At 61.7% G+C, this 57671-nt stretch carries 54 protein-coding genes and 1 pseudogene (2 of these 55 running past the window's edge); 19 read left to right on the forward strand and 36 right to left on the reverse strand.

Going from position 1 to position 57671, the window contains the following annotated elements; translation table 11 throughout:
- On the reverse strand, positions 1-227 hold the beginning of the coding sequence (locus tag GTP46_RS11955; protein WP_371869638.1) for a YqgE/AlgH family protein. The gene continues 427 nt to the left of window position 1, outside the view; only the first 227 of its 654 coding nucleotides appear in the window; it begins with the start codon at positions 225-227; its stop codon lies beyond the left edge, outside the window.
- Between the two features lie 152 nt (positions 228-379).
- On the opposite strand from GTP46_RS11955, the gene GTP46_RS11960 reads away from it, so the two are divergent.
- Complete coding sequence (locus GTP46_RS11960) at positions 380-1819, forward strand: cryptochrome/photolyase family protein (protein WP_161006843.1); 1440 nt, start codon at positions 380-382, stop codon at positions 1817-1819.
- On the opposite strand, the gene GTP46_RS11965 is transcribed toward GTP46_RS11960, so the two are convergent.
- Genes GTP46_RS11965 through GTP46_RS11990 form a run of 6 tightly spaced genes read right to left on the reverse strand, consistent with a single transcriptional unit; the run spans position 1800 to position 11201 of the window.
- The gene (locus GTP46_RS11965) at positions 1800-7373 is read right to left on the reverse strand and encodes a hybrid sensor histidine kinase/response regulator (RefSeq protein ID WP_161006844.1); all 5574 of its coding nucleotides are present in this window, start codon (positions 7371-7373) and stop codon (positions 1800-1802) included. The two genes, GTP46_RS11960 and GTP46_RS11965, sit on opposite strands and share 20 nt — an antisense overlap.
- Before the next feature lie 9 nt (positions 7374-7382).
- Positions 7383-9698, reverse strand: a complete 2316-nt coding sequence (locus tag GTP46_RS11970) for a methyl-accepting chemotaxis protein (RefSeq protein ID WP_161006845.1) — start codon at positions 9696-9698, stop codon at positions 7383-7385.
- Positions 9699-9733: 35 nt separating this feature from the next.
- Positions 9734-10240: a chemotaxis protein CheW gene (locus tag GTP46_RS11975; protein ID WP_161006846.1), complete on the reverse strand. Its 507-nt coding sequence runs from the start codon at positions 10238-10240 to the stop codon at positions 9734-9736.
- Between the two features lie 2 nt (positions 10241-10242).
- Entirely contained in the window at positions 10243-10608 is a 366-nt protein-coding gene (locus GTP46_RS11980) for a response regulator transcription factor (RefSeq protein ID WP_092275802.1), read from the reverse strand.
- A gap of 18 nt (positions 10609-10626) precedes the next feature.
- Positions 10627-11022, reverse strand: a complete 396-nt coding sequence (locus GTP46_RS11985; protein ID WP_161006847.1) for a response regulator — start codon at positions 11020-11022, stop codon at positions 10627-10629.
- Between the two features lie 26 nt (positions 11023-11048).
- Positions 11049-11201: a rubredoxin gene (locus GTP46_RS11990; protein ID WP_092275808.1), complete on the reverse strand. Its 153-nt coding sequence runs from the start codon at positions 11199-11201 to the stop codon at positions 11049-11051.
- A 95-nt stretch (positions 11202-11296) separates the two neighbouring features.
- Between GTP46_RS11990 and thiD the strand changes: the two genes are divergently transcribed.
- Together thiD and hemL are read left to right on the forward strand one after the other, a co-directional pair.
- A complete protein-coding gene (gene thiD / locus GTP46_RS11995; RefSeq protein WP_161006848.1) occupies positions 11297-12163 on the forward strand; it encodes a bifunctional hydroxymethylpyrimidine kinase/phosphomethylpyrimidine kinase in 867 nt (288 codons plus the stop codon).
- Positions 12160-13446, forward strand: coding sequence for a glutamate-1-semialdehyde 2,1-aminomutase (gene hemL, locus GTP46_RS12000; RefSeq protein WP_161006849.1), 1287 nt, complete (start codon positions 12160-12162; stop codon positions 13444-13446). The genes thiD and hemL overlap by 4 nt, the downstream gene beginning before the upstream one ends.
- Here the strand turns inward: hemL and GTP46_RS12005 are convergent.
- Positions 13443-14765 (reverse strand): ABC transporter ATP-binding protein, encoded by a 1323-nt coding sequence (locus GTP46_RS12005; protein ID WP_161006850.1) that lies wholly within the window; start codon positions 14763-14765, stop codon positions 13443-13445. The two genes, hemL and GTP46_RS12005, sit on opposite strands and share 4 nt — an antisense overlap.
- A gap of 10 nt (positions 14766-14775) precedes the next feature.
- Positions 14776-16506, reverse strand: coding sequence for an ABC transporter permease (locus GTP46_RS12010; RefSeq protein ID WP_161006851.1), 1731 nt, complete (start codon positions 16504-16506; stop codon positions 14776-14778).
- 139 nt (positions 16507-16645) lie between these two features.
- Here GTP46_RS12010 and GTP46_RS12015 point away from each other — a divergent pair, with 139 nt between their 5' ends.
- Positions 16646-17149, forward strand: coding sequence for a hypothetical protein (locus tag GTP46_RS12015; RefSeq protein ID WP_161006852.1), 504 nt, complete (start codon positions 16646-16648; stop codon positions 17147-17149).
- On the opposite strand, the gene GTP46_RS12020 is transcribed toward GTP46_RS12015, so the two are convergent.
- The 11 genes from GTP46_RS12020 to mpl form a co-directional block, all read right to left on the reverse strand.
- Positions 17104-17994, reverse strand: a complete 891-nt coding sequence (locus GTP46_RS12020; protein ID WP_161006853.1) for a hypothetical protein — start codon at positions 17992-17994, stop codon at positions 17104-17106. The genes GTP46_RS12015 and GTP46_RS12020 overlap by 46 nt on opposite strands.
- Positions 17995-17999: 5 nt before the next feature.
- Positions 18000-18689, reverse strand: coding sequence for a YajG family lipoprotein (locus GTP46_RS12025; protein ID WP_202414239.1), 690 nt, complete (start codon positions 18687-18689; stop codon positions 18000-18002).
- A 64-nt stretch (positions 18690-18753) separates the two neighbouring features.
- Positions 18754-19722: a magnesium/cobalt transporter CorA gene (gene corA, locus GTP46_RS12030; RefSeq protein WP_161006854.1), complete on the reverse strand. Its 969-nt coding sequence runs from the start codon at positions 19720-19722 to the stop codon at positions 18754-18756.
- A gap of 50 nt (positions 19723-19772) precedes the next feature.
- Positions 19773-20477: a monofunctional biosynthetic peptidoglycan transglycosylase gene (gene mtgA / locus GTP46_RS12035; RefSeq protein ID WP_161006855.1), complete on the reverse strand. Its 705-nt coding sequence runs from the start codon at positions 20475-20477 to the stop codon at positions 19773-19775.
- On the reverse strand, positions 20474-21292 hold the full coding sequence (gene aroE, locus GTP46_RS12040) for a shikimate dehydrogenase (protein ID WP_161006856.1): 819 nt from the start codon (positions 21290-21292) through the stop codon (positions 20474-20476). Before aroE ends, mtgA begins: the two co-directional genes overlap by 4 nt.
- A gap of 4 nt (positions 21293-21296) precedes the next feature.
- Positions 21297-22184, reverse strand: a complete 888-nt coding sequence (locus GTP46_RS12045) for a TonB family protein (RefSeq protein ID WP_371869640.1) — start codon at positions 22182-22184, stop codon at positions 21297-21299.
- Between the two features lie 90 nt (positions 22185-22274).
- Positions 22275-22982, reverse strand: coding sequence for a DUF6445 family protein (locus GTP46_RS12050; RefSeq protein WP_161006857.1), 708 nt, complete (start codon positions 22980-22982; stop codon positions 22275-22277).
- Positions 22982-25015, reverse strand: a complete 2034-nt coding sequence (locus tag GTP46_RS12055) for an RNB domain-containing ribonuclease (protein WP_161006858.1) — start codon at positions 25013-25015, stop codon at positions 22982-22984. Before GTP46_RS12055 ends, GTP46_RS12050 begins: the two co-directional genes overlap by 1 nt.
- Positions 25012-25605, reverse strand: coding sequence for a chorismate--pyruvate lyase family protein (locus GTP46_RS12060; RefSeq protein ID WP_161006859.1), 594 nt, complete (start codon positions 25603-25605; stop codon positions 25012-25014). The genes GTP46_RS12055 and GTP46_RS12060 overlap by 4 nt, the downstream gene beginning before the upstream one ends.
- The gene (locus GTP46_RS12065) at positions 25602-26180 is read right to left on the reverse strand and encodes a YqiA/YcfP family alpha/beta fold hydrolase (RefSeq protein WP_161006860.1); all 579 of its coding nucleotides are present in this window, start codon (positions 26178-26180) and stop codon (positions 25602-25604) included. The genes GTP46_RS12060 and GTP46_RS12065 overlap by 4 nt, the downstream gene beginning before the upstream one ends.
- Positions 26180-27544 carry a UDP-N-acetylmuramate:L-alanyl-gamma-D-glutamyl-meso-diaminopimelate ligase gene (gene mpl, locus GTP46_RS12070; RefSeq protein ID WP_161006861.1) on the reverse strand — a complete coding sequence of 455 codons (1365 nt, stop codon included), beginning with the start codon at positions 27542-27544 and terminating at the stop codon, positions 26180-26182. The genes GTP46_RS12065 and mpl overlap by 1 nt, the downstream gene beginning before the upstream one ends.
- Before the next feature lie 175 nt (positions 27545-27719).
- Between mpl and GTP46_RS12075 the strand changes: the two genes are divergently transcribed.
- From GTP46_RS12075 to GTP46_RS12110, 9 genes and pseudogenes are all read left to right on the forward strand, one after another.
- Positions 27720-28355, forward strand: coding sequence for a hypothetical protein (locus tag GTP46_RS12075; protein ID WP_161006862.1), 636 nt, complete (start codon positions 27720-27722; stop codon positions 28353-28355).
- Positions 28352-28906: a TlpA family protein disulfide reductase gene (locus GTP46_RS12080; protein WP_161006863.1), complete on the forward strand. Its 555-nt coding sequence runs from the start codon at positions 28352-28354 to the stop codon at positions 28904-28906. Before GTP46_RS12075 ends, GTP46_RS12080 begins: the two co-directional genes overlap by 4 nt.
- Positions 28907-28990: 84 nt before the next feature.
- Positions 28991-29428: a type II 3-dehydroquinate dehydratase gene (gene aroQ / locus GTP46_RS12085; protein WP_161006864.1), complete on the forward strand. Its 438-nt coding sequence runs from the start codon at positions 28991-28993 to the stop codon at positions 29426-29428.
- A gap of 52 nt (positions 29429-29480) precedes the next feature.
- Positions 29481-29948, forward strand: a complete 468-nt coding sequence (gene accB, locus GTP46_RS12090) for an acetyl-CoA carboxylase biotin carboxyl carrier protein (RefSeq protein ID WP_161006865.1) — start codon at positions 29481-29483, stop codon at positions 29946-29948.
- A gap of 123 nt (positions 29949-30071) precedes the next feature.
- Complete coding sequence (gene accC, locus GTP46_RS12095; protein WP_161006866.1) at positions 30072-31451, forward strand: acetyl-CoA carboxylase biotin carboxylase subunit; 1380 nt, start codon at positions 30072-30074, stop codon at positions 31449-31451.
- Between the two features lie 3 nt (positions 31452-31454).
- Positions 31455-32387, forward strand: coding sequence for a 50S ribosomal protein L11 methyltransferase (gene prmA, locus GTP46_RS12100; RefSeq protein WP_161006867.1), 933 nt, complete (start codon positions 31455-31457; stop codon positions 32385-32387).
- A gap of 8 nt (positions 32388-32395) precedes the next feature.
- A pseudogene (locus tag GTP46_RS30355) lies at positions 32396-32464 on the forward strand (MJ0042-type zinc finger domain-containing protein); the annotation flags it as partial.
- Between the two features lie 108 nt (positions 32465-32572).
- A complete protein-coding gene (locus GTP46_RS12105) occupies positions 32573-33949 on the forward strand; it encodes a DUF3426 domain-containing protein (RefSeq protein WP_371869650.1) in 1377 nt (458 codons plus the stop codon).
- 9 nt (positions 33950-33958) lie between these two features.
- Positions 33959-34897 (forward strand): carbohydrate kinase family protein, encoded by a 939-nt coding sequence (locus tag GTP46_RS12110; RefSeq protein ID WP_161006869.1) that lies wholly within the window; start codon positions 33959-33961, stop codon positions 34895-34897.
- Between the two features lie 36 nt (positions 34898-34933).
- Here GTP46_RS12110 and GTP46_RS12115 read toward each other — a convergent pair whose 3' ends face one another.
- Complete coding sequence (locus GTP46_RS12115; RefSeq protein ID WP_443093204.1) at positions 34934-35464, reverse strand: YggT family protein; 531 nt, start codon at positions 35462-35464, stop codon at positions 34934-34936.
- A 203-nt stretch (positions 35465-35667) separates the two neighbouring features.
- Between GTP46_RS12115 and GTP46_RS12120 the strand changes: the two genes are divergently transcribed.
- Positions 35668-36765: a hypothetical protein gene (locus GTP46_RS12120; protein ID WP_161006870.1), complete on the forward strand. Its 1098-nt coding sequence runs from the start codon at positions 35668-35670 to the stop codon at positions 36763-36765.
- A gap of 821 nt (positions 36766-37586) precedes the next feature.
- Here GTP46_RS12120 and GTP46_RS12125 read toward each other — a convergent pair.
- On the reverse strand, positions 37587-38057 hold the full coding sequence (locus tag GTP46_RS12125) for a MarR family winged helix-turn-helix transcriptional regulator (protein ID WP_229258911.1): 471 nt from the start codon (positions 38055-38057) through the stop codon (positions 37587-37589).
- A gap of 81 nt (positions 38058-38138) precedes the next feature.
- Between GTP46_RS12125 and GTP46_RS12130 the strand changes: the two genes are divergently transcribed.
- The gene (locus GTP46_RS12130; RefSeq protein ID WP_161006871.1) at positions 38139-39617 is read left to right on the forward strand and encodes an FAD-dependent monooxygenase; all 1479 of its coding nucleotides are present in this window, start codon (positions 38139-38141) and stop codon (positions 39615-39617) included.
- A 49-nt stretch (positions 39618-39666) separates the two neighbouring features.
- Here GTP46_RS12130 and GTP46_RS12135 read toward each other — a convergent pair whose 3' ends face one another.
- From GTP46_RS12135 to GTP46_RS12190, 12 genes are all read right to left on the reverse strand, one after another.
- On the reverse strand, positions 39667-40779 hold the full coding sequence (locus GTP46_RS12135; RefSeq protein ID WP_161006872.1) for a ribonucleotide-diphosphate reductase subunit beta: 1113 nt from the start codon (positions 40777-40779) through the stop codon (positions 39667-39669).
- A 58-nt stretch (positions 40780-40837) separates the two neighbouring features.
- Positions 40838-43762: a ribonucleoside-diphosphate reductase subunit alpha gene (locus tag GTP46_RS12140; RefSeq protein WP_161006873.1), complete on the reverse strand. Its 2925-nt coding sequence runs from the start codon at positions 43760-43762 to the stop codon at positions 40838-40840.
- Positions 43763-43933: 171 nt separating this feature from the next.
- Positions 43934-44524, reverse strand: a complete 591-nt coding sequence (gene ampD / locus GTP46_RS12145) for a 1,6-anhydro-N-acetylmuramyl-L-alanine amidase AmpD (RefSeq protein ID WP_161006924.1) — start codon at positions 44522-44524, stop codon at positions 43934-43936.
- 26 nt (positions 44525-44550) lie between these two features.
- Positions 44551-45984, reverse strand: coding sequence for a sigma-54-dependent transcriptional regulator (locus tag GTP46_RS12150; RefSeq protein WP_161006874.1), 1434 nt, complete (start codon positions 45982-45984; stop codon positions 44551-44553).
- Positions 45984-47681, reverse strand: a complete 1698-nt coding sequence (locus GTP46_RS12155; RefSeq protein WP_161006875.1) for a sensor histidine kinase — start codon at positions 47679-47681, stop codon at positions 45984-45986. The genes GTP46_RS12150 and GTP46_RS12155 overlap by 1 nt, the downstream gene beginning before the upstream one ends.
- 12 nt (positions 47682-47693) lie before the next feature.
- The gene (locus tag GTP46_RS12160; protein WP_161006876.1) at positions 47694-47984 is read right to left on the reverse strand and encodes a PP0621 family protein; all 291 of its coding nucleotides are present in this window, start codon (positions 47982-47984) and stop codon (positions 47694-47696) included.
- Positions 47981-48784, reverse strand: a complete 804-nt coding sequence (locus GTP46_RS12165) for a cytochrome C assembly family protein (protein WP_161006877.1) — start codon at positions 48782-48784, stop codon at positions 47981-47983. Before GTP46_RS12165 ends, GTP46_RS12160 begins: the two co-directional genes overlap by 4 nt.
- A 21-nt stretch (positions 48785-48805) precedes the next feature.
- Positions 48806-49597, reverse strand: coding sequence for an ABC transporter ATP-binding protein (locus GTP46_RS12170; RefSeq protein ID WP_161006878.1), 792 nt, complete (start codon positions 49595-49597; stop codon positions 48806-48808).
- Positions 49597-50430, reverse strand: coding sequence for an ABC transporter permease (locus GTP46_RS12175; protein ID WP_161006879.1), 834 nt, complete (start codon positions 50428-50430; stop codon positions 49597-49599). The genes GTP46_RS12170 and GTP46_RS12175 overlap by 1 nt, the downstream gene beginning before the upstream one ends.
- Positions 50430-51398: an ABC transporter substrate-binding protein gene (locus tag GTP46_RS12180; protein WP_161006880.1), complete on the reverse strand. Its 969-nt coding sequence runs from the start codon at positions 51396-51398 to the stop codon at positions 50430-50432. The genes GTP46_RS12175 and GTP46_RS12180 overlap by 1 nt, the downstream gene beginning before the upstream one ends.
- Positions 51399-51478: 80 nt before the next feature.
- A complete protein-coding gene (locus GTP46_RS12185; RefSeq protein WP_161006881.1) occupies positions 51479-52489 on the reverse strand; it encodes a M48 family metallopeptidase in 1011 nt (336 codons plus the stop codon).
- On the reverse strand, positions 52489-53538 hold the full coding sequence (locus GTP46_RS12190; protein WP_202414240.1) for a YjgN family protein: 1050 nt from the start codon (positions 53536-53538) through the stop codon (positions 52489-52491). Before GTP46_RS12190 ends, GTP46_RS12185 begins: the two co-directional genes overlap by 1 nt.
- Positions 53539-53698: 160 nt before the next feature.
- Between GTP46_RS12190 and ffh the strand changes: the two genes are divergently transcribed.
- The 4 genes from ffh to GTP46_RS12210 all read left to right on the forward strand — a co-directional run bounded on the left by ffh (position 53699) and on the right by GTP46_RS12210 (position 56470).
- A complete protein-coding gene (ffh, locus tag GTP46_RS12195; RefSeq protein WP_161006882.1) occupies positions 53699-55066 on the forward strand; it encodes a signal recognition particle protein in 1368 nt (455 codons plus the stop codon).
- Between the two features lie 180 nt (positions 55067-55246).
- A complete protein-coding gene (locus GTP46_RS12200) occupies positions 55247-55624 on the forward strand; it encodes an SWIB/MDM2 domain-containing protein (protein ID WP_161006883.1) in 378 nt (125 codons plus the stop codon).
- Between the two features lie 124 nt (positions 55625-55748).
- Positions 55749-56039, forward strand: coding sequence for a hypothetical protein (locus GTP46_RS12205; RefSeq protein WP_161006884.1), 291 nt, complete (start codon positions 55749-55751; stop codon positions 56037-56039).
- Positions 56030-56470, forward strand: coding sequence for a PIN domain-containing protein (locus GTP46_RS12210; protein ID WP_161006885.1), 441 nt, complete (start codon positions 56030-56032; stop codon positions 56468-56470). Before GTP46_RS12205 ends, GTP46_RS12210 begins: the two co-directional genes overlap by 10 nt.
- Positions 56471-56477: 7 nt before the next feature.
- On the opposite strand, the gene GTP46_RS12215 is transcribed toward GTP46_RS12210, so the two are convergent.
- Positions 56478-57074: a lytic transglycosylase domain-containing protein gene (locus GTP46_RS12215; protein ID WP_161006886.1), complete on the reverse strand. Its 597-nt coding sequence runs from the start codon at positions 57072-57074 to the stop codon at positions 56478-56480.
- Positions 57074-57671 carry the 3' portion of a proline--tRNA ligase gene (locus GTP46_RS12220; RefSeq protein WP_161006887.1) on the reverse strand. 1139 nt of this gene lie beyond the right edge of the window, so the window shows 598 of its 1737 coding nt (coding positions 1140-1737); its start codon lies off the right edge, out of view; the stop codon is at positions 57074-57076. Before GTP46_RS12220 ends, GTP46_RS12215 begins: the two co-directional genes overlap by 1 nt.

Genomic DNA, 57671 nt, shown 5'->3' on the forward strand with positions numbered 1-57671 from the left:
TCGGTCGGTTTGTTAATGACCACGCCGAGCACGCCGTTTTCGTTGTGTTCACAAACATACACCACCGTGCCGCCGAAGACCGGATCTTGCATGGATGGCATTGCAATAAGGAAATGATTTGCCAGATTGAGCGTGCTGGAGGCAGCGCCAAATGGTTCGAGGGGATCTCCGGCATCTTGCATCATGCCGGGAACAGCTAGAGTTTTGCTTATTTTGCTCTTCTTCATACAAGTTGCTCTCTCTGCTGGGTGCGTGTTCTCTCTGTGCTGCTGACAATTACTGTAGTATCGCGCGGCTAGCAACTCTGTTTTACCCGTAGTTTACACTGAAACGGGGGCACAGCCACGATTGCGTCCCCCACAAGCTTGATACAAACCGAATGAAACTGACTTCTTCCCTCGTCTGGCTGCGCCGCGACCTGCGCGTTTTCGATCATGTGGCCTTGCAGCAGGCCTTACTGGCCAGTGAAAAGGTGTATTGTGTTTTTATCTACGACACAACCATCCTTGACACGCTACCGCGACGCGACCGCCGCGTTGACTTCATCCACGCCAGCATCGCCGAGGTAGCGGCGGAGCTGGAACAACTGGGCGGCCACCTGATCGTGCGGCATGGCGATCCGGTCGAACAGATCCCCGCGCTGGCGGCGGAACTGGGCGTGCAGGCCGTGTTCTGCAATCACGATTATGAACCGCAAGCGATGGCGCGCGACGCCACGGTGGACAGCGCCCTGCAAGCAGCCGGGCGCAAGTTCTACAGCTACAAGGACCAGGTGATTTTCGAGCGCAGCGAAGTGCTGTCGCAGACCGGCGGCGTGTTCTCGGTGTTCACGCCGTATAAAAACGCGTGGTTGAAAAAGCTGGCGGCCGACCTGTCGGTGCTGGCGCCGTACAACATCGAGCCCCATGCGGCGCGTCTGGCGCCACCGCCCTCGCCCGCTCCGGCGCTGCCGACGCTGGCCGATCTGGGCTTCGAGCCTAGCAACCTGGCCGAGCTGAAAATCCCGACCGGCATGTCCGGCGCGGCACAATTGTTCGAAGACTTTTTAACGCGCATCTCCGATTACAACGTGGCACGCGATTTCCCTTCGGTGAAGGGACCGTCGTATTTGTCGATCCACTTCCGCTTTGGCACGCTGTCGGTGCGCCACATGGTGCGCACAGTGCTGGATTTGCAGGAGCGCGGCGTTGGTGGCGAAGGCGCTGCCGTGTGGCTGTCGGAACTGATCTGGCGCGAGTTCTACGCCATGATCCTCTACCACCATCCGCACGTGGTGGGCGCTTCCTTCAAGCCGGCCTACGATGCCATCGAATGGGAAACCGGGCCGGAGGCCGACGAAGCCTTTGCCGCATGGTGCGAAGGCCGCACCGGCTATCCACTGGTGGATGCGGCCATGCTGCAATTGAACCAGACCGGCTATATGCATAACCGCCTGCGCATGGTGACAGCGTGCTTCCTGATCAAAGACCTCGGCATCGACTGGCGTCGCGGCGAGGCATATTTCGCGCTGCATTTGAATGACTTTGACCTCGCCTCCAACAACGGCGGCTGGCAGTGGGCTTCGTCCTCCGGTTGCGATGCGCAGCCCTACTTCCGTATCTTCAACCCGGTGACACAATCGGAGAAGTTTGACGGCGAAGGGAAATTCATCCGTCGCTACCTGCCGCAGTTGAAGGAGCTAAGCAAGAAGGAGATCCACGCGCCGTGGCTGGCGCCACGCATGCTGGCGCCAGACTATTGGCCGCCTGTCGTGATGCACGACGAAGCGCGCAAGCTCACGCTTGAGCGCTACGAGGTGGTCAAGAAACCTGCTGCTTAAGGAAGCCAATGATCGCCTCCAGCAGCACGTCTTCCTGGAACGGTTTGCCGAAGTAGGCGTTCACGCCCAGCTCCAGTGCGACGTTGCGGTGTTTATCCGCGCTGCGTGAGGTGATCATGATGATCGGGATCTCGCGCGTACGCTCGTCACCGCGTACGTTTCGGGTGAGGTCGAAGCCGTCCATGCGCGGCATCTCGATATCGACCAGCATCAAGGCTGGCCGCATTTCCTGCAACTGTTCCAGCGCGTCCACGCCATCCTTGGCCAGCAGCACGCGGTAGCCTTCACGTTCCAGCAGGCGCTGGGTCACGCGGCGCACGGTCAGCGAATCGTCCACCACCATGATGGTGCGGCCTTGCTGCGCCGGCGCGGCAGGACTGTCGGCAGCCGCCTGCGCGTACTGCGCCTTCACTTCCGGGTGATGTGCCAAGTGCTGCGACAGCGCCACCGGATTCAAAATCAGCACGATATCGCCAGTGCCCAGCACCGTGGCGCCGGCAATGCCCACCATCCGCGACAGCTGTGGGCCGATGTTCTTGATCACCACCTCGCGGTTGCCCAGCACTTCGTCCACCTGCAAAGCCAGTTTGTCATTGCCGTTCTTGAGCATCATCACCGGCGATGAGCGCTGCACCGGCGGCTGCGCCGGATCGCCCAGCAAGGTAGGCAGGTACTGCATGCCATTGCTGCGCGCTTCGGCCAGCGCATGCTCTTTCATTTGCAGCACTTGCTCGACCAGGATGGCCGGCAGCGCGTAGGTCTTGCCACCAGCAGCCAGCACCACTACCTGCGTGACGGCCAGCGTCAATGGCAGTCGGATGGTGAAGCGCGTGCCTTGACCGGGCACCGAATGCAGGTCCACGCGACCGCCCAGTGCTTGCGCTTCCGACTGCACCACGTCCATGCCGACGCCGCGTCCAGACAGCTCGGTCAGCGCTTCGGCGGTGGAGAAGCCGGGTTCGAAAATCAGGTCGGCGATTTGGGCGTCGGTGGCTGGTTCGTCCTGGTCCAGCAGGCCGACGCTGATGGCTTTGGCCTTGATGCGCTCCAGATCGAGGCCGCCGCCGTCGTCGCTGAAGGCAATGACGACTTCATTGCCTTCTTGCGCCACCTGCACCAGAAGTTCGCCGGTTTCGTTTTTACCGGCGGCGCTGCGAACGTCGCGTGCTTCCACGCCGTGGGCGATGGCGTTGCGCAGCAGGTGCTCGAATGGCGCGGCCATGCGTTCCAACACGCTGCGGTCCACTTCCACGTTGCTGCCACGGATATCGAGGTTGACGCGCTTGTCGACGTCCTTGGCGCTTTGGCGGGCGACGCGGAAGAGGCGTTCGGAGATGCTGGCAAACGGCACCATGCGCACGCGCATCAGGTCACGCTGCAGGTCGCGCGTCAGGCGCGCTTGCTGCGTCAGGTCGCCGTGGGCGTTGTCAACGCTGCGGGTCAGGCTTTCATGGAAGCTGGCGACGTCGTTGACGCTTTCGGCCATCATGCGGGTGAGTTCTTGCAGGCGCGTGAAGCGGTCAAATTCCAGCGGATCGAATTCGCGCTCGCTGGAGACGGCCATGCGCGAGGCGATTTGCGATTCGGCTTGCATCTCGACTTCGCGCAGCTGGCGGCGCAGGCGGGCGAGATTGTCGGAGAAGTCGGCCAGCGAGTTGCGCAGGGTGCCGACTTCATTTTCAAGCTTGGAGCGCGAAATCGAGACTTCACCGGCTTGCGTGACCAGGCGATCAAGGATGTCGGCGCGCACGCGGACCAGCGGGGCTTTGACGCCGGCTTGCGCGTCGTCGCCGGTGGTCGGATGCGCGGCCACCGGCGCGGCTGCGGCAGGCATCGCGTCAGCCGTTGCGCCAGCGCCGCTGCCTTGCGTCAGTGGCGCGGCTTCGTTGCTGCCATCAGTCGGCGTGGTGATGCTACCGGCCGGGCCGGTAACGGCTGCGGCTTGCAGTGCGTTCGGGTTCTGCAGCTGTTCGAACAGGAGCAGCGCATGGTCGTAGTGTGCCAGTAGTTCATCGAAAGCGTGCGGCGTGGCGGAGCCGGCGTGCACCATATTTTCGATGTGGGTTTCGATTTCGTGGCAGTGCTGGCCGAGGCGCATTGCGCCGGCCATGCGCGCGCTGCCCTTCACGGTGTGCAGGAGGCGCAGCAGGCTTTGGGCGTGCGTGGTGTCGGTTGGCGTGTGCTGCCAGGCGCGCAATGCCTCGCCCACTTGCGGCAACAGATCGGCGCCTTCTTCGAGGAAGACCGGCAGCAGGTCGGCGTCCAGTTCATCGTGGAAGATGGCGGGAGCGGCGGCCAGGATTTCCGGTTCGGCCGGCGCCAACGCGATAATTTCGGCGTCCGGTTCCAACAGCGGTTCAGCAGCGATAGGCGGCAGCTCTTCGGTGACAGGCGCGGGCTCCGGTGCGGGCGCGGGGGCGAGCGGTTCGGCGATTTTTAGTGGCGGCTCGGCGAAGGCGTCGTCGAAGGCGGCGTTGAATAGATCGTCGATGCCGTCGTCGACATGCACTTCCGGCTTTTTCTTCAACGCCGGCGCGCTCGGCGCGTCGGACTCCGGCACGGTGCCGCTGATGGCGTTGTAGGTTTCGCGGAACAGCTGGTCCAGTGGCGATTCCTGCGATTCTTGCACCGGCTGCGGCGTATGCAGTTCGTCCATCGTTTCGGCGACCAGGTCATCGAGACGCGACTCGATCTCGTTGCTGGCTGCCGGTGGCGTCACCATCAGCTCATCGCGCAGGCCATGCAGTGCGCCGATCAACTCCGGCTGCGCTGGCGACAGTTCGCCAGCAGCAAAGCCCTGCAGCATCTGGCGGATGCGCTGGACGGTGAAGTCCAGCAGGTCATGCTGCGCCTGATCCAGATGCGGTGCGGGCGGCAGCAGCACTTCCAGCGTGCTTTCCAGCGCCAGCGCCAGTTCGCGCAGGGATTTGAAGCCGACCGTGCCCGAGGTGCCGGCCAGCGTGTGCGACGCCGCCAGCGCTTCCGGATTCACAGGACGGCGCGGCTCGTGGCGCCATTCGCCAAAGTCGGTTTCCAGCTTGCGTACCAGATCGTCGGATTCGTGCAGGTAGATGTTGTACAGCGGCAGGGGGATTTCCATGCCGCCGATCAGTTTCACGTTGTCGTCGCGCGGGACGGATGGCGCGATGGTCGGGAATTCGATCACATTTCCCTGGGCGACGAGCGGCGGTGAGGCCGGTGCGTCCGCAGGCGGCTCATCTGCGGCGAGCGAAGCGGGCTCGATGTCGACGACGTCGAGCGGTGGCTCGTCAGCTGCGGGCGGCGCAGGCTCGGTGGCGGTGGGAGCGGTGGCGGATGGGGCGAGGTCTGGTTCGCTGCCGTCTTGCACGCGCGCGGCGGCGGCGATCAGGGCGTCGGCATTGCGGGCCGAGACACCGTTGGCGACCAGCTCCGCTACCCAGGCGCTCATTTCTTGCGAAGCGCCGTTCAGCAGCTCATACAGCGCATCCGTGGCCGGGCGCGCATCGGCCAACCACACGTTCATCACCTTCTCGATCGCATAAGCAGCGTCGGCAAACTGGTTCAGGCCCACCATGCGCCCACTGCCCTTCAGCGTGTGGAAGGAACGGCGCAGTATGGTCAGATGCTCCTCCGTGCGCGCCAGCGGCAAGGTCTCGCCAACGAACACCAGCACTTCCTGCGCCTCGGAGATGAAGATCTCCAGCAGTTCCGCCTCCACCGCTGCATCGCTGGATGCAGGCGGCGGCGCTTCCACCGGCATCGCCACCGGCGCGGGCGCAGGCACCTGCTCTTCCAGCACCGGTATCGAATCCGACGCCGCCATCTTCTTGAACGGCACCGAACGGAAGGTGCCATGCGCTGCATCGAACGCAAAGCGCTCACGCGCACCGGCTGCATTCTGCGCCAGCATATCGACAAAGAATCCCAGCGCGCCGACGTTCTGCGCGATGTCATCCAACACCTTCGGCTCGTGCGATGGATCGCCGTCGCCATGCGCCAAGGCCTGCACCGACGACTTTACATGCTGCGCGGCGCGCATCGCGTCGTCCTGGTCCAGCACCGCCAGCGCGCCTTGCAGCTGGTGCAGCACCGGATCCAGCTCCAGCAAGGCCGGACGCTTGGACGGATCGGCGTAGTAATCGTCCAGCACCTTCTCCACCTGGCGCAGGCCGGTTTTCATTTCCATCGCCAGCGCAACGACGGTGTCGTCCTGCTGCATCTGGCGCGCCAGGCCTTTTTGCCATTGCGCCGGTTCGGGCGGCGTTGCGCCGGACACCAGCGCCAGCAAGCGTGCGCCGATGGTGTCGGCATGGGCAGCGAAATCGCCGGGCAGGTGGCGGATATGCTGCAGGCCGTGTTCTGCGAACAGCAAGGCGGTGGCCATTTCCAGCGCCAGTTCTTCGCTGCGGCCCGCCGATACGGCTTTGCGCGCGACATCTGCCAGCTGACGCAGCAAGGTGCCCAGTGCTGGCAAATTCAGTTTGTCAGTGTCGCCAGCCACGTCGTGCAACGCGGAGTCGAAAGCGGCGTCCAAATCGGGATCGATTTCGGCGTTGGCGAGGCGGTCCCAATTGGCTTTAGCCTGCACGATGCCGGTTTTGGCGCGTTCCAGCGCTTCGGCGTCAATTTGGCCATAACGGCGCGTTGCGTAATCGCTTGGCGCCAGGCCGTCCAGCGCGTAGGCCTTGCGCACTTGCTGCACTGTTGGCGATGCGGATTCCGCGCCGGCGGTGGCGATGAAGAACAGCGCGTCGCGCAGCATGGCTTCCGGCTGCGCGGCCTCGCCCTGGCTCAGGCGGCGGATTTGCAGGTTGATGAGGCCAAACAGCTGCTTGACATACAGGCCGCCGGGCTGCTGGCCATCGGCCACCAGTTCGGCGAAGGACTGCATGGCGAGCCAGAAGGCGCGAGCCTGGCCATCCTGCTGCGCGTCGGCCACCAGCTTGATGGCCTCCAGCAGTGCGTCCGCATCGCCAGCGCCTTTCAGGTACGGCAGCAGCGCGCGCTCGAAGCGTTGGCGGAAGGCCGCGTAGTCCGGCGCGGCGGGCGTGGCATCGGCGGCATCGTCAGCATCAGCGACAGCAGCCAGCGGCAAGGCGACTGGCTGCGACAAATCGGGATAGAACAAATCCGCCGGGTGGATGCGCTCCACGCCCATCATCTCCTGCACCGCGCGGTAGTACGGGAACAGCTTTGCCGGCTGCGACGACGCACCTTCCAGCAGCTCTTCCAGATACTCCACCAGCGCCTGATACAGCTGCGCCACCGTCTCCGCATGATCAGTGCTGCACTTCAGCGTGCCCGCCTTGAAGCGGTCCAGCGCCGCCTCGGCCACCTCGGTCATCAGGCTCACGCCCTCCACGTCCACCATCTGCAGCGCGCCGTGCGCCTGGTGCAAATGCGACTTCGCATGCTGCAGCTGCGTGGCCTGATCTTCCGGCGCCCGTCCGCCCGCCTCGAACAGCGCAGTGCGCGAACGTGCCAGCGACTCGCGAATTTCCACCATCACCCACGACAAGGGGCCGGTGTCCAATGGCGGTTGCTGAGGAGTCGAAAAATCAGTTGTGGTCATGCTCGGCCTTTAAGCGATGCGGAATCGCGCCACGGAGTTCTTCAACTCCTGCGCCAGCACCGATAACTTGTGAATCGATTGTGCGGTTTGCTGGGTGCCGTCCTGCGCCTGCTCGGTCACCGCAAGAATATGCTGGATGTTGTGCGCCACGCCGGACGCCGACGTCGCCTGCTGCCCGGTCGCCAGCGAGATCCCGGAAATCAGCTCGGCCAAACGGTTGGACACCTGCGAAATATCATGCAGCGCCGCCCCCGCCGCGTCGGACAGGCGCGCACCTTCCACCACGCCCTGCGTCGATTTTTCCATCGCCGCCACCGCGTCGTGCGTATCGGTCTGAATCGTGCGCACCAGCGCGCCAATCTGCTTGGCCGCTTCGGCCGAACGCTCTGCCAGCCGTTGCACCTCTTCCGCCACCACCGAGAAGCCGCGCCCCGCCTCGCCGGCCGATGCAGCCTGGATCGCCGCGTTCAGCGCCAGCACGTTGGTCTGTTCCGTAATGTCCGAAATCAGCTCGGTGATCTCGCCAATCTCCTGCGACGATTCGCCCAACCGCTTGATGCGCTTGGAGGTATCCTGAATCTGCTCGCGAATCTCGTGCATGCCCTTGATGGCGTTTTCCACCGCCGTCGAACCTTGGCGCGCCGCCGCCACCGACTGCCGCGCCACATCGGCCGACTCGCTGGCCGAACGCGATACGTCGGTAATCTCGTTGGCCATCTTGACGACGGTGGACGACGCATCCTGGATCTCGCGCGACTGCTGCTGCGACGCCGCCAGCAAATCGCTGGAAATGCTTTGCGCATGGGTGGACGCCTTGGTCACCTGCTCTGCGGTTGCCGTCACCCGTCCCACCAGACCGCGCAACTCTTCTACCGTGTAGTTGACCGAATCCGCAATCGCGCCGGTGATGTCTTCGGACACCGTGGCCTGCACCGTCAAGTCGCCGTCCGCCACTTCCTGCAACTCGTTCATCAGGCGCAGAATCGCCGCCTGATTCTGATCGTTCATCGACTTGGCTTCTTCTTCCTTGGTCTGCGCCTGCTGGCGCATGGCGTCCGCCTCTTGACGGCGGCGTTCCGCGCCGCGCGTGCGGTTGTTCGAATCCATCAGCAGTACACGGCCGATGGCGGCCGCCGACACCAGCGTCAGCATGCCGCCCGCCACCATCAACCAGAAGGTGATATCGAGCGAATCCTGATTCTCGCGATAGACCTGCTGCAGCAGGCCCAAACGCTGGCGCAGCGCCTCGTTGTCATTGAAGATCAGCTGTTCGGCCGCTTTGGCCGCGTTGAATTTGTCGAGCTTCTCCAGCACCACCGCTACCAGCTTCTGATACACCTCGAAAGAGCTTTGCAGTTCAGTGAACTTCACCCGCAGGTCCGGCTCGCGCACTGCGCCCAGGCCTTGCTGCGGGCTGCCATTAAGGAAGCCGTCGATGGTGTTGCGGAATACCGTGGTGTCGCGCCCCAGCTGGAACGCCGTCTCCGCGCTGATGCCGCCGGCGGTGAGGAATTCACCGGCGCTGCGGTTCATGCGCTGCGTCAGCATGGTCAGTTTGCCCAGTGCCGCGATCTCGCGTGCCGAGGCGCCGCGCTGCACTTTGAGGTTGATGATGTCCTCGGTGCGCAGCAGCAGGTCAGGCGACATCTCGTTCAGTTTTTGCAGCGTCTTGTCCATGCCGCTCAGGTCCGACTTGAGCGTGAGAATGGTACCGGCTGCGAGATCGGTTGCGGTCCACTGCTTGCGCGCGGCCGCCACCACAATGGCTATGTTCGAGCGCGGCTCGCCGATCGAGCGGCCCTGATACTGGCCGCCGCTGGTCATCAGCTTGATGTCGTTAGTGAGTTCTTTACGGCTTTCCTCCAGTTGGCGAAAGCCCTCGGCGCTGCCTTGCACCGCATTCGGTGCGGCCTTGCCGATGCGCTGCGAGTGCATCAGCGCATCGCTGGCAACCTGGGTTTGCGCCGAACGGTTGGCGCCCTGCATGGTGTTCAGCGCAACGAACACCGCGCTCAGACCCAGGGAGACCGCCAACGCGGTGGACAGCACGCTCAATTGGCGCTGCGCCGGCAGGTGGCCGATCAATGGCAGTTTGAAACCGGGGCCGGTATCGACTGGCTCGGAAGTGCTGCGGCGGCGGCCCAGCGCATCGCGCAGGCGCAGCGGGGCGTCGCTTTCATCCGCTTCTGCCGGCGGCGCAGGCGGCATAGCACCGGTGGCGGCTGTGGCAGTATGCAGGAACTGCGAGTCGCCAAACTCTGAATTTGCTGCTGCATCTGGTGCGGCACTCCGGCTGCCGCGCGAGAAAATACTCTTAAAAGCCATACACCCTCTCCGGATTAGTGTTTGCCTGCTATGCGCTATACGAGTCCTACCTGCACGAAACGCGGTTCCTGCACCAGCTGCGCCAGATCGATGCGCAGCCATTGTTGTCCTTCGCTGTCGCGGAATTCATCGTCCGCCACCGCTTCCATCTCGGCCAGCTTGCGCAGGCCAAGTACACGCTCGACCAGCAGCGCGCAGTTGAATCCCAGTCCCGGCGCAAACGTAATCAGGCGGCGCTCGGCGGGCGCCGCATCGCCTGCGCTGCGCTGCTGGTAACGCGCCAAATCAATCACGCCGGTCAAATGGCCGCGGATATTGGCCAACCCCAGATACCAGTCCTGCGTCAGCGGCACCGGCGTGGTCGCCTGCAGCGGCACGATCTCGCTGATCTGGGTCAGGTCCAGCAGGCATAAACGCCCACCGATCATCACGCCCAGTTCACGCCCGCCCTCTGCCGCGCCAGTCTTGGCGGCCTGCATGCGCTCCAAAAGCTGCACCTGGTATTGGCGCAGGCGGCTGCGGCGTTCCGGGACGGTCGCCATGGTTAGCCGAGGGCCGCGATCTTGGCCAGCAGTTCGGCCGGATCGACCGGCTTGACCAGGTAATCCTTGGCGCCCTGGCGCAGCGCCCAGATGCGGTCCGTTTCCTGGCTCTTGCTGGAGCAGATGATGATCGGCACATCCTTCAGTTCTGGATCGCGGGCGATCGAGCGTGTAACCTGGAAGCCGTTCGCACCGGGCATCACCACGTCCATCAGGATCAGTTCCGGCTTTTCGGCCTTAAGCTTTTCCAGCGCTTCCTCGCCGCTGACCGCGACCGACACAGTGTAGCCGCTGCGGGTCAGGATGTCGCTCAGGTAGTAGCGCTCCGTGGCCGAATCATCGACGATGAGAATTCTTTGTATGGCCATATATCCCCCTGCGGCTTTCTATTCTGGTGTAGCGACAGCGCCGCCGGTGTGCTCGCGCACCGCCGTCAGCAGGCTGTCCTTGGTAAATGGTTTGGTCAGGTAGGCGACTGCGCCCACCATGCTGCCACGCGCACGGTCGAACAAGCCATCCTTGGAGGACAGCATCAACACTGGCGTGGCATGGAATTTTGCACTCTTTTTAATCAGGGCGCAGGTTTGGTAGCCATCGAGACGCGGCATCAGAATGTCGCAGAAGATCAGCGCCGGATGATGGTCGTTGATCTTGGCGAGGGCGTCGAAGCCGTCTTCAGCCAGCACCACCTGGTAGCCGGCCTGGGTCAAAAAGATCTCGGCCGAGCGACGAATGGTGCTGCTGTCGTCGATCACCATGATTTTCAGAGCAGTTGTCGTCATAGTCGCAAGGCCGGTGGGCGCCTCAATTAGATGGCTACCATCTCAAAATCGTCCTTGCGGGCGCCGCATTCAGGGCAGCTCCAGTTCATCGGGACGTCGGCCCAGCGGGTGCCCGGAGCGATGCCTTCGTCCGGCAGGCCGGCTTCTTCATCGTAAATCCAGCCGCAGATCAGGCACATCCAGGTCTGGAACTCCTGCGTTGTTTCGTTGCTACTCACGTTTTGCCACCCTCAATCTAGTAAAATGCCGAATTAGGTATCTTAATCTACCCGCCGTGCAAAACCAAACTTCTCCTCTTATATTGAGCTTCGGCGCTGCCGATCCGGCTGGCGCCACCGGCGTCCAGGCTGACCTGGCGGCTTTTTCGGCCCTGTCCTGTACCGGCCTGGCCGTCACCACCGCGTTGCTGATCGGCGACAGTGCCCACGTCGAGGATATGCAGGACATCGATCCTGACTGGGTCGCCGACCAGGCCCGCCTGGTGCTGGAAGATATGACCATGGCCGCGTTCAAGGTCGGCGCCATCACCAATCTGGAGCAGGTGGCGGCGATTGCCGAGATCCTGTCCGATTATCCCGATGCGCCGCTGATCCTCGATCCATTCAGTTCGCGCCTGCCTGCGCTGCCCGACGACGACGCCGAAGACCTGATGACTGCCATCCGCCAGCTGCTGGTGCCGCAGGCCACACTGGTGATGTTATCGCAGGTAGAGCTGGGCCGCATGGCCGAGACGTGGCGTGAGACCGAAAACGAGAGTGACAGCAACGAAGCCGAAGCGGAAGGCGAAGGCGAAGACATGCTGCAATCGGACGTCGAGCACCTGCTGGCCTTGGGCTGCGAATTCGTACTGGTGACCGGCACCACGTCCGGCAGCCAGGGCGACGGCACGCTGGCCAACACCCTGTTCGGCGCCGATGGCGTCATCAGCCACGACGCCTGGCAGCATCTGCCCGGACCATTCATCGGCGCCGGCAACACCCTGTCGGCAGCACTGACGGCCTTCATGGCGCGCGGCGCCGAGGTGCCGGAAGCAGTAGCGGCGGCGCAGGAGTACACTGTCGGCGCGCTGGCGCATGCGCAGCGCTACGGCATGGGTAAGTTCGTGCCGAACCGATTTTTCCATTTTGAGATGCCATCATGACCACGATTTCCAAAAACGATCAGCTGTTTGAACGCGCCCAGAAAACCACACCGGGCGGCGTCAACTCGCCGGTGCGCGCCTTCCGTTCGGTGGGCGGCACGCCACGTTTCATCACCCGCGCCGAAGGCCCGTACTTCTGGGACGCGGATGGCAAGCGTTATATCGATTACATCGGTTCCTGGGGCCCGGCGATTGTCGGCCACGCGCACCCGGATGTGTTGAAAGCGGTGCAGGAAGCGGCCACGCGCGGCCTGTCGTTTGGCGCGCCGACCGAAGGCGAGATCGAAATGGCGGAAGAACTGGTGCGCCTGGTGCCGTCGCTGGAGCAAGTTCGTCTGGTATCGTCGGGCACCGAAGCCACCATGAGCGCCCTGCGTCTGGCGCGCGGCGCCACGGGCCGCGACAAGATCGTCAAGTTTGAAGGCTGCTACCACGGCCACGCCGATTCGCTGCTGGTGAAAGCGGGCAGCGGCCTGCTCACCTTCGGCAATCCAACGTCGGCCGGCGTACCAGAGGACTTCGTCAAGCACACGCTGGTGCTGGACTATAACAACGTAGCGCAGATCGAAGAGGCGTTTGCCAACTTCGGCGACGAAATCGCCTGCGTGATCGTGGAGCCGGTAGCCGGCAATATGAACCTGATCAAAGGCACCCGCGAGTTCCTGCAAGCGCTGCGCGACCTGTGCACCAAGCACGGCGCACTGCTCATCTTCGATGAGGTAATGTGCGGCTTCCGCGTGGCGCTGGGCGGCGCGCAGGAACTGTACGGCATCAAGCCAGACCTGACGGCGCTGGGTAAAGTCATTGGCGGCGGTTTGCCGGTGGCGGCCTTCGGCGGCAGCACGGCTTTGATGAGCAAGATGTCGCCAGTGGGCGCGGTGTACCAGGCCGGTACGCTGTCGGGCAACCCGGTGGCAGTGGCTGCGGGCATGACCACCTTGAAGCTGATCCAGCAGCCAGGCTTCTACGATCAGTTGAGCGCTTCGGCCAAACGCCTGGCCGATGGCCTGACGGCAGCGGCCAAGGATGCAGGCATTCCGTTCTGCGCCGATGCAGTAGGTGGCATGTTTGGCCTGTACTTCAGCGAGACGCCGCCAAACAACTACGCTGAAATGATGGCGGGGAACCGCGAGCGCTTCAACGTCTTCTTCCACCACATGCTGGATGAAGGCGTGTACTTTGCGCCGGCGGCGTTCGAGGCAGGCTTCGTCTCGGCGCAGCACACGGACGCGGTGATCGATGAAACCATCGCCGCCGCGCGCCGCGTGTTCGTCCAGCTTTAACCTTCTTCTTCCTCGTCCTCTTCGGAGCGCTGAATCACGCCGGTGTTGAAGTTGTATTCGAACAGGTCGCCGTAGCGGCCCCACTCGATGGCCACGCGCAGCGCGCGCTCGGCCTCTTCTTCGCTGAGCGTGAAGCGCAGCAGCTTGAGGAACAAGTCTTCCGGCAGATCGCCTGATTTGTCCTGTTCCAGGCCATGGCAGATGTAGGCGATCAGCGGCACGTGTTCCAGCAGCTGTTTGCCGAAGATGTCCTGGCGCTCGGCGTTATCGGCTTTCACATAACGGCCGCCCAGTTCCGTCAGCAGGATGTCGCCGTTGGTCAGGTAGGCAAAGCCCAGCAGCAGCAAGGCGTTCAGCACTTCCAGCAGCTCGGCGTCGGTCAGCTCCGTCTCTTCGGCGATCTTCGGCAAGTCGGCACGGCCGTGGAACGGTTCGTCGGCCAGCAATTCCAGAATACCTTCCATGTGCGCGATGTCCGCTTGCGGCAGGCGGTCGCCCAGTTGCAGCTTGACTTCGCGCTCGCTGATCAAGCCTCCACCGCCGCCACGACGGCCGGAGCTGGCGGTCATCAGTTCATAGACTTTGTCGATCAGCTGGCGTACTTCGGCGCTTTCCGCCTTGCGCGGCTGGTGCAGCGAAATCGGCAGCTCGGCGCGCACGCGGCCAGGGTCGCTGGCGAAAATCAGCACGCGATCAGCCATCATCACCGCTTCTTCGATATTGTGCGAGACCACCAGAATCGCTTTGGTCGGGATCTGGCCCGACTGCCACAATTCCAGGATCTCTTCGCGCAGGCGTTCGCCGGTCAGCACGTCCAGCGCGGAGAAGGCTTCGTCCATCAGCAGCACTTCCGGCTCCATCACCAGCGCGCGGGCGATGCCGACACGCTGGCGCATACCGCCGGACAGCTCGCGCGGCAGCGCGCCTTCAAAGCCGGACAGGCCGATCAAGTCGATCACTTTTTCAGCGCGACGCTCGCGTTCTTCCGGCGGCATGCCTTGCGCTTCCAGTCCCAGCTCAACGTTCTTTTGCACCGTCAGCCACGGGAATAGCGCAAACGACTGGAACACCATGCGGATCCCGCGCGCGGTGCCGTACAGCGGCATGCCGCGATACAGCACCTGGCCTTCATCGGCCTGGATCAGGCCCGCCATGATGCGCAACATGGTCGATTTGCCGGAGCCGGATTGGCCAAGCAGCGCGACGATCTCGCCTTCGCGCAGCGTGAAGTCGACGCCTTCCAGCACCGAGCGCGCGGAGCCGTCCGCGCTGCGGAAGTGTTTGCCGACGGCTTTCAGTTCAACGATAGGAGTGCTCATGATTCTGTTCCTAGAAATGCAGCCGGCTTTCGGCCATGGTGTACAAACGGCGCCAGACGAAGTGGTTAAAGCCCATCACGAAAATACACATGATGCCGATACCCAGCGCGATACGCGGGAAGTCGCCGGCGGCAGTCATCTCGCCGATGTAGCTGCCGATGCCGTGCGCCTTCAATGTGGTCGGTCCCCAGCTGACGATTTCCGCCACGATGGCGGCATTCCATGAGCCGCCCGACGCGGTGATCGCTCCCGTTACGAAGCTCGGGAAAATAGCCGGCAACAGGTAGCGGCGCCATTTCAGCCAACCGGTCAAACCGAAGTTCTTGGCCGCGTGACGCAGCTCGGTCGGGATGGTCGAGGCGCCGGCGATCACGTTAAACAACAGGTACCACTGGGTACCGAGAATCATCAACGGCGACAGCCAGATGTCCGGATTCAGGTGGTAGCGCACGATGATGATCACCGCCACCGGGAAGACGAGATTTGCCGGGAAGGCGGCCAGGAACTGCGCCACCGCCTGCGTGCGCGAAGCCCAGCGCGGGTTCATGCCGATCCAGATCCCGACCGGCACCCAGATCACAGCGGCCAGCGCCAGCAGCACCACCACACGGATCATGGTGTACACGCCCAGCACCACCACGTGCCCTACTTCGCCCCAACCGACTTCGGTGCGGATGAAGTGGACCAGGCTCCAAAGCGCGTAGAACACCACGGCGGCAATCACCGCATCCCACACGCGCTGCGGCACCAGCGATGGCTGGTCGCGACGGGCGCGGATCGAGGTGCCGTCGTGCGACAAACGGAACACGGCGATGGAGCGCGACAACTGGTGGCCGAACCACTCAACGATTTGTTGCGTGCGATCGGTGCGGCGCAGCCATGTCAGCAGCCACGAAGTCTGGGCGGTATCACTGCCGGTTTCTTCGAAGCGGAATTTATCGGCCCATGCCAGCAGTGGGCGGAAGAACAGCTGGTCGTAAGCCAGCACCGCGATCAGCATGGCGAAGATGGCCCAGCCGATGGCTTGCAGGTTACTCTGTTCAATCGCCAGCGCGATGTAGGAACCCATGCCGGGCAATTTAATCGTTTGGTTCGACACCACGATGGCTTCCGACGCCACCACGAAGAACCAGCCGCCGGACATGGACATCATCATATTCCACAGCAGGCCAGGCATCGCGAACGGCATCTCCAGGCGCCAGAAGCGCTGCCAGCCTGACAGCTGGAACACCTGCGCCGCTTCCGACAATTCAGGCGGCACCGAACGGAAACCCTGATACGCGGAAAAGGCCATATTCCATGCCTGCGAAGTGAAGATCGCAAAGATGGCGGCGCACTCCACGCCCAGCAGGTTGCCGGGGAAGAGCGCGATGAACGCGGTCACCGTAATCGACAGGAAGCCAAGGATGGGGATCGATTGCAGGATGTCGAGCATCGGCACCATCACCTTTTCGGCGACGCGGTACTTGGTGGTCAGCGCCGCGAACACACAGCTGAAAATCACCGACGCACCAAGCGCGATGAACATGCGCAGCGTGGTGCGCAGCACGTAGTACGGCAGATACCAGGGATCCAGCGTCATCGGTAGCGTCTGGCCGAGTTCATACGGGCGCGCCATTTGCTGGCTGCCATAGGCCATCAGCACGAAGATCGCGAGCACGATAGGCAGCAGCGCCCAGTCCCAGCGATTGCCGCCGGCCTCCACCACCTGGCGGGGGAAAAATTGCCGTTTCTTATTCATAGCTATTACTTTCTCTGGCGGCGCAGGAAGCGCCGCGATGAGCGAAGGGAGGGAGCGTTTCCGCTGGCCGCCATTCTAAATGATTAAGGCTACAAAATTATTACATTCATGAAAGTTAGTTATTATATAATTGCCATATATGAAACTGATCGCTGAAAAACGCTCGAAGACCGACAAGTATGACGTGCTGCGCTTTGTACGCAACAATGGCAGCTGCACGGATGCACTGATGCCGCGCCAGGGTATTTTGCCGCATGATCTCGTGCATTATGTAGTGGAGTCGGCGCTGCCGCTACGGCATGGTTTTTTGAGCCTGCTGGCGCGCGGGGCAGATGCCCGGTTCGTAATGGAGTCGGTACACGACAAGGCGAATCCGAATGTGGAGACGGAGGCGGTGCAAGCGGAAGCGATAGTGGAAGGTCTGCAGGCGCAATTGTGGTCCGGCGCCTTCGACGAAGAAGCGTTTTTAGCCGGCGCAGCAGCGGCCTGTACTGCCCGCAACAAGCCGCCCTTCGACTTCAGCCTGCTGGCCATGAATCTCAAGGAGGCGCTGTATGACCGCGCCCTCGCCTTGCACGAGCAATGGCATGCGGCGCCTTACTTCAGCACACTCTCACTGGAATTCGCCCCGCAACCAGTCTGACGGGTCGGGATGGACATGAGCCAGCCGCGCAAATTCTTGATCAGCGAGCGGCCACATTGCTCGTTGAGGACCTGAGCGCGCTCCACTACTTCCTGCTTGCCCTCGCGGTAGCGCACGGTACGGAAGCTGCTGGCCGGCGCGGCAGCGGCAGGCGCTGCTGCCGTCGCCGCCGTCAGTGCGATCTCCAGCGACTGTGCCAGCAAGGCCGCCGTTTCCTCACGCAAGCGGCGCCCCGCATGCCAGTAAGCCGACAGATTGTCGTGCTCAACACTGGCCGACACCACCCGGATTTTGCTTTGATAACCCGATTGCGGAGCGGTGCCGCGGCGATACACCGCCACCGTGTTATCCAGCACCAGCGCGCTCTGATCCTGCGTCATGGAAAACATCGGCACGCTTTCGACCAGCCAATCGCCGCTGGCGGGATCCGCAACACTCAACAGGCGCTTTTCGTGACCGGGTGCGGTCAGTTCCAGCGCCGCCTGCATGAGCTCTTTGTGGGTATAACCTGTCAGCAGATCCTGATAAGGATCGAGCACCTTGTCGGCGGCAATTTCAATCTCGCTGCGCTTTTGCTCCAGGCTGGAGCTGACCAGCACACCATGCGTGGCGACCGCCGCCAGCAACCCCACCAGGCCCGGCGCCGGATACAGCATGGTGCCAGGTCCCTGCCCTGCCTTGTCGTAATTCACCACGCCACGGAATTGCACTGCCTCCTGCGGAGGCAAGCGCAAGGCCCAGTCCAGCGGCACGGCCGCCGTACTGGCGGGCTGGTCTGCGGCCTGCACGTGCGGCAACCACCACAGCAGGCTGCCGACCAGGGCGATGCGAGCAATCAGTGCCATCTGGTTTAATTGAACGGTTGCAGCACGGCGTCATGCGCGCCTTCGATGGCCTGGAAATACGCGTTGGTCAGACCTGGAAACGATGGCGCCTCGTCCCAGTTGCCGCTGGCGCTGCGGGCGTGGTTCAGCGGCAGGTACCATTCGTAGGTATTGCTCTTCACGTTGATCAGGTAGGCAGTGCCTTGCACCAGGCCTTGCGGCGCGCTAGTCGGCACGTAGGCGGAATAGTTGCGCGACACGCCAATCTGGGCAATATCGATCACCAGCAGCTTGTCGACCTTGTATTTACTGGCCAGCGCGGAGAAGTCTTTGCGCGGCTGATTCGGCGCACTGCCACTCGCCTGCGGTATCGCGTCCATCTTGATGGCTTCTTCGATCACCGTGACGTCGTAGCCTTTCTTGCGCAGCGCATCAGCCATGTCCGCTTTCACGCGGGCCATATCGCTCGATGGCAGCGTCTGCACGTGCGTGGTCAGCGAGGAGTTGGCCATCGACGCAGCGGCCAGGCACAGCAGGCAACCGGCGCCCGGGAAGGACGTGTCCACCTTGGGCATGACGCTCATCGCCACGCCAACACGGCCGGATGGCGCCGACAGCGCCGCTGGCGACAGGGAAATCGCTTGCTGCGGAGGTGTTGCGCAACCCGACAGTAAAGCAACGCAGGACAACAGCAACACGGCAACACGATTTCTCATAATAGAACTCCGATGAAATTGGTAAAAAACCAATTGTAACATTCGCAATTCTTTGTGGAAATTTTTATTTCAACCAGCCACGGTGGCGGAAGTAGAGGAAGGGGGCGATGGCGCTAGCGACCATCAGGCCCAGTGCGAACGGGTAGCCCAGCTCCCAGTCCAGCTCAGGGAACCAGCCCTTGAAGTTCATGCCGTAGATCGAGGCAATCAGCGTCGGCGGCAGGAAGGCGACGCTGGCCACCGAGAAGATCTTGATGATCTTATTCTGGTTAATGTTGATGAAACCGACCGTGGCGTCCATCAGGAAGTTGATTTTGTCGAACAGGAAGGAGGTGTGGCCATCCAGCGATTCGATATCGCGCAGAATCTGGCGCGCTTCTTCAAACTGCTCCGAATTCAGCAGACGGCCGCGCATCAGGAAACTGACGGCGCGGCGGGTGTCCATCATGTTGCGGCGGATGCGGCCGTTCAAGTCTTCCTCATGCGCGATGGCGTTCAGCACGGCGGCAGCGTCTTGGTCGGTAACGTTTTCTTGCAGCACCCGGCTACTGACTTCTTCCAGCTGCTTGTAGATACCCTCCAGCGCATCGGCCGAATACTCGGCATCGGTGGCGTACAGGTCAAGCAGCACGTCCATGTAGTCGGCGATCGAACCGGGACGCGAGCGCGCGCGCATGCGCACCAGGCGGAATACCGGCAGGTCGTCGGTGTGGACCGAGAACAGGATTTTGCGGGCCAGGATAAACGCCACCGTCACAATGCGCGACGGGCCGTCTTCTTCTTCCAGCAGGAAGTCGGTGCGCAGGTGCAGGTCGCCGTTTTCCGCTTCGTAGTAGCGGGCCGAGGCTTCGATGTCCTTGACTTCGTCCTCACCCGGCAGGATCACGCCGAAGATGGTGCGTACCCAGGCCCGTTCTTCGTCCGTCGGATCGGTCAGGTCGACCCAGACCGGTTCAGCTTTTTCCAGGTCTTCGCGCGTGTCGATAGGAACCTGGTTGAGCCGGCCATTCTGGAGAACGAAAACATTAATCATGTGTACACGCGCCTTCTGGAAACAGCGCAAGTGTACCCGCAAAGCCCGGATTACGGTAGGTCGGCCGAGCCCATCCGGCGCAAAATCACGCCGGTGCGGCGGGCCAGATAGTTGGAATCGCGGTGTTTGTCGAAATAACGCGGATTGGGCAGCATCACCGCCAGTTTCGCCGCCTGCATGGCGCTCAAATTGGCCGCGCTGACGCCGTAGTAATGGCGCGATGCCGCTTCAGCGCCAAAGGTGCCGGTACCGAACTCCACCACGTTCAGGTAGATCTCGAAGATACGCTCCTTGTCCATCAACGACTCCAGCATAAAGGTGATGATCAGCTCCTCACCCTTGCGCACATAGCTGCGCGAACCGGACAGGAACAAATTCTTGGCCAGCTGCTGCGTGATGGTCGAGCCGCCCGACACCACCTTGTGCTTCTTGGTGTTCTTCTCGTAGGCCTTTTGCATGGCTTCCCAGTCGACGCCGTCGTGGTCGGAGAAGTTGGCATCCTCGGAAGCGATGATGGCGCGCTTCAGGTTATTCGAGATGCGGTTGTACGGCACCCACTGCTGCTGGATATTGGCCTTGGGATTCTTCTCCTGCAACGCCGACTGCTGCTCGCGCATGAAGCTGGTCATGGACGGGTTATGGTCCACCCACCACCAGATCTGCAAGAAGAAATACAGCTGCACCACCAGGAATAGCAGTACAGGAATGATGAAGATCCACTTCACCCAGCGCCATTTGCCCGCAGACTTGCTCATAGCTTGGCGCGCAGGCTAGTCAACACATCGGCTGTAGCCGGCTGCACGCCGCGCCACAGGCTGAAGGCTTCGGCAGCCTGCTCGACCAGCATGCCCAAACCGTCACGCAACTGTGCGCCATGCTCGGCGGCGAACTGCAAAAATACGGTGGGGATGGCGCCATACATCATGTCCAAAGCCAAAGCGCCCGGTGCAAATACCGACGGCGAGATCGGCGGCAGCTCCGCGTTCAGGCTGGCCGCCGTGCCGTTGATGATGATGTCGTACTCGCCCTCGATATCGGCAAAGCCGCAAGCCGAGACCACGCCCTCACCGCCCAGCGCGGCAAACTGCTCGACCAGCTCCTCGGCCTTGGCCACGGTGCGGTTGGCAATCACCAGCTTCGCCGGGCGATGTTCCAGGATCGGCAGCACCGCGCCGCGCACCGCGCCGCCTGCGCCCAGCAGCAGCACGCGCTTGCTGGTAATCGCCACGCCAGCGTTATTGACGATGTCCGCCACCAAGCCCGCGCCGTCAGTGTTGTCGCCGATGATGCCGTCTTCGCTGAACACCAGCGTGTTGACCGCGCCGGCTGCGCGCGCGCGGATGGTCAGCGCTTGCGCCAGCTTCACTGCTTCCAGCTTGAACGGCACCGTCACGTTGGCGCCCTTGCCGCCCTCGGCCATGAAGGCGCGCACGGCGTCGGCAAAGCCGTCCAGCGGCGCCAGGCGGCGTTCGTATTGCAGGTCTTGCCCGGTGTGCGCCGCAAAGGCAGCATGAATCTCGGGCGATTTGCTATGGGCAATCGGGTTGCCGAACACGCAGTAGCGGTCCATATGATTAACGTCCTCCGCCGCTCAGGTCGGCTTGTAATTTGTCGTCGCGGGTGAATTTGAAGGTGGTGATGATGACCCACAAATCATCCTTGTCGCTCGACAGCATATTCGGCGGGAACCGGCCGAACGGCGCCGAGCGGCGCACGATGCGCATCGCCGCCTCGTCTAGCGCCGGGTTGCCGGAGCTGCGCTCGACTTTGATGCCACCTTCTTTTTCGTAGATGGTGCCGTCCTGGAATACCGGAATCGACAGCATCAGCTGACCATACAGCTTGCGCCCGTTCACATTCGGGAAGTTCAGCGTACCAATGTCCTCGATGCGCTTTTGCATGGTTTTGTAATAGGTCGCGTAGCCGACGCCGCGCGTGCTTGGCGTGATCTGCGTGCGGTTGGGACGCTTGTTCTGCTCTTCGATGGTCTCGCTGATTTCCGCAACACGGCGCGCGATGGCCTTGCTCGATTCGACCAGGTCGGTGCCGGTTGGCGTTGGATCAGGCTTGGCCTTTTCCGTGATCGGCGGCGCGGTCACTTGCGAGGACGAGTTCACTTGCGTCAGGAGATTCTTCTGGCGCTCTTCCAGTTCGCGAATGCGGCGCTTGCTGGCTTTGACGCTGTCGCCCATTTCGGTCTTGTGCATGTCCGGCATGGGCGACTTGGAGCGGCCCTGGTCGGCATTGCCGCCGCCGTCGAGATTGGCTTGCGCCACCGCGTCGGCCTTGAGCGGCGCCTTGTTGTGCTTGGCGTTGACGAGGATGACTTCCAGCCCTGGATCGGTGGCCTGCACCGGTGCCGGCGTCGGCGCAATGAAGCGCATCGCCAGCAAAGCGCCATGCGCCATCAGCGAGATGGCGAGGGCGATGTATAACAGGCGATTTTCCTTAAAAGACTTCACGCTGGCAGGTTTCTGGTTACGTCGGAACAGGTCGGTGCGCTGATTTTACTCGATTTGCTACGGTAGTCCGAACGGCTGCGGCTTCCATCGTCAGGCGGCGTTGCGGCGCAGGTTGAAGAAAGCATTGACCGTCAGCCGGCCCGTGTCCACGTCGTCGCGCAGCAGTGCCGGGCTGTGGATATCGGCGCTGTGCAGTACCGTGCCATGGTAGAAGATAGCCCGGTTCCACGCCGGCTCGGCCGTGTAGATCTTCTCGAAATAATGGTCCGATGCCACTGCGTAGCCATCGCCGGCGCCGGTCAGCGCCGAAAATCCGGTGCGATCCAGCGTGCCCGAGCGTACTACCATGTCGTGGAATTCGGCCTCGGAGCATTTTTGCCGGAAGAAGCCGGTACCGCCCAGGCGTGGATCGTTAAATAGATACAGCACCATGGCGCCGGTACCCGTCCGATTCGGCTGAGGCACGGTGTCGCGGTGACAGACCCGTTGCAGGTTCTGCAGTTGCGATGGCTGCAGCGTCGCCAGCGCCAGGCGCGTGGCCAGCATGTCGGTGCGCCGCGTGTCCAAAGGCTTGCGCACGTGCTCGACGATGAATTGGCCGAGCGCCCGCTCCATGTCGGGCGGCAGATTCAATTCGGGACCGGGAAAATAGTTGTGGTCCGCATCGGAAAACTCGGCGCGCGATTGCCTGGCCAGCTCGACCCACTGTTGCGGCTCGCGCAGCAAGTCGTCGACGATGACCAGATTCTCGCCGTCGTACAGGGGCACGACACGAATTTTGGGACGCGGATTGAACATCACGCTGCGGGCGTATCAGCAGCCGGCACAGCGCTGCTCTCGGCCGTGTTTTCCTCGGCGGTTTCGGCATCGGCGACCGGGCCGCTTTCCTCTTCCTCGTCGTCATCCAGTTCGGCATCGGTAGGCACCGCGTCGGTCGGGATTTCGAGGATGCGGGCTTCCACCGTCAGGTCCACTTCGTCCCAGCGCAGGATGTCCAGCTTGACGGTCGCGCCGCGCGCCACCGACGGCATGCCCGGCAGGCGAATGACCAGCGGGATATCGGTCAGGCGCAGCACTTCGTCCTTGAGCACCACGGCTTCCACCTGGCGTGCATTCTCCTGGCCCAGCCAGCGCAGGCACCAGTAGCGTTCCATGTTCGACTGGTGATCGGCGTAGGCGCCATACGCCGCATCAAACTGCGACACAATCGCGAACAGGCCCGCATCCTTGTGCTTGAAGTGCGCGACCAGCGGCGCCATCACGCCCTTCTCGGCGCAGGCCAGGATCTGCCATTGGTTGACGAGGTCGGTGTAGCGGCGCAGCGGCGAGGTGCTCCATGCGTACTGGTCCACGCCCAGGCCTTCGTGCGGCGCGGCGTGGGTCAGCATGCGCACTTGCATCTTGGCGTTCCAGCCGCCGACGCCACGGCCCTGGCTGCGGTAGATGCCCGGCACACCGTTATCGTGCATCATCTTGCCCCAGGTGCTGTTGGCGAAGATCATCAGTTCGGCGACGATCTTGTCCAGCGGCGCGCCGCGCTTGCGGCGGGTGACGCTGACCACGTCGTCTTCGACGTAGAAGTTGTAGTCCACGCGGTTATTTTGTTCCGGCTTGAGGCCGAACGCTTCGCGCTTGACCATGCGCGCCGCTTCCAGCACTTGTGCCCATTTCCAGATCAGGCACAGGTCGTCCTTGTGCGGATAGTCGCCCTCGCCGCTGGCCAGGGTTGCTTCGTTGACCAGATCGTCCAGATCGTTGTGGCGCAGGTTGTGCGCGATCGGCACCATCTCGGCGCGGGTTTCGCTGGAGATCACCGACCAGTCGGCCGGATTCAGCGTGGCGTACAGCGACAGTGCCGGGCAAGTCTTGCCTTCGGCCAGCGTGAAGGCATTCACCACCGCGTCCGGCAGCATGGTGATTTTATCGCCCGGCATGTAGACGGTGGACATGCGCGCACGCGCCATCTTGTCGACCGCGTCGTCCGGCTTGATGCCCAGGCCCGGCGCAGCAATGTGGATGCCGACCTTGACGTTGCCATCGGCCAGATGGGTGACCGAGAACGCGTCGTCGATCTCGGTGGTGGTCACATCATCGATAGAGAAGGCTTTGACATCAGCCAGCGGCAAGCCCGATGGCGTGGCCGGCACTGGTACGTCAGGGAAGCCTGCGCCTTTCGGGAAATTCTCAAACAGGAACTTGGCCATGTGCAGCTGCTTCGGCGACGGCACGCCGCCCACCGCCAGCATCAGGCGTTGCGGGTTGGTGTGCAGCTCGTTGCAGGCCGCTTCCAGCGCCTTGTATTCGATGCCGTTTTTGTCCGGCTTGAACAGCAGCTGCATGACGATGTTCTGCATCGCTTCCGGCAGCTTGTTGGCTTTCAGCTCTTCCACGTAACCGGCTTGAATCAGCGCCTGCTGTTTCTTTTTCTCGATGCCCGCCAGCGCCGCGCGCAGCGACTGCTCGGGCGCAGCCTTGTAGCGGCCACGGCCCTTCTTGTAGAAGTAGACCGGCGATGAATGCAGGCTCAGGATCAGACCAGCCGCTTCGGCCGGTTGCGGCGCATGACCAAAATATTCTGCGCCCAGCTCGGCAAAGCCGAACTCTTCCTCGCCCGCGACTTCCCACAGGAATTCCAGGTCGATGTCGGCGGAGATGGCCTTGGCCTGCTCCATCAGCTCGGCTGGCGACGGCTTGTCGAACTGCAGCAGCACGTCCTTGGTCTTGACCTTGGTGCGCTTGCCGCTGGCCATCTCGACTTGATAGGCCTCGCCGGCTTGCGTCATCACACTGCCGACCTTGAAATCGCCGGACTCTTCAAAAAATACGTTCATCGTTTGTTTTTACTCGTTGTTATCAGTTCCAGGACAGAAGGGAGGAACACTTCCGTCACCAGCAGGGTACCTTGCCGGCGCTGATATAAACAGCGCCGTGCATATAATATGTGTGCGTCAGGAGCATTTTCGCCAAGCGCCGCGCGTGCACGCAACGCCAAAGGATGCCCTTCCCGCAATCTTGCAAATTCCAAAACACCGCGCCGCACCAGCGGATCGCCAAACAGCGTGGTGCCCAGCGAACGCTCGCCCAGCGCGCTGAACAGCGGCCAATCGTTGGCGTTGGCCGACATCGGCACCACCGTGTGTGCAAACACCACGGGCGTATTATCACATCTCAGCAGCACTTCCCTTTCCCAGACGCGGCCGCGATGATGCATGCCGATCGCCACCGCCTCATCGCTGAGGCAGATCGCGGTGCGCTGATGCAGGCACTGCACGCGAAAGCTGTCGCTGTGCGCTTTCAGGCGCGCGGTCAGCGAACCACCTTCCACCAGCCATGGCACGTAGGCCGGCGGCGGGTTCAGCGCCAGCACATGCGGCTGCCACTGCGCCTGTCGCAGCGAGGCACTGCGCGGCGGCGCGCTCAAGCCTGCGCCCCGACGCCGCAGAAGGCCAGCACCGAATCCACGTATTGCGGGAATTCGGAGATGGCGTGGTCACTGCCTTCGATCACGTGCTGCTGTGCGCCTTGATAGTGAGCCAGCATGTCGCGGTAGTCCAGCACTTCGTCGCCGGTGGCGGCGATCAGGAAGTAGCGCTCCGGCTTGCTGATCTTGGGCACTGCCAGCGCGTGCAGCTCGTCTATATATTCGCGCTTGAATTCAAACGGCTGGTCGGAGTGGTACTGCGTGCTTACGCCGACGTGTTTGTCGAGGTTGATGCTCGGCACCACGGCTGGATTCAGCAGCACCGCCTTGCAGCCGATGCGCTCGGCCAGCCAGGTCGCGTAGTAGCCGCCCAGCGAGGAGCCGATGATGCTCAGCTCGTCCGCCGGAATGCCCTCTATTAAAGACAGCGCCAGTTCCATCGCCAGCTTGGGCGAGGCCGGCAGCTGCGGCGAGATCACTTGATCGGCCAGGCCCAGCGCCGCCATGCGCTCGCCAACCACGCGGGCTTTCATGGAGCTCGGCGAGGAGCGGAAGCCGTGCAGGTACAGGATCATTACGCCAGCGCTTTCAGGATCTTGTCGTGGATGCCGCCGAAGCCGCCGTTGCTCATCACAATAATCTGGTCGCCCGGCTGTGCGGCCTTGGCGATGGCAGCCACCAGCGTGTCGATGTCTTCATAAGCGCTGGCGATATCGCCCAATGGCGACAGGGCGGCGCCCACGCTCCAGCCCAGCGTTTTTTCAATGCCGTAGCCGAATACGAGGTCAGCATCTTTCAGGCTGCCCGGCAGCGCATCTTTCATCGCGCCCAGCTTCATGGTGTTGGAGCGCGGCTCCAGCACGGCCAGGATGCGGGTGTCCTTGCCGATTTTCTGGCGCAGGCCGCCGACCGTGGTTTCAATCGCGGTTGGATGGTGGGCAAAATCGTCGTACACGGTGATGTTGTTGACCACGCCGCGCACTTCCATGCGGCGCTTGACGCTTTCAAAGGCCGCCAGCGACTTGGCCGCTTGCGCGACCGGCACGCCGACGTGGCGGGCGGCGGCAATCGCGGCCAGCGCGTTGGCGCGGTTATGCTTGCCGGTCAGCTGCCACTCCACGCGGCCGGCCACTTCGCCTTTGAAGATAACATCGAACGTGCCGTCATCGTGCTCGTTCATCGTCCAATCCGTGCCCTCGCTGCGGCCGAAGCTTTCCTTCTCGCTCCAGCAGCCGCGCTTGAGCACGCGTTGCAGCGAATCTTCATCGCCATTGAAAACGACGCGGCCTATGCCCGGCACCGTGCGCACCAGATGGTGGAATTGGGTTTCGATCGCGCCCAGATCGGGGAAGATGTCGGCGTGATCGTATTCCAGGTTATTCAGGATGGCGGTCTTGGCATGGTAGTGCACGAACTTGCTGCGCTTGTCGAAGAAAGCGGTGTCGTACTCGTCCGCTTCGATCACGAAGAAGATCGAATCCTTATCACCCTGCATGCGGGCCGATACGCCAAAGTTCATCGGCACGCCGCCGATCAGGAAGCCCGGCGCGTAGCCCGCGTCTTCCAGGATCCAGGTCAACATGGCCGAGGTGGTGGTCTTGCCGTGCGTGCCGGCCACGGCCAGCACCCATTTGTCTCTTAATATATGGTCGCCGATCCACTGCGGTCCCGACACGAACGGCAGGCCGCGATTCATGATTTCCTCGATCAGCGGATTGCCACGTGTGACCACGTTACCGATGACATACAGGTCAGGATTGAGCGCGGTCTGTTCCGGGCCAAAGCCCTGGATCAATTCGATGCCCTGCGCTTCCAGCTGTGTGCTCATCGGTGGATAGACGTTGGCGTCGCAGCCAGTGACGCGGTGACCCGCTTCTTTGGCCAGCACGGCCAGGCCGCCCATAAAGGTGCCGCAAATACCGAGGATGTGAATGTGCATAAATAATTAGACGACATGTGAACAGCCGCGCCGTCATCCCCGCGCAAGCGGGGATCCATAGAACGCATGCTCAGTATGGATCCCCGCCTGCGCGGGGATGACGCGCGCGGGCTAACGAATACAGGATTTTACCCGACCCGCCGCGCTTTTCCCGGTTCAGAGTATTATCTCGTCCATGACGCCGAATGTTAATGACGAACTCCAGCTCCTGCGTGCCGAGATTGCGGCGGCCGCCGCACGCCTGATCGCCGAAGACGGGGCCGACTACAACACGGCCAAGCGCAAGGCGGCCAAGCAAATTCTCGGCGATACGCAACCGCCGCTCAACCTGCTGCCGGATAACGCGCAGATCGAAGCGGAAGTGCGCATCTACCAGTCGCTATTCCACGCCGACACCCAGCCAGCCCGCGTCTTCCGCCTGCGCACGCTGGCGGTCGACATCATGGAAGGCCTGGAGCGCTTTCAGCCCTTCTTAACTGGCTCAGTATTAAATGGCACAGCCGGTCCGCACGACGACATCCATCTGCAGCTGTTTGCCGACAGCGCCAAAGAGGTGGAAATCTTCCTGCTGAACCGTAATTTGCAAATCGACATCTCGGAAACGCCGCACTTTAAAGGGCCGCGCTATGGCATGGTCGAAACGGTCAGCTTCATGTGGCACAAGGAAGGCGTGCACGCTGCTTTATATGAGCTGGACGATTTGCGCGGCGCCGTCAAAACCCGCAGCGACGGCAAACTGGCCCGGGCCGATATTGCCGCCGTACGCGCCCTATTAGTTAACAGCACTCACAGTACCCCACCCTCACCATGAATCCAAAACACCTGAAAGCCTATATTGTTGTCGGTTTGATCTTCGCAGCATCCGGCGCCTACCTCGGCTATCAAAAACAAAATGTACCGCAAGTCGCGCCATTGACGGCTACCCAGCCGGCCGGCGTGACCGGCCCGGTGAACGAATTGTTCAAGCAAACGCTGCCGGATGCCAAGGGCGTGGCCACCACGCTGGCGCAATATAAAGGCAAGGCCATGCTGGTCAATTTCTGGGCCCCGTGGTGCGGACCATGCGTCCAGGAGATGCCGGAGCTATCGGCGCTGGCCTCAGGAGAAGAAGGCAAGAAGCTGCAAGTTATCGGCATTGGTATTGATTCGCCAACAAATATCGCGGAATTTAGCGACAAATACAAGATCACCTACCCGGTGCTGGTGGCCGGCATGAGCGGCACCGAGCTGTCGCGCCAGTTCGGCAACGCCGGCGGCGGCCTGCCCTTCACCGTCCTGATCGGCGCTGACGGCCAGGTCAAGAAGACCTACCTCGGCCGACTGAAATTCGACGAGCTGCGCAAAGATTTAGCAAGTCTGTAAATAAATTCATAAGTTTTTTTCTCTTGCCAAATGTCCGCAGTTGGCGTCAAAATGCGGATCTTTCGCGGAGAAGGCTCAAGAATCATGGCAAAAAACCTCCTACTGCTCAACGGACCCAACCTGAATTTGCTGGGCACCCGGGAGCCTGAGGTCTACGGCGCAAGCACTTTGGCCGACATCGAACACGCTGCCCAGGCACAGGCCCAGGCAGCGGGTGCGAGCTTGTCCTGCTTCCAGAGCAACCACGAAGGTGTACTGATCGACCGCATCCACGCAGCCAAGTCGGAAGGCGTGGACGCCATCGTCATCAATCCGGGCGGTTTGACCCATACCAGTGTCGCCCTGCGCGATGCGTTGGCAGGGGTGGCCATCCCGTTTGTGGAAGTGCACATTTCGAATATTTACCAACGCGAGTCGTTTCGCCACCACTCATTCCTGAGCGCGATTGCAATAGGCACTATCTGCGGACTGGGTATCGAAGGATATCGGTTTGCCATCGACTTTGTTCTTAAAAAGCGATAACCTACGCGATCCGCGCGCATTTTTACACACACAAGATATTCCTGGGGGTTACATGGATCTACGCAAGCTGAAGACCTTGATTGATTTGGTCGCAGAATCGGACATCGCCGAACTCGAAGTGACCGAAGGCGAAAGCAAAGTTCGCATCGTCAAGTCGTCCGCCATCGCGCAAAACCAAATGGTGATGATGCAGCCGCAAGCTATTCCTCAGTACCACGCCCCTGCCCCTGCTGGTGCAGCACCTGTCGCCGCCGCTCCAGTTGCAGCCGCTGCCGCAGAACCGACCGGCCACGTGGTGAAATCGCCGATGGTTGGCACCTTCTACCGTTCGTCGGCGCCAGGCGCGGCAGCGTTTGTGGAAGTTGGCGCCGTGGTCAAGGAAGGCGACACCCTGTGCATCATCGAAGCGATGAAGCTGCTGAATGAAATCGATGCCGACAAGTCCGGCACCATCACCCAGATCCTGGTCGAGAACGGCCAACCGGTCGAATTCGGCCAACCGCTGTTTGTGATCGGCTAAGAACGGCCAGCGCCCTCCCCTTCGGCGACGGGCGCGCCTTCTTGGTCCGCTTTCCTCCTCACCTGACGCAGCCACTGAAGAAGAGTTCTACTTCGCGGCGCTCACAGACATAGCGAACCTATCATGTTTGAAAAAATCCTTATTGCTAACCGTGGCGAAATCGCCCTCCGTATCCAGCGCGCTTGCCGCGAACTGGGTATCAAGACGGTTGTGGTCCACTCGGAAGCAGACAAAGACGCCAAATACGTGAAGTTGGCGGATGAATCGGTGTGCATCGGTCCAGCGCCATCGTCGCTGAGCTACCTGAACATGCCGGCCATCATCAGCGCCGCTGAAGTGACCGACGCCGAAGCAATCCACCCAGGCTACGGCTTCCTGTCGGAGAACGCCGACTTCGCCGAGCGCGTGGAAAAATCGGGCTTCGTCTTCATCGGCCCGCGTTCCGAATCGATCCGCATCATGGGCGACAAGGTGACTGCCAAGCAGACCATGATCAAAGCCGGCGTGCCATGCGTGCCGGGCTCGGAAGGCGCACTGCCGGACGATCCGAAAGCCATCGTGCAGATCGCCCGCAAGGTCGGCTATCCGGTCATCATTAAAGCGGCCGGCGGCGGCGGCGGTCGCGGCATGCGCGTGGTGCATACCGAGGCTGCGCTGATCAACGCAGTGCAAATGACCAAGACCGAAGCCGGTAGCGCCTTCGGCAATCCGGAAGTCTACATGGAGAAGTACCTGGAAAATCCACGCCACGTGGAAATCCAGATCCTCGCCGACGAACACAAAAACGCCGTCTGGCTGGGCGAACGCGACTGCTCGATGCAGCGCCGCCACCAGAAGGTGATCGAAGAAGCACCAGCACCAGGCATCCCACGCAAGCTGATCGAAAAAGTCGGCGAGCGTTGCGCGGAAGCTTGCCGCAAAATCGGCTACCGCGGTGCAGGTACCTTCGAATTCCTGTACGAGAACGGCGAGTTCTACTTCATCGAAATGAACACCCGCGTGCAGGTGGAACACCCGGTCACCGAAATGATCACCGGCATCGACATCGTGCAGGAACAGATCCGCATCGCCGCCGGCGAGAAGCTGCGCTTCCGCCAACGCGACGTGATGCTGTCCGGCCACTCGATCGAGTGCCGTATCAATGCGGAAGATCCGTTCAAATTCACGCCGTCGCCAGGCCGCATCACTTCCTGGCACGTGCCGGGTGGTCCGGGCGTACGCGTCGACTCGCACTCGTATGCGGGTTATTATGTGCCACCGCACTATGATTCGATGATCGGCAAGGTCATTACCTACGGCGCGACCCGTGAGCAGGCGATCCGCCGCATGCAAATCGCCCTGTCGGAAATGGTAGTCGAAGGTATCTCAACCAACATCCCGCTGCACCGCGAGCTGATGGTTGATGCCCGTTTCATTGAAGGCGGCACCAATATTCACTATCTTGAACAGAAGCTGGCCGATATGCCGGACCTGCACAAACTGAGCTTGAGCAACAAAGGGTAACAAATGAGCTGGACTGAAATCGTCATCGAAATCGCGCGTGACCACGCCGAGGCCCTCTCCGAGGCGCTGATGGATGTGGGCGCCTTGTCGGTTTCCGTGGAAGACGCGGACGAAGGCACCGACGCGGAAAAACCGCTGTTCGGCGAGCCGGGCATGGAACCTACCGAAGCTGCGTGGGATCACAGCCGCGTCGTCGCGCTGACCGACGAAGATGACGACCAGGCCGTGATCGTTGCGGCGGCGGCCGGCCAGATCGGCCTCACCACCCTGCCGAAGTTCACCACCCGCAAGGTGGAGGAGCAGGACTGGGTGCGTTTGACCCAATCGCAATTCGCACCTATCCCGATCGGCAAGAACATCTGGGTGGTGCCGTCGTGGCACGAAGCGCCGAATCCGGATGCGCTGATCCTGGAACTGGATCCGGGCCTGGCCTTCGGTACCGGCAGCCATCCGACCACCCGCCTGTGCATGGAGTGGCTGGAAGCCAATCCAGCGCCCGGCAAGACCGTGCTCGACTACGGCTGCGGCTCCGGCATCCTGGCGATGGTCGCCAAGAAGGTTGGTGCCGGCGAAGTGGTGGGCGTAGACATCGATCCGCAAGCGATTGAGTCGGCGGCTGACAATGCCACCCGCAACCACTGCGAGATCGCGTTCTTCCTGCCGGATAGCTTCGCCGAGTCGAAGCATGCGACGCAGCGCTTTGATATCGTAGTGGCCAACATCCTGTCCAGCCCGCTGAAACTGATGGCGCCAATGCTGTCGGGCCGCGTGGCTGATGGCGGTGCGCTGATCCTGTCGGGCGTGCTGGCGCGCCAGGCGGAAGAAGTAGCTGCGGCTTACGCACCGTTCATCAAGCTGGGCGTATGGGCCGAGCAAGAAGGCTGGGTGGCGCTGCATGGCCGCCTTGGTAGCGACACTGTCCCGGCTGCACGTTAAGCCCGGCAATGGCGCTCGCCACCAAATGCCCCCACTGCAACACGGTATTTCGGGTCGCTCATGACCAGTTGAAATTACGTGGGGGCATAGTCCGCTGTGGCTCCTGTAATGAAGTCTTTGATGGCAACGCGGCCCTGCTGGAGCCGCCTGCCACGCTCCCTCCCCCTATTCCCTTCGACCAGAAAATGGCCGCGCTCGATACGCGCGCCGCTGAAGTGCTGCACGCCGACGACGCCGAGCCGGTGCTGGAACTCGATGACGTGCTCGACGAGCTGCCAGCCGAGCAAGCGCCCACGCTTGAAGTGGAAGCCGAACCTGAGCCTGAGCCTGAGCCTGAGCCTCCTGTAACGACGGCGACGATTCCGCTACCTGCTGAACCAGCGCTCCTGCCGGCCAATACCGACGCCCTGTTCGACCTCGATCTGGATATCGAATCCGAGCCTGACCTGGAAGCCAGTAGCGAGCCGGCAGTCAGCGCCGCGCCGCTGGAAGACATCCTGGGCGCGGAAGAGATGAGCGAAGACGAGCTCGAAGCCGCGCTCGAAGCCGAACTGTCGGCCATGGAGCAAACGCTGGCCGACGTTCAGCACGACGGCGACGGCCTGCCAAGCGCCGACGATGCCTTCGCCAACATGTCCGGCGGCCGCATCGAGCCGACGTGGGACGATCCATCGCTGGACGACGAACCGCAAGCCGGCGCCGGTCCCGGCCTCGGCACCGCCCTCGCCGCTGCCGCCGACGCCATCGATGCCGCCGAGGCCGAGCAGCCTGCCGCAGCCGCAGCGACCGCTCCTGCCGACGACAACGCATCGGACGATGCCGACGTCCGCGCCTCCGAGCCGGCCGCGCCGCCGCTCGCACCACCAGCCTCCCCTGCCAGTCCAACGCTCGCCGATCAATTCGACGACGCCGACGAAGAAGCGCTGGTACAACTCTCAAGCGGCGGCCTGGCCGAAGCCCAGGCCGAGCGTGCCCACGCCTACCTGCACGCCCAGGCCGACGACGGTCTCGCGCCGGCCAACGAAGAACAAGCCGCACCGGAAGAACCAGGCTTCGTCACGCGCGACCGCCAGCGCCAGAAATTCGGCAAAGCCACCACCATCTTCATGAGCCTCGGCTCGGTGCTGCTGGTGGCTGCACTGCTGGCCCAAGCCGTCACCACCTTCCGCAACTCGCTGGCCGCAGCCATGCCGCCGCTGAAGCCGGTCCTGACCGCTGCCTGCCAGACGCTGGGCTGCAAAATCGAACTGCCCACGCAAATCGACGACCTCACCATCGAGCAAGGCGAACTGCAAACCCTGAGCGACACCGCGTTCTCCTTCACCACCCTGCTGCGCAACCAGAGCGCCACCGCGCAAGCCTGGCCATCGATCGAGCTGGTGCTGGACGACGACAAGGACAAGCACGTGCTGCGCCGCGTGTTCACGCCACGCGACTACCTGCACGCCGACATCGCGGTTGAGCACGGATTTGCCCCGCACACCGAACAAGCCGTTAAACTGTACTTTGAACTTCACGACCTAAAAGCATCCGGCTATCACATCGCAGTCTTCTACCCATAAAGAACTATCATGACCCAGACCTCTTTGATTTGCGGCTCGATCGCGATCGACACCATCCTGCAATTCCCTAACCGCTTCGACAGCATCCTGCTGCCGGACCAGCTGCACAAGGTGAACGTGTCCTTCCTGGCGCCGACCATGCGCACCGAGTTCGGCGGCTGCGCACCGAACATCGCCTACAACCTGATGCTGCTGGGCGGCGCACCGCGCATCGTCGGCGTGATGGGGCAGGATAACGCCGCCTACATGGCGCGCTTCCGCAAGCTGGGTCTGGCCACCGACAACATCCTGATCAAGGAAGACGCATACAACGCCCAGTGCTTCGTCACCGCCGACCAGGATAACAACCAGATCAACGCCTTCCACCCGGGCGCCATGTCGTACGCGCACGAGAACGAAGTAGCCAAGGCTGGCGCGGCACGCATCGCCATCATCTCGCCGGACGGCCACCTGGGCATGAAGAAGCACGCCGAAGACCTGTCCAAGCTGAACATCCCGTTCATCTTCGATCCGGGCCAGCAGCTGCCGATGTTCAATGGTGAAGAGCTGATCGCCTTCATCGACAAAGCCACCTACGTCACCACCAACGATTACGAAATCGAACTGCTGGTCGAACGTACCGGCCTGTCGCTGGAAGATATCGCCGGCCGCGTGGAAGCGCTGATCATCACGCGTGGCGAGCAGGGTTCGGAGATTTACACCAAGGGCCAGAAGATTGAGATCCCGGCCGTGAAGGTTGAAGCAGCGCTGGATCCAACCGGCTGCGGCGATGCGTATCGCGCCGGCCTGCTGTTCGGTATCACCAATAGCTGGAACTGGGAGACCACCGGCCGCCTGGCCAGCCTGCTGGGCGCCATCAAGATCGCCCACAAGGGTGCGCAGAACCACAGCTTCACCGCCGCAGAGATCGCGGACAAGTTCGAAGCAGCCTTCGGCTACCGCTTCTAAGCTATAAAAAAAGCCCCGCACTGCGGGGCTTTTTAATTATCGGCCGCTGAAGGCCATGCCTAACAACAGCTGCGCAATCTGCAGCAGGATCAAAGCCACCAGCAGCGACAGATCCAAACTCCCCACCAGCGGCACCACGCGACGGATCGGTCGCAGGATAGGCTCGTTCAGCGCGCGCACGAATGGCGCCAGCGGCGCATGCGGGTTCACCCAGCTGAAGATCGCCTCGACCACCAGCAAGGCCATAAAGCCGTACAAAATCCACTCCAGGAAGCGCTGGAACGCCATCAGCAGCACCATCGGCCCGGACCATCCGGCAAAGAACAGCACCGAAGTCGCCGCCAGCACGATCAGGAAGGCGCCGATCAGACTGGCCCAGTCATAACCGCCCACACCCGGCACGATGCGGCGCAACGGGCGCACCAGCCAGTCCGACAATTGGAACGTGAACTGCGCCACCGACGACGGCGGCCGCACACGGATCACCTGCATCCAGAAACGCAACAGCAAAGCACCGCCCAACAGCGTGGCGATGGCATCGACAATCAACTTAAGAATACTGAGCACGAATCCCCTCCAATAAAAAAGCCGCTGTGTGATTGTCTCACACAGCGGCCATTGCCTCAGCAGGCTTCTAAGCGTTTAAGACTTAGGAAGGGCGAGTGCTGGTTGGGAACGGCCATGCGGCGGCCGGAGCCAGTACAGTTTTCGCTGCAGGAGCGGCGACTGGAGCGGCAGGTGCGGCGGCGGCAGCTGGTGCTGCTGCTGGCTTGGCTGCTGCTACTGGCTTAGCGGCTTCCTTCTTCGGAGCGGCTGCTTTTTTAGGAGCGGCTGCTTTTTTTGCTGCTGGCTTAGCTGCTGGAGCTGGCGCTGCGGCGGCTACTGGAGCTGCTGCTGGTGCGGCGGCGACCGGAGCGGCCGCTGGCTTAGCGGCTGGCTTTGCGGCTTTTTTTACGGCTGGCTTTTTCGCTGCTGCTGGTTTAGCGGCGACAGGTTTAGCAGCTGCAGGCTTCGCAGCTGCTTTAACTGGCTTTTTTGCTGCTGGCTTAGCCGCTACCTTTGCAGCCGGTTTGGCTGCCGTTTTCGCTGCTGGTTTTTTGGCAGCTACTACTTTCTTAGCGGCTGGCTTGGCGGCGACTTTCTTGGCAGCTGGTTTAGCGGCTGCTTTAGGAGCGGCTTTTTTCGCGGCTGGTTTAGCGGCTACTTTTTTTGCTGCTGGCTTGGCGGCTGCTTTTGGAGCGGCTTTTTTAGCGGCTGCTTTAGGAGCGGCTTTTTTGGCTGCTGGCTTGGCGGCTACTTTTTTTGCTGCTGGTTTAGCGGCTGCTTTAGGAGCGGCTTTCTTCGCTGCTGGTTTAGCGGCTACTTTTTTCGCTGCTGGCTTAGCTGCTACTTTAGCGACGACTTTTTTCGCTGCTGGTTTAGCGGCGGCTTTTTTCACAGCTGGTTTAGCGGCTGCTTTTGGAGCGGCTTTTTTCACTGCTGGTTTAGCTACAGCTTTTTTCACTGCTGGTTTAGCGGCGGCTTTTTTCACAGCTGGTTTCGCTGCTGGTTTCGCTGCAGCTTTTTTCACTGCTGGCTTGGCGGCTGGTTTAGCAGCGGCTTTTTTCACTGCTGGTTTAGCGGCAGCTTTAGCGGCTACTGGTTTTTTTGCTGGAGCGGCGGCTTTCGCTGCTGCTGGTTTCTTGGCTGGAGCAGCTTTCTTAGCTGCTGGTTTCTTTGCGGCGGTTGCCATGTTTAGTTCTCCTTCATCGGGGATGGGAAAAAATTCGTTTACAAGATTTAAACCCGTCCAACCCAGGTGGGCCAGGCGAATTATTCATCGGCGCAAACCGTACTCCGTTTGCGCTAATGAATTCGGCACTAGCTGAACTGCTGCATCTCCTCACAAGTGCAGCGCTTCAGCCATCGATCCACCCGCCGTCCGAGGCCGGAGCGGCGTGTGGATACTAATCTTGTCGCGACGCTTTGCGGTGGTCCGGGCGTATCCTCAGCTCCTGAAACCTGCGTCGCAGCCACGACTCGTTTTTTGTTTTCAAACAAAAAACCGCCCAGCCTGAATTGAATCAGGCAAGGCGGTTGAACAAAAACGACGTGGTCTTGTGCATATCTGTTTGAATCAGTGTCCCGTATCGCGGTCATCTTTGCGTGGTGCGTCTTCCATTTTTTCGCACTTTTTAAAACACGCATTTTCAAGTTCGTAAAGTACACGAAAACCTTGTCGGTGCGCAACCGGCACGATAGAGATTCACGCGCTTTTTTTACGTTCACCGTGCGCTAACTCGCGCATGCATCCCGATTCAAACTGCCCGGCTGCTTCGCCGCGCGCACTTCACGCTCGCTCCATCGGGTTCGGAAAGTGCCGCGCGCATCGCGCCGGGAAATCACACTTCAAAGTAAGCCTTATGCTGGCTGGGTTTCTTTGACGCCGCCAAAATCGGCTGGCAAATCGCGTCACCCGCTTCCGAATCCGAGAGCGCTTGCGCGCGGTTCGCGCGTCGTCGCTGCTCGACGTTTTTAATTCGTCGCGATTATGAGACAGAGTAAGGCGAATAGCAAGCGGAATACGGCGCGAGACCGCACCGCCGCTGCGTTTTAGTAGGCGTGTTCGAACGCGATGGCGTGCGAGTGTGGAGGTGTAAATCGACGTTAAGGCAAGTGGATGCAGGCGGCGTTTGAAGTGCTGGAGGATCTACTCGTCGTCTTCTAGTTTGCGGCGCGCCACCCAGTCGTTCATGCCGGCGGCCATGCGCTTGAGCAGTCGCGCGAGATCGCGGCGCTCGGCGCTGCTCCAATCGGCCATCAGCTCACCGACGATCTCTTCGCGCATGCGGTCAATGGCGTCGGCCATCTCGCGTCCCAGCTCCGTCACTTCCGCTTCGCGCACACGCTTGTCGCGGGTGCCGGCGCGGCGCACGACCAGTCCCAGTTCATCGAGACGCGCCACCTGCCGGCTGACGGTGGTGTAATCGCGCCCCACCAGATCGGCCAACTCCACCACGCCGATCGGACCGCGCCGGTCGATGCGTACCAGTAGAGGAAGCAGCGCGCGCTCGAGTGGCATGGCCATCTCGGACATCAGTTCGACGTCTGGCTCGGGGCGGCTCATGAAGCCGATGATGTCGAGCAGCGCGTCATGCAAATCGCGAATATCTTTATTCATATGTGCATTATACACATAGTTATTGACACGGATTTTGGACCGGAATAATATGTGCAAAATACACATACATAGGAGAGCAGCATGCACACTGATATTCTGATCTGCGGCGCCGGCGCGGCCGGCCTGACACTGGCGATCGACCTGGCGCGCCGCAATGTGGACTTCATTTTGATCGACCAAGTGAGTGAACCGTTCGGCGGTTCACGCGGCAAAGGCATCCAGTCACGCACCCTGGAGATCTTCGAAGCGCTGGATATGGCCGACCGCATGATCGCTGCCGGCGGACGCTATCCGTCGCAGCGCCACTACGCGGCCGATGGCAGCTACCGCGATGAAGTCTCCGTCGCCGCTACCGCCGCCACGCCTTCGGAACCGTACGGCGAGCCGCTGATGCTGCCGCAGCACCTGACCGAAGGCATCCTGCGCGAACGGCTGGCGGAGCTGGGACATACGCCGCACTACGGCCACGCGCTGCTGGGATTTGAACAGGATGGCGGCGGCGTCACCGCGCACGTGTCATCCTCCGAAGGAAAGATAGCGATCCGCGCCCGCTATCTGGTCGGCGCCGATGGTGGCCGCAGCTTCGTGCGCAAAACGCTGGGCGTGGATTTTCCCGGCGAGTCGCTGGGCGCCCGCGCGGTGGTGGCCGACCTCACGCTCAGCGGATTGACCCGCGAGGTGTGGCATCGCTGGGGTAAAGGCACTGGGCAAATTAGCTTATGCCCTTTGCAGGGGACCACGCTGTTCCAGCTGCAGATGCCGATACCGCTGGAAGGCGAGTTCGATCTGTCGGACGCCAGCATCAGCGCAGCCATCACCGACCGCACCGGGTGCGATGGCATCGAAGTCCACGCTGTACATTGGCGCTCCGACTACGCGATGAGCGCACGGCTAGCAACGCGCTACCGAGTAGGCCGCGCCTTCCTCGCTGGCGATGCAGCGCACGTGCATCCGCCAACGGGTGGGCAAGGTCTGAACACCAGCGTGCAGGATGCATGGAACCTGGGTTGGAAACTGGCGGCCGTCCTGCGCGGCGCCGATGACGCGCTGCTCGACACCTATGAAGAAGAGCGCCGTGAAGTAGCCGCCGAGATGCTGGGCATGTCCACCCGCCTGCTCGACGCCGCCCGCGAACGCGGCGACCTGCGGCGCGGGCGCGAACAGCAGCAGCTGGACCTCGGCTATCCGGCGTCCTCGCTGTCACTCGACGAGCGCGGCGACGATGCGCTGCTACGCGCCGGCTACCGCGCACCGGACGCTCCTATGCGCGGCGCTGGCGGACAGCCATGCCGTTTGTTTTCGCTATTGAAATCGGGAGATTGGATTATGCTGCGCTATGAAGCGAGCGGCTCGCCAGCGTTCACGCCGCGCCGAGGACTCCGCATCATCACCATCGGCGAGCATGCCGCCTTACGCGACCATCAAGGCCATCTACGCACCGCCTACGGCTTGACACCAGGCGACATCGCCCTGCTCCGCCCCGACGGCTACCTCGCCGCCCTCACTCACGACGAGCACAGTCCGGCACTGGCTGCATATATAGAGCAGTCGGTCCGCTAAAAAGAAAAAGCCCCGCGATGCGGGGCTTGGTACTCGGGGCTGACGGGGATTAATCCCAGTTCAACGCGCCGCCGGTCTGGTACTCGATGACGCGGGTTTCGAAGAAGTTACGTTCCTTCTTCAAGTCGATCATCTCGCTCATCCATGGGAATGGATTCTCTTCCTGGTCAAACATCGCTTCCAGGCCGATCTGGGTGGCACGGCGGTTGGCGATGAAGCGCAGGTAGCCTTTGAACATGGCAGCATTCAGACCCAGCACGCCGCGTGGCATGGTGTCTTCAGCGTAGGCGTACTCCAGTTCCACCGCTTTCTGGAACAGCTGCTTGATCTCTTCCTTGAAGGCCGGAGTCCACAGCAGCGGGTTTTCCATCTTGATGGTGTTGATCAGATCGATGCCGAAGTTGCAATGCATCGATTCGTCGCGCAGGATGTATTGGTACTGCTCGGCAGCGCCCATCATCTTGTTCTGGCGGCCCAGCGCCAGGATCTGGGTGAAACCGACGTAGAAGAACAGGCCTTCCATCAGGCAGGCGAACACGATCAGCGATTTCAGCAGCTTCTGGTCGTTTTCCACGGTGCCGGTGGTGAAGGCCGGGTCGGTCAGGGTGTCGATGAACGGGATCAGGAACTCGTCCTTGTCGCGAATCGATTTGACTTCGTTGTAGGCGTTGAAGATCTCTTGCTCGTCCAGGCCCAGCGATTCAACGATGTACTGGTAGGCGTGGGTGTGGATCGCCTCTTCAAACGCCTGGCGCAGCAGGTACTGGCGGCACTCAGGAGCGGTGATGTGGCGGTAGGTGCCCAGCACGATGTTGTTGGCGGCCAGCGAGTCGGCGGTCACGAAGAAGCCCAGGTTGCGCTTCACCAGGCGACGCTCGTCGTCGGTCAGGCCGTTCGGGTTCTTCCACAGCTCGATGTCGCGCTGCATATTCACTTCCTGCGGCATCCAGTGGTTGGCGCAGCCGGCCAGGTATTTGTCCCAGGCCCATTTGTATTTGAACGGCACCAGCTGATTCACGTCGGTTTTGCCGTTGATGATGCGCTTGTCATCGGCATTGACGCGCAACGCGACTTGTTCAGCGCTGCCCTCGGAGGTGGCCAGCGTGGCTTGGTTAACTGCTTGTTTGGCCGGTGCGGCCTCTTCGTCCCAGGACAGCGACATAGTGAGTTCCTTCTATATATATGTAATGTGCGCCGTCCAAGACGGCGCACGCTTTATTTTACTGGCAAGCTTCGCATTCCTCGAAACCGTCGTCGCCTGGACGCAGGTAGCAGGCTTCGCCATCCGCTTCCACGGCGGCCGGAGCCACGGCCACTGGCGCCGGTGCGGCAGCTTGGGCGCTGGCCGACATGCCGCCATCCACTGCCACCGCGTTCAGCGCGCCGGTCTTGGAGGTCGACTTCTCGGTGTGGGTGGCCGAGGTGGTGCGCAGGTAGTAGGTGGTTTTCAGGCCACGCAGCCATGCCAGCTTGTAGGTTTCGTCCAGCTTCTTGCCCGATGCGCCAGCCATGTAGATGTTCAGCGACTGCGCCTGGTCGATCCACTTCTGGCGACGCGAGGCAGCTTCCACCAGCCAGCTTGGCGACACTTCAAACGCGGTGGCATAAATGTCACGCAGGTCGTTTGGAATGCGATCGATCTTGGCCAGCGAGCCGTCGAAGTATTTCAGGTCGGCGATCATCACTTCATCCCACAGGTCACGTGCTTTCAGGTCACGTACCAGGTAGGCGTTGATCTCGGTGAACTCGCCCGACAGGTTGGACTTCACGTACAGATTCTGGAAGGTCGGTTCGATGCAAGCCGACACGCCAATGATGTTCGAAATGGTCGCGGTCGGAGCGATCGCCACGCAGTTCGAGTTACGCATGCCGAACTTGGCGATGCGCTCGCGCACCGGGGTCCAGTCCATCGCTGCCGACAGATCTTGCTCCAGGTAGCCGCCGCGTTCTTCGGCCAGCAGCTTGATCGAGTCCTGTGGCAGGATGCCGCGATCCCACAGCGAACCTTTGTACGAAGCGTAGTGGCCGCGTTCTTCCGCCAGTTCGGTCGATGCCAGGTAGGCGTAGTAGCAGACCGCTTCCATCGAGGTATCAGCAAACTGCACCGACTCCATCGACGCGAACGGCACGCGCATCATGTGCAGGCAGTCCTGGAAGCCCATCACGCCCAGGCCTACCGGACGGTGACGCATATTCGCGTTACGCGCTTTTTCAACTGCGTAGTAGTTAATGTCGATCACGTTATCCAGCATGCGCATTGCGGTGCGGATGGTTTTTTGCAGCTTGACGTGATCCAGCTTGCCCTCTTTCATGTGGGCCGGCAGGTTGACCGAACCCAGGTTGCAGACGGCGATTTCGTCCGGACCGGTGTTCAGGGTGATCTCGGTGCACAGGTTCGAGCTGTGGACCATGCCCACGTGCTGCTGCGGCGAACGGATGTTGCACGGATCTTTGAAGGTGATCCATGGGTGGCCGGTTTCAAACAGCATCGACAGCATCTTGCGCCACAGGTCCAGCGCCTGGATTTTCTTGAACACGCGGATTTCGCCGGCGGCGGCTTTGGCTTCGTAGCCCAGGTAGGCTTTTTCGAAGGCTTTACCAACCAGGTCGTGCAGGTCCGGGGTATCGGATGGCGAGAACAGAGTCCACTCGCCTTTTTCCATCACGCGCTTCATGAACATGTCTGGAATCCAGTTGGCGGTGTTCATGTCGTGCGTACGGCGGCGGTCATCGCCGGTGTTCTTACGCAGGTCCAGGAACTCTTCGATGTCCATGTGCCAGGTTTCCAGGTAGGCGCAGACTGCACCTTTGCGCTTGCCGCCCTGGTTCACTGCCACAGCGGTGTCGTTGACCACTTTCAGGAACGGCACCACGCCTTGCGATTTGCCGTTGGTGCCCTTGATGTGGGCGCCCAGAGCACGTACTGGGGTCCAGTCGTTACCCAGGCCGCCGGCGAATTTCGCCAGCAGGGCGTTTTCCTTGATGGCGTCGTAGATGCCTTCCAGGTCGTCCGACACGGTGGTCAGGTAGCACGACGACAGCTGCGAACGCAGGGTGCCCGAGTTGAACAGGGTCGGGGTCGACGACATGAAGTCGAAGCTCGACAGCAGGTTGTAGAACTCGATGGCGCGCGCTTCGCGGTCGCTTTCGTTCAGGGCCAGGCCCATGGCGACACGCATGTAGAACGCCTGCGGCATTTCGATGCGGGTGTCGCGGATGTGCAGGAAATAGCGGTCATACAGGGTTTGCAGGCCGATGTAACCGAATTGCAGATCGCGGTCAGCGACGATAGCTTTGGCCAGACGGGCCAGATCGAACTCGCCCAGTTTGGTGTCCAGCAGTTCGGCAGCGATACCCTTGGCGATGTACTGCGGGAAGTAGGTCACGTATTCGGCAGCAGCGGCGCCTTGCGCAACTTCCTTGCCGAAGACTTCTTTACGAATGGTGTGCAGCAGGATGCGGGCGGTCACTTGCGAGTAAGCCGGATCCTTTTCCATCAGCGCGCGGGCAGCCAGGATGGCGGATTTGTGCAGCTCTTCGACCGGTACGCCGTCGTACAGGTTTTTCAGGGTTTCAGCGACGATAGCGTCGGCATCCACATGTTTTTCCAGGCCGATGCAGGCGGCGTTAATCAGGCCGGTCACACGCGACAGTTCCAGCGGCTTGCGCTCGCCGTTTTCCAGCACGTGGATTTGCGGTGCAGCGATGGTGGTGGCGCCCGACGCTTCCTTGGCCAGGCGACGCTCTTCCATTTGCTTGGCGCGGTACAGCACGTAAGCGCGAGCGACGTCGTGTTCGCCCGAACGCATCAGGGCCAGTTCAACCTGGTCTTGCACGTCTTCGATGTGGAAAGTGCCGCCCGATGGCTGACGGCGGACCAACGCCGCGACCACGCTAGCGGTCAGCTGCTCGACCAGTTCGCGGATGCGGGCCGAAGCCGCGCCTTGGCCGCCGTTCACGGCCAGGAAGGCCTTGGTCATGGCGACTGCAATTTTCGATGGTTCGAATGCGACGACTGCGCCGTTACGGCGGATGATGCGGTAGTCACCGAGGTCGCTCGCTGCCGTTACCGGGCTGCTGGCGGTACTCGCAGCCACTGCTGGTACCAGTGCTGGATTGATGGTGATGTCTTGAGTAGATTGCATTTAAGCTCCCCGGTTACAACGCGCAGTCATTGCTGCTCGCATATGTTTGTTTAACAAGAGTTGGCCCTGCGGCAACCACTAGATATAGTGCCTGACCCAACTCGATCCACTGATTGTAGTAGCCGGATTTTCCCGGTGCAAGGGGAAATTTTGTCGTTTACGGCAATTTTTCTATTGACTTTGCGAAAGGCCTTTTGCCACGCCTAGTCCGGCGATAGCGGCCACTAACGCGGGCTCATCAAGTGCCTTTTCTTTGAGCAATTTCTGATAATGTTCCCATTCAAACAACGGTCCGGGATCGGTCTTCCGGCCCGGCGCTATGTGTTCATGTCCCTGCACGTCGGTCAACGGATAGTGTTCCAGCAGCGCCAATGTCAGTTCGGCTAGTGCCGTGTACTGGGCCGCTTCAAACGGCACGAAATCACTGCCTTCCAGCTCTACGCCGATAGCAAAATCATTACATTTCTCGCGCCCGCGAAAGCTGGACACGCCGGCATGCCAGGCGCGTTCGTTAGCAGAAACGTATTGAATGATGCGGCCATCGCGGCGGATGAAAAAGTGGCTGGAAACCTTCAGCCCACGCAGGTTGACGAACGAGGGGTCAGCATTATAGTCGATCCGGCCGGTGAACAGGTCGGACACGTGCGGACCGCTGAATTCCCCACCCGGCAGCGAGATGTTGTGGACCACCAGCAGGGTGATGTCTTGCGGGTCCGGGCGGGCGTCGAAATTGGGACTGTCATAGCGCTGCGCCTGAGGCATCCAGCCATCAAAACCACTCACCGGGTTCACGTATCCGGCTCCTGGATATTCAGTTTCTGCATCTGGTAGCGCAGCTGGCGGAAGCTGATGCCCAGCAGTTGCGCGGCCTGGGTGCGGTTGAACTGCGTTTGCGCCAGCGCGCGCAGGATGATGTCGCGCTCGACCTGGATCAGGTATTCGGGCAGGCTGGATGGCAGCGAGTCCGGGTTCGGCGGCGACACTGGCGGTACCGGTGCGGCCGGAGCGGTCCATGCCGGCACCGGTGCAGGCAGCGGCGCTACCACTTCCGCAGTGCGCGCACCCTTCAATGCCAGGTCGCCGACTTCGATCACGCCATCGTTGGCAAAGGCCAGCGCGCGTTCGAGGATATTTTCCAGCTCGCGCACATTGCCGGGGAAGGAATAGCCTTTCAGCGCATCCAGCACGCCGGCGCCCAGCACCACCTTGTGTTCAAAGGTGCCGAGACGTTCGAGGATGGCGCCGGTCAGTTCGCCCAGGTCATCGAGCCGTTCGCGCAGCGGCGGCAGCGTCAGTTCGATCACGTTCAGGCGATAGAACAAGTCCTGCCGGAAGCTGCCCTGCTCCACGCATTGGGCCAGGTTCTTGTGGGTCGCACTAATAATACGCACATCGACCGGCTCTTCGGCGGTCGCGCCGATCTTGCGCACGCGCCGTTCTTGAATAGCGCGCAGCAGCTTGACCTGCATGGCCAGCGGCAGGTCAGCCACTTCGTCCAGCATCAGGGTGCCGCCGTTGGCGGCCTGGAAAAAGCCTTCGCGGTCGTCGGCCGCGCCGGTGAAGGAGCCTTTGCGATAGCCGAAGAACTCCGCTTCCATCAAGGCTTCCGGAATCGCGCCGCAGTTGACAGCGATGAAGGGTTTGCCCGCGCGCGAGCTTTGCGCGTGGATCTCGCGCGCCGCCAGTTCCTTGCCGCTGCCTGATTCGCCATGGATGTAGACCGGCGCCATCGAGCGCGCCAGCCGCGCGATCTGCGCGCGCAGCGCCTGGATCACGGCCGACTCGCCGCGCAAACGGCTGACGGTAGTCGCGGCGCTCGGCGCTTGTACGGCTGCCGGTCCGGCGTTCAGGCGCAAGGCCGATTGCACCATCACGCGCAGCTGGTCCAGCGCAACGGGCTTGGAGATGTAATCGAAAGCGCCGGCTTTCAGCGCCACCACCGCGTTGTCGGCACTGCCGAAGGCGGTGACCACCGCCACCGGCGTGTTCTTATATGCCGCCGTCACTTCGCGCACCAGTTCCAGCCCAAGGCCGTCCGGCAAGCGCATATCGGTCAGCACCAGTTGGTATTCTGTAGCCAGCAGCGCGCGCGCCTCGGCCAGCGTGGCGGCGCTGTCGACGTCCAGCCCCATTTTCAGCAGGGTCAGTTCCAGCAGTTCGCGCAGGTCGGCCTCGTCGTCGACGACCAGGACGCGCGGAACGCGAGAAGAAGCAACACTCATCAAACAGCCTTTCCTTGCTTCTGCCCGGGCGAGGCGAAGGTGATTACAAAGCGCCCGCTCAACGCCGGGCTGCCGTCGGCGCTGTCCTGATGATCAAAACGGTATTCATAGTCCAGCCGCGCTTCGTTATTCAAGCACAATTCCCGCGCCAGATACAGTCCCAGTCCCGTGCCTTTGCTGGATGTGGTGTAAAACGGTTCAAACAAGTGGGCGCGGACTTCGGGCGAAATGCCGGGGCCATCGTCCTGCACGTGCAGTTCCAGCCGCTGCGCCTTATCGCGCACTGCGTCGAGGCGGATCGACGCCGGCCCGCCGCTGGCGTAGCGCACCGCGTTGTTCAGCAGGTTGAGCACCACTTCGCGCAGGTGCAGGCCATCGAAGCGCACCAGCGTGCCCGGCGCCACCGTTACGCCGACGATCTCCGGCGCCAGGCTGTGGGTGTCGATGAATTCAGCGCGCAGCTCGGCCAGGAAGGTGTCCAGCGCCAGCGGCTCGCTGTGCGGCTGCGCCTTGCGCGACAGCTGCAGGATATCCTCCACCATGCGGTTCACGCGGGTGACATTGTCGCCGATGATTTTCAACAGGCGCTGGTGCACCGGGTCGGTAATGTCCTCGCCCAGCAGCGCGGTGGCGTGGCCGATGGCCGACAGCGGATTGCGCACCTCGTGCGCGATACTGGCGGTCAGTCGCCCCATCGACGCCAGCTTCAGTTGCTGCGCCTGATTCTCGATGCCGGTGACGTCCTGCAAAAAGATCACGCTGCGCTGGGCGCCAAGATCATGGGTATCGGCCGCGGCAAAGCGCACTTTCAGATGTGCGGCCAGGTCGCGGCGCGCGCTCCATGCAGCGGTCATGCCTTCCAGCGCAGCGTCGTTGAATGGTTTGATGGTAAGGAAGGCGGTCGAACGCGTGGCGTCGGCACGCCAGTCATGGTAAGCCTGTGCCAGCGGCGCCAGCGCCACCGCCGCCGACAGTTTAAATTTGAGCTCCGGCCCGACGAGGCCCAGCATGTGCGCCGCCGCCGGATTACCGGCAAACACCTGCCCGTCCGGATCCACCACCAGAATGCCGTCGCCGATATTCGCCATCACCAGCCGGTTGACGGCTTGCTGCACATTGATTTCGACGCCGCGCTGGTTGGCCAGTTCCTCCTGCCCGATCAACTTGGCGGCCATGCGGTTCACCACCAGCACGGCGGCCAGGAAGGCGGCACCGTACAAGCCGGCCTGCATCACATCACGGTCGCTTTCGGTGATGAAGATCTGCCAGGTGGTGTCGCCGAGCAGGAATAACGCCACCAGCGAGGCGCAGAACAGCGACATCACCAGCGGCGCCAGAATCGCCAGCCCGGCCAGCGGGAACAGATAGAGTATCGCCAGCCCGCTGCGCATACCGCCGCCGGCCAGGTACAGCAAGGAGATGATGGCAAGGTCGCAGGCGATCTGCGACAGCAGCTGCAGCACGAAGCGGCGCTGCACATACACCGCCGACAGCGTGAAGCAAATCGCCAGCCCAAGATAAATCAGGCAGATTTGCAGGTAAAGATACTGGCCCGATGCGCGCAGGCCGCGGTTATCGAAACTCAGGTAGACCAGCAGCACCAGCGCGATCACCACCCGCGTGGCGTTCAGCGTTTGCAGCGAGCGCCAGAAGGTAGCGCGCGATTCGGCCGACAGGGCTTGCAGGCGCGCGATCACGGCGCGAAGGCGTTACGCGGACGGCAGTGCGGCATGGGCCGCGCTGCAATAGTCACGGCCATTGGCCTGCACCGTTTCCGAGGCAGGATAGAAGATGCCGCAGTGCGCGCATTGCACCATCACCTCGGCATCGTTGGCCGCTTGCGAACGCGATGGCGCCTGCTGCGCCTGTGCCTGCGGCGCAGGCGGCTGTTGTTGTTGGCGGAACTGCTGCTGATGGCGCTTTTGCGCCTCACGGATCTTGGAACGGATTGCGAAGATCACCAGGAATACCAACGCTAGCCAGAAAATAATACGGCTCATGCCCAACCCTTATGCAAAACCACTTCAAACACAAAACGGCTGCCAACATACGCCAGCAGCAAAGTCGCAAAGCCGGCCAGCGTGAAGCTCAGCGCCGTCTTGCCGCGCCAGCCACGGAAGCGACGGCCGGCCAGCAGCGCGGCAAACAGCACCCATGACAGCAGCGTGAACACCGATTTGTGATCCCATTTCAGCGCCTGCCCGAACAACTCTTCCGAAAACACGATGCCCGACAACACGGTAAGGCTCAATAGCGCGAAGCCGAAGCCTATCATGCGGAACAACAGTTTTTCCATCGTCAGCAGCGCCGGCAGCTGGTCCAGCGCCCCGGACAAAAACGATTTGCGGTCGGTACGCGCATGCAGGCGCGACTCCTGCAACGCCATCAGCACGGCGTGGAAGGCGGCGATGGTCAGCGTCGAATACGCCATGGTGGCGATGGCGATGTGCCAGCCGAACAGCGGCGACTTGCCTTCCAGCGGCACCAGATTCCCCGGGAAGACCAGCTGCAGCAGCGCGGCGACGGCGGCCACCGGCATCACCAGCCGGCGCAGGCTATCGAGGCTAAAATTCTGGTTCTCGATCCAGTAAGCGGCTACCGACACCCACAGCGCCGACGACAGCATGGCGGCAAAGCCGAAACGCAGCGTGCCGCCGGCGGCGATTTCCGACCACAGGCCGGCGCCGTGCAGCAGCCATGCGGCCAGCGTGACAACCGAAATCAGGCCGCCGCGGCGCGAAGGCAGCGCGGCACACACGATGTACAGCACAATGGCTGCGATAAAAGAATAAGTCTGCATCCCGGCAGTCTACACCATCGCTCAATCCACGGCAGCCATGCGCAGCTCGTCGTGATGGTGGCGCTGCTGCTCCTCCATCACCAACTGACCCAGCTCGCGCTTGAGGGCATTGAATTCGGCGGCGGCCGGATCGCGCAGGCGCGGCAAGTCGATCAGCAGGTCGCGCTTGACGGTGCCGGGACGGTAGGTCATCACCACAATGCGGTCGGCCAGGTAAATCGCCTCTTCGATCGAGTGGGTGACGAAGATGATGGTCTTTTTCAGCTCGGACCAGATGCGCAGCAGTTCATCCTGCAGGTTGCGGCGCGTGAGCGCGTCCAACGCGCCGAACGGTTCGTCCATCAGCATGATGGGCGAATCCAGCGCCAGCACACGCGCAATCGCCACCCGCTGGCGCATGCCGCCCGACAGGTCTTTCGGATAGCGGTTGCGGAAGTCCTGCAGCGACAGCATATTCAGCAGCTTATCCACCGTGGCCTGGATCTGCGCTTTCGGCTGGCCCTTGATTTCCAGGCCGAAGGCGATGTTGTCGGCCACCGTCATCCACGGGAACAGCGCGTATTCCTGGAACACCATGCCGCGCTCCGGGCCGGGCGCGGTCACCAGCTTGCCGTCGGCGGTGATGCTGCCGGACGACGGCGGCGCGAAGCCTGCCACCGCGTTCAGCAGGGTCGACTTGCCGCAGCCGGAAGGTCCGAGCAAGCACACGAACTGGCCCTGCGGGATTTCCAGGTTGATGTCCTTGAGCGCCACCACTTCGCGTTCGGCGGTCTGGAACACCTTGTTCACTTGCGAGATGAGGATGTGCGACATCAATTCTCCAATCCGCGGTGCCAGCGCAGCAGGTAGTTATTCAACTTGTTCATGCCGACGTCGATGGCCAGGCCAATCAAACCGATGGTAATCATGCCAGCGATGATTTTGTCGGACCAGAAGTACTCGCGCGCTTCGAGGATGCGGAAGCCAAGGCCGTTATTCACCGCCACCATCTCGGCCACGATCACCACGATGAAGGCGGTGCCGATGCCGATGCGCACGCCGGACAGGATGTAGGGCACGGCGGCCGGCAGGATCACGCGGGTGAACATGGTGAAGCCGGAAGCGCCGAGATTGCGGGCGGCGCGGATATAAATACCGTCCACCTGGCGCACGCCGGCGATGGTATTCATCAGCACCGGGAAGAAAGCGCCCAGCGCGATCAGGAACACGGCCGGCGGATTGCCAAGGCCGAACCACAGCATCGACAGCGGAATGTAGGCAATCGGCGGAATCGGCCGCACCATCTGCACCAGCACATTGAACCAGTCGTAGACGCGGTTGCTCATGCCCATCGCCAGCCCAAGCGGCAAGGCCAGCCCGCCGCCGATCAGGAAGCCGACCACCACGCGGTACAAGCTACTCAGCGAATCGGTAATCAGCTCGCCGGAGACGGCCCAGTGCAGCCAGTTGCCGGCCGCCGGATCATACGGTTGCAGCGGCAGCAGGTAGGCGATCCACTTCTCCGCCACCGCCAGCGGCGACGGCAGCACTTGCGGATTGACCCAGCCCAGCGCCGCCACCGTCTGCCACACCGCTACCACCACGGCCGGCAGCACCAGCCCGATGCCGATCTGCCGCAAGGAGGACGAGTGCGAGCCGGCCGCCATTATTTAACGCCCAACGATTTCTTGGCGGCTTCCAGCAAGTCAGTCTTGACCCAATCCTTGGCCACCGGCGGCTTGGCCATGCGGCCGACGCCAGTCTTGACCATCACGTCGGTGGTGGTCTGGATATGTTCCGGCGTGATGTCGTAGCTGTACGGCGAATTGCCGATGGCATCGTCGAAATCATCCTTGGTAATCTGGCCCTTGAACACCACTTCGCGCACATACTTCTCGGCGATGGCCTTGTTGTCGATGAAGGTCTTGGTGGCTTGCACGAAGCAGCTCATGAACTTTTCGGCCAGCGGGCGCTTCTCTTTATAGAATTTCTCGGTCATCACCATGGTGCGTACCGGCTCGCCGATCGGCGTGTCGTACGGTTTGATGATCTCGGTGCCGAAGCCTTTGTTGATGGCCTGCGAGGATTGCGGCTCGGACTGCATCATGGCGTCGATCTGCTTGCCGAGCAGCGCTTGATTGAGGTCGGCGTAGGCCAGGAACACCAGCTGCACATCTTTGCCCGGCTGGTCGGAGACGGTCAGGCCGTTTTGCTGCAGCTCGGCCAGCAGCAGCACCTCCTGGATGCCGCCACGCGTGACGCCGACTTTTTTACCCTTGAGATCTTTGACGGTTTTGAGTTTGAGGTCGGCACGGCTGACCAGCTGCGCGCCACCCTTGGCAAAGCCGGCCACCACGAAAATCGGTGCGCCGCCAGCGCGGCCCGAGATGGCGGCTTCGGAAGCGGTGGTGCCGACATCAAGCTCGCCGGCGATAATCGCCTGCATCACGTCAAGGCCTTTGGCGAACACCCGCTCTTCCACCTTGATGCCACACTTGGGCGCGATTTCCTTGATATACGAGACGGCACCGTAGTGGGCGAACTTGAGGTTGCCCAGTCGGACCACTTCCTGCGCGTGGGCCGAACCGAACGTGGCGGTCATGACTACGGCGGTGCAAATCGCTTTCAGTTTCATCCGTCTCTCCAATTGTGTGGTTTGGAGAAATCATACCAAGCCCGGCAGGTCTTGCCTATCAGCGTATGCTGACTCGCCCGCTAGTGGTGCATGGCGGCGCGCACGTAGGCGATGCGCTCCTCGCTGGCCGGATGACTGGACAGATAGGCCGCCATCTCCGCGCCGTGCTCCTTCTCCACTTTTTGCAGGCGCTCGAATACCAGCAACAGGTGATCCAGCGGAATGCCGTTCCGCTGCAACATGGCGATGGCGTACTGGTCGGCGTCGCGTTCGGCGTCGCGCGAATACTTCATGTCCAGCATGGCAGTCGGTGCGGTGCTCAGCAGCGAGGAGACGTCGCCGAACAACACCGCCGCTCCCGCCGTCACCACCGCGCCCTGGATCACGCGGCGCATCATGTGGTGCTGGTGTAGGTGACCCAGCTCATGCGCCAGCACGCCCATCACAGCATCCTCGTCGTCCAGCAGGCGCACCATTTCGTCGGTCAGCACGATGTCGCCGGAAGGCAGCGCGAAGGCGTTGGGACCAAAACGGCTCTTGCGGAACACCAGCCGCCATTGCGTAGTCTCGCCGTCCGGCGGCTGCAACTGGCGGAAGCGCGCGCTCAGCGCATCCATGCGCTGGTCGGAAAAGCGCGACGGCTCGAACACCCGCTTATCGAGCACGGCCAGCACGCCCTGCCCCAGCTGACGCTCCATGCTGGGCGGCACAGCGCGCGCCAGCCAGTCTGCGGCCGCTGGCAGCGCGTAAATGTAGCCAAGGCTCAGCACTGCCACCGTGCCAACCGCTGCGGCCAAGGCGCCGCGCCAGCTCTGCTGGATGCGCACCACCCAGCTGTCGGCATGGCCGGTGCGATGCAGCAGCTGCGTCAGGCCGGCCAGGTCGTCGCGTACTTCGAGGTAGGCGCCATCGGGGAAAGTCACCTTGCGCGGCGCGTGGCGACTGCGCTCGGACACACGCAACTCGTCCAGCGCCGCATCGCGCTCGAACTCGCCGCGCACCTGCGCCACGCCTTCGGCCACTTGCAGCGTGACGTGGTACAGGCGCGAAGTGCGGCCGTCAAAATAGCTGGCGTAGACGCACTCGCTCATCAGATCGACAGGTCGAAGTCCAGCATGTCGGTGGCGCCGACGCCGGTGGCGGAGACGGCATCGTCCGCGCCAGCGGCAAACTCATCGAGGCTACCGGCCGGCAGCAGCGCGATCGACTCCAGGTGGTAGCGCGTCCAGCGCACAATGGCGAACGGCGTGAACAGGCCCAGCGTGCAGACAATGCCCAGCACGTTGGTCACCGACAGCAGCGCCACTTTGCCCCACTCCATGTCCGAGCTGAAGCGGTGCTCGCCGAGGCTGGTGTGGTTCCACACCAGGTTCTGGATCATGTTCATGAACACCGGAATCAGCAGCGCGAACCACAGGTAGCCGATGGCCACCGACACGAACACCGCCTTCGGCCCCAGGGACGCGCCCAGCACGGCGCTGGCGATGCCGATCACGATACCGCCCGCAAACATCAGTCCCAGCAGGATGAGGTAGCGCTTGTAGAACGCGCCGACGGTGGCGTCAAAGCTGAAGTGCTGCGAGCCGTAGCGGCTCTCGGTGTGCTGGAAGCGCTTGACGCGCTGGTGCACAAACGGCAGCGCCAGCGTCAGGCTCACCACATACAAAATCGGCAGCAGCAGGAAGTGGAAGTAAGCGGCTTTCAGCGAACCGCCAAAGCCGAAGCGGATGCCGCGGTAGCTGGTGTAGAACAGGCGGAACTTCAGGCTGTTCCAGACCAGGAACGGCATCACCGCGCCTAATAGCAGCAGCATGATCAAGCCGGCCACCGGCGAAAACTGGAACGCCAGATTATAGCCGCCGACCAGTACCAGCGCGATGATGCGGCCCTTCAGGATCGCCATCGGCTTGCCGTGGTATTCGAAGCTGGCGCCGGCCAGTTCAGTGCAGGAGTACATATACTGGTTGCGGCGCAACTTGGCCCAGGCCGAGTAGATGCCCAGCGTGGCAATGGTCAGCAGCAGGTTGACGATCCAGATGCGGAAATACTCGCTGCCGCTGGCGTGGAATTTGATGCGCTGCGGGCCCGGCACGGCCGGCGCTGGCGCCACGGCGGGTGCGTCGTCGAGGAACTGCTCCATATAACTCTCCTGGCAAAATTAAATAGATAACAAGACAATGCGCTGACAAAGCAACATTGTCAACAGGAAATTATATTTTTTGATAACAGCAGCAAATCCGCCGCGTACAGGGCGATGCGGTAAAATGGCGGCCGACGCTTACACCCACTGATCGATCACCATGCTAGATAACCTGACTCAACGCCTCGCCAAGGTCGTCAAGACCATGCGCGGCGAGGCCCGCCTGACCGAAGCCAACACCGCCGACATGCTGCGCGAAGTGCGCATGGCGCTGCTTGAGGCCGACGTCGCCCTGCCGGCCGTGCGCGAATTCATCGCCCGCGTTAAAGAGAAAGCACTAGGCGAGGAAGTGATTTCCTCGCTGTCGCCAGGCCAGGCGCTGGTCGGCGTGGTGCAGCGCGAGCTGGCCGCCCTGATGGGCGCCGACCTGGGACCGGAAGCGTCGCAGCTGAGCTTTGCCCAGCAGCCGCCTGCCATCATCCTGATGGCCGGCCTGCAAGGTGTGGGTAAAACCACCACCGTCGGTAAACTGGCCAAGTACCTCAAAGAGGAAAAGAAAAAGAAAGTGCTGACCGTGTCGGCCGACGTCTATCGTCCGGCCGCGATCGCCCAGCTGCAATCGGTGACCGCGCAAGTGGGCGCCGACTTCTTCCCGTCCACCGCGCAGGACAAACCGGTCGATATCGCGCTCAACGCGCTGGACTGGGCCAAGAAGCACTACCACGACGTCCTGATCATCGACACCGCCGGCCGTCTCGGTATCGACGAACAGATGATGCAGGAAATCGCCGCCGTGCACGGCGCCGTCAAGCCGATCGAAACCCTGTTCGTGGTCGACGCCATGCTCGGTCAGGATGCGATCAACACCGCCAAGGCCTTTAACGACGCCCTGCCGCTGACCGGTATCGTGCTGACTAAGCTGGACGGCGATTCGCGCGGCGGTGCGGCGCTGTCGGTGCGTCACATTACCGGCAAGCCGATCAAGTTTGCCGGCGTTTCGGAAAAGCTGGATGGCCTGGAAGCCTTCGATGCCACCCGCATGGCCAACCGCGTGCTGGGCATGGGCGACATCCTGGCGCTGGTGGAAGAAGCGCGCAAAGGCGTGGATGCCAAAGCGGCGGCCGAGCTGGCCGCCAAGGTCAAGTCGGGCGGCAAGTTCGACATGAATGACTTCAAGGCGCAGTTAAGCCAGATGAAGAATATGGGCGGCATGGCCAACCTGGTCGACAAGCTGCCGGCCCAGTTCCAGCAAGCGGCCGGCAACGCCAACATGGACCAGGCCGACAAGCAGGTGCGCCGCATGGTCGGCATCATCGACTCCATGACCAAGGCCGAACGCGCCAAGCCGGAACTGATCAAAGCCACCCGCAAGCGCCGCATCGCGGCCGGCGCCGGGGTTCAAGTACAAGAAGTCAACCGCATGCTGAACCAGTTCGAGCAGATGCAAACCATGATGAAGAAGCTCTCGGGCGGCGGCATGATGAAGATGATGCGTGCCATGAAGGGCATGATGCCGGGCATGCGCTAAGCTGGGGAAAACGCACCGCCGCAGAGCGAAAACCACGTAAACCGGGGCGACGCCCCTGGTTTACGTAGTGTTTCCGGGAAAAAACGCAAAAAACAGTTGCGCACGGGTTAAATCCCCACCAATATTACCCGGTGCGATCAATTGCGCAATTTTCCATGTGTTCGTTAAGGAGGCTCGAATATGGCAACAGCCAAAAAAGCAGCACCAGCTAAGAAACCGGCAGCGAAGCCTGCCGCGAAGAAAGCAGCAGCACCCGCAGCAAAAGCAGCAGCCAAACCAGCAGCAGTGAAAAAAGCACCAGCAGCACGTAAGCCTAACGCCGCTTTCATGAAAGCGATGACGCCGTCCGCCTCCCTGGCCGCCATCGTCGGCGCAGCAGCCCTGCCGCGCACCGAAGTGACCAAAAAAGTGTGGGACTACATCAAGAAGCACGACCTGCAAGATCCGGCCAACCGCCGCAACATCAATGCAGACGACAAGCTGAAAGCCGTCTTCGGCGGCAAAGCCCAGGTTTCCATGTTCGAAATGACCAAGCTCATTTCTGACCACCTGAAATAAGCTGACAAGCACGCAAAAAAAACCGGGGCAATCCCCGGTTTTTTTATGTCCGGCTCTTCGCCAAAACTTGGTGGAGCACAAATGCTATACACTAGCTCCAACGAGAACCGATGTGAGGCGCGTCATGGCACAACGATTGACAGTCGAATTGGACGAGCACGAGATGCGCAAGATCGAAGCCGCTGCTCGTGCCCATCAACTGGATCCGCAGAGCATGACTGCAAAGCAGCTGGTGCTCGCATTGGGGGCGGGCAATAGTGTAGCGGAAGCGCAATCTCACAATGCATCCACCGAGGCCAAACGCGCAAAGCGCCTGGCTGCGATCATGAGCATGCACGGTATTTGGAAAGATGATCCCAGCAAACCCAAAGACCCGGTCGCTTACCAGCGCGAGGTACGGGCGGAATGGCAATAGTCCTTTTCGACAGCAACATCCTGATGGACAATTTCAACGGCCACACTGCGGCCGCGCTAGAAATTTTTGCCTACGACGACGCTATCATCAGTTCGATCGTTTGGATGGAAGTCGCCTGCATCATGGACGACTTCCAAAGGACCGCCTTTGATACCCTGCTTGACGCCGCTGAAATCCGCATCGTCCATCCGAACGACAGCATCATGCGCTTGGCAGCCACGATACGCGGCAATAGCTTGGCGGACCACCACGCAGGTATCGGACGCAAGTTGGACCTGCCAGACTGCATTATTCGCGCGACTGCCGAGGTTGAGGGCAGGATTATTGTCACACGCAATCCTGCGGATTTTGGTGGGGCAAGACCAAACGTGCGTGTGCCATACGAGATTATTGATGGGGCGGCAGTCAACATCAAACCGCCACTGCTTTAGGCTTCTCTCACTTCCAGTTATTCCACGCAGCTAACACGGCGTTGGGATATTCCGGCTTGCCGCGGCTGCCGTTGTAGCGGCCGAGCGCCAAATACAAATTCCCCGCTTCCATATCCAGATACATGCGCAGGATGGCGCAACCGTAACGCAAATTGGTTTGCATGTCGAACAGCGCGCGCCGGTTGCGGTCGCCGATCACATTGGTCCAGAACGGCATCACTTGCATATAGCCGCGCGCGCCGACGATCGACACGGCGTACTTGCGGTAGGCCGACTCCACCTGGATCAAGCCCAGCACCATGCCCGGATCGAGCCCGGCGCGGCGTGCCTCATACCACACAGTGGCAAGGAATTCAGTGCGGGTCTGGTCGTCCGGCAGCTTGCGCTTGAGCCGGTAGGACATGGTCTCCAGCCAGTTTTGATAGCGCGCCTGGTCGGACGGATTGCGGAAGCTCGGCGTTGGCGGCGTGGCGTCCTTGATGGCGTTGGACAGCGCCAGCCGCACCGAGTCGGCCAGCGCTTCTTCCTTCTGGTTGCCGGCCAGCGCCAGCGGTGCTGCAACTACCAGCACCACGGCAGCCAGCCAGCGCAACAGCGCGTTCATCACTGCGCCATTTTGCCTTTGATGAAGCCGAGGATGTCGGCCACCGGCACGGCGGTCGCTTCGGTATCGCGGCGGCCCTGGTATTCCAGGTTGCCTTCTTTCAGGCCACGGTCGCCGATCACCACGCGGTGCGGCACGCCGATCAGTTCCCAGTCAGCAAACATCTGGCCCGGACGCTGGCCACGGTCGTCGAGGATGACGTCGATGCCAGCTGCTTGCGCGTCGGCGTACAGCTTCTCGGCCACTTCCTTGACCGCTTCGCTGCGGTCCATGCCCATCGGGCACAGCACCAGTTCAAACGGCGCCAGCGAGGCCGGCCAGATGATGCCCTTGTCGTCGTAGTTCTGCTCGATCGCCGCACCCAAAATACGGGTGATGCCAATGCCGTAGCAGCCCATCTGCAGCGGTGCCGGTTTGCCGTTCTCGTCCAGGAAGGTAGCTTTCATGGCTTCCGAGTAAGCGGTGCCCAGCTGGAACACGTGGCCCACTTCGATGCCGCGCTCGATCGCCAGCACGCCCTTGCCGTCCGGCGAGGCGTCACCTTCGACCACATTGCGCAGGTCGGCCACGATGGTTGGCTCGGCGGTATCGCGGCCC

The sequence above is a fragment of the Duganella flavida genome (genome assembly GCF_009857445.1).
GTDB classification, from domain to species: Bacteria; Pseudomonadota; Gammaproteobacteria; order Burkholderiales; family Burkholderiaceae_D; genus Rugamonas; species Rugamonas flavida.

Coding starts and splice junctions, on each gene's coding strand:
- GTP46_RS11960 (WP_161006843.1), top strand. CDS start 380: ATGAAACTGACTTCTTCCCTCGTCTGGCTGCGCCGCGACCTGCGCGTT.
- GTP46_RS11965 (WP_161006844.1), bottom strand. CDS start 7,373: ATGACCACAACTGATTTTTCGACTCCTCAGCAACCGCCATTGGACACC.
- GTP46_RS11970 (WP_161006845.1), bottom strand. CDS start 9,698: ATGGCTTTTAAGAGTATTTTCTCGCGCGGCAGCCGGAGTGCCGCACCA.
- GTP46_RS11975 (WP_161006846.1), bottom strand. CDS start 10,240: ATGGCGACCGTCCCGGAACGCCGCAGCCGCCTGCGCCAATACCAGGTG.
- GTP46_RS11980 (WP_092275802.1), bottom strand. CDS start 10,608: ATGGCCATACAAAGAATTCTCATCGTCGATGATTCGGCCACGGAGCGC.
- GTP46_RS11985 (WP_161006847.1), bottom strand. CDS start 11,022: ATGACGACAACTGCTCTGAAAATCATGGTGATCGACGACAGCAGCACC.
- GTP46_RS11990 (WP_092275808.1), bottom strand. CDS start 11,201: ATGTGCCTGATCTGCGGCTGGATTTACGATGAAGAAGCCGGCCTGCCG.
- hemL (WP_161006849.1), top strand. CDS start 12,160: ATGACCACGATTTCCAAAAACGATCAGCTGTTTGAACGCGCCCAGAAA.
- GTP46_RS12005 (WP_161006850.1), bottom strand. CDS start 14,765: ATGAGCACTCCTATCGTTGAACTGAAAGCCGTCGGCAAACACTTCCGC.
- GTP46_RS12010 (WP_161006851.1), bottom strand. CDS start 16,506: ATGAATAAGAAACGGCAATTTTTCCCCCGCCAGGTGGTGGAGGCCGGC.
- GTP46_RS12015 (WP_161006852.1), top strand. CDS start 16,646: ATGAAACTGATCGCTGAAAAACGCTCGAAGACCGACAAGTATGACGTG.
- GTP46_RS12020 (WP_161006853.1), bottom strand. CDS start 17,994: ATGGCACTGATTGCTCGCATCGCCCTGGTCGGCAGCCTGCTGTGGTGG.
- GTP46_RS12025 (WP_202414239.1), bottom strand. CDS start 18,689: ATGAGAAATCGTGTTGCCGTGTTGCTGTTGTCCTGCGTTGCTTTACTG.
- corA (WP_161006854.1), bottom strand. CDS start 19,722: ATGATTAATGTTTTCGTTCTCCAGAATGGCCGGCTCAACCAGGTTCCT.
- mtgA (WP_161006855.1), bottom strand. CDS start 20,477: ATGAGCAAGTCTGCGGGCAAATGGCGCTGGGTGAAGTGGATCTTCATC.
- aroE (WP_161006856.1), bottom strand. CDS start 21,292: ATGGACCGCTACTGCGTGTTCGGCAACCCGATTGCCCATAGCAAATCG.
- GTP46_RS12050 (WP_161006857.1), bottom strand. CDS start 22,982: ATGTTCAATCCGCGTCCCAAAATTCGTGTCGTGCCCCTGTACGACGGC.
- GTP46_RS12055 (WP_161006858.1), bottom strand. CDS start 25,015: ATGAACGTATTTTTTGAAGAGTCCGGCGATTTCAAGGTCGGCAGTGTG.
- GTP46_RS12065 (WP_161006860.1), bottom strand. CDS start 26,180: ATGATCCTGTACCTGCACGGCTTCCGCTCCTCGCCGAGCTCCATGAAA.
- mpl (WP_161006861.1), bottom strand. CDS start 27,544: ATGCACATTCACATCCTCGGTATTTGCGGCACCTTTATGGGCGGCCTG.
- GTP46_RS12075 (WP_161006862.1), top strand. CDS start 27,720: ATGACGCCGAATGTTAATGACGAACTCCAGCTCCTGCGTGCCGAGATT.
- GTP46_RS12080 (WP_161006863.1), top strand. CDS start 28,352: ATGAATCCAAAACACCTGAAAGCCTATATTGTTGTCGGTTTGATCTTC.
- aroQ (WP_161006864.1), top strand. CDS start 28,991: ATGGCAAAAAACCTCCTACTGCTCAACGGACCCAACCTGAATTTGCTG.
- accB (WP_161006865.1), top strand. CDS start 29,481: ATGGATCTACGCAAGCTGAAGACCTTGATTGATTTGGTCGCAGAATCG.
- accC (WP_161006866.1), top strand. CDS start 30,072: ATGTTTGAAAAAATCCTTATTGCTAACCGTGGCGAAATCGCCCTCCGT.
- prmA (WP_161006867.1), top strand. CDS start 31,455: ATGAGCTGGACTGAAATCGTCATCGAAATCGCGCGTGACCACGCCGAG.
- GTP46_RS12105 (WP_371869650.1), top strand. CDS start 32,573: ATGGCCGCGCTCGATACGCGCGCCGCTGAAGTGCTGCACGCCGACGAC.
- GTP46_RS12110 (WP_161006869.1), top strand. CDS start 33,959: ATGACCCAGACCTCTTTGATTTGCGGCTCGATCGCGATCGACACCATC.
- GTP46_RS12125 (WP_229258911.1), bottom strand. CDS start 38,057: ATGAATAAAGATATTCGCGATTTGCATGACGCGCTGCTCGACATCATC.
- GTP46_RS12130 (WP_161006871.1), top strand. CDS start 38,139: ATGCACACTGATATTCTGATCTGCGGCGCCGGCGCGGCCGGCCTGACA.
- GTP46_RS12135 (WP_161006872.1), bottom strand. CDS start 40,779: ATGTCGCTGTCCTGGGACGAAGAGGCCGCACCGGCCAAACAAGCAGTT.
- GTP46_RS12140 (WP_161006873.1), bottom strand. CDS start 43,762: ATGCAATCTACTCAAGACATCACCATCAATCCAGCACTGGTACCAGCA.
- ampD (WP_161006924.1), bottom strand. CDS start 44,524: ATGCCTCAGGCGCAGCGCTATGACAGTCCCAATTTCGACGCCCGCCCG.
- GTP46_RS12150 (WP_161006874.1), bottom strand. CDS start 45,984: ATGAGTGTTGCTTCTTCTCGCGTTCCGCGCGTCCTGGTCGTCGACGAC.
- GTP46_RS12160 (WP_161006876.1), bottom strand. CDS start 47,984: ATGAGCCGTATTATTTTCTGGCTAGCGTTGGTATTCCTGGTGATCTTC.
- GTP46_RS12165 (WP_161006877.1), bottom strand. CDS start 48,784: ATGCAGACTTATTCTTTTATCGCAGCCATTGTGCTGTACATCGTGTGT.
- GTP46_RS12170 (WP_161006878.1), bottom strand. CDS start 49,597: ATGTCGCACATCCTCATCTCGCAAGTGAACAAGGTGTTCCAGACCGCC.
- GTP46_RS12175 (WP_161006879.1), bottom strand. CDS start 50,430: ATGGCGGCCGGCTCGCACTCGTCCTCCTTGCGGCAGATCGGCATCGGG.
- GTP46_RS12180 (WP_161006880.1), bottom strand. CDS start 51,398: ATGAAACTGAAAGCGATTTGCACCGCCGTAGTCATGACCGCCACGTTC.
- GTP46_RS12185 (WP_161006881.1), bottom strand. CDS start 52,489: ATGAGCGAGTGCGTCTACGCCAGCTATTTTGACGGCCGCACTTCGCGC.
- GTP46_RS12190 (WP_202414240.1), bottom strand. CDS start 53,538: ATGGAGCAGTTCCTCGACGACGCACCCGCCGTGGCGCCAGCGCCGGCC.
- ffh (WP_161006882.1), top strand. CDS start 53,699: ATGCTAGATAACCTGACTCAACGCCTCGCCAAGGTCGTCAAGACCATG.
- GTP46_RS12200 (WP_161006883.1), top strand. CDS start 55,247: ATGGCAACAGCCAAAAAAGCAGCACCAGCTAAGAAACCGGCAGCGAAG.
- GTP46_RS12205 (WP_161006884.1), top strand. CDS start 55,749: ATGGCACAACGATTGACAGTCGAATTGGACGAGCACGAGATGCGCAAG.
- GTP46_RS12210 (WP_161006885.1), top strand. CDS start 56,030: ATGGCAATAGTCCTTTTCGACAGCAACATCCTGATGGACAATTTCAAC.
- GTP46_RS12215 (WP_161006886.1), bottom strand. CDS start 57,074: ATGAACGCGCTGTTGCGCTGGCTGGCTGCCGTGGTGCTGGTAGTTGCA.